Origin of the sequence: Mesorhizobium sp. M1307 (assembly GCF_040318155.1) — a bacterium.
Classification (GTDB): Bacteria; Pseudomonadota; Alphaproteobacteria; order Rhizobiales; family Rhizobiaceae; genus Mesorhizobium.
This window is the reverse complement of sequence record NZ_JAMYLR010000051.1, coordinates 1-40763: the sequence shown is the minus strand read 5'-3', so window position 1 is coordinate 40763 and position 40763 is coordinate 1. Positions and strand designations below refer to the sequence as shown.

The window sequence follows — 40763 nt, the reverse complement described above, 5'->3', positions numbered from 1 at the left end:
ATCTGCAATCTCTTCTCTCCAACAGAATGCAGAAATTACTTCGCAGCCGCAGGGTATGGACTCACATGAAAGTCCGCCGCTCTAAAGTCCGGCAGCATCCTGGAAGAGAAGGAAGGCTATTCGCGGATCGTCGCCCTCGACAACTGGATCTTCATGTCCCTGACCGCAGGACGCGACTACAAGACCGTGTGATGCCTAAGACGGCCGTCGAGCAGGCAAGGCAAGCGATGAAGAACGTCGAAGGCGCGCTTGAGGCGGTCGGCAGCAGCCTTGCGGATGTTGTGCGGCGACGCATCTTCATTCCGCGCCAGGAAGACGTCCCGGAAGTCATGGCCTATATGGGCGAGAAGTTCCGGGACATCTCTCCGGCAAGCTGCGTCAGCTGTGGTCCGTTGGGCGGACCTGAGTATCTCTTCGAAATAGAGCTCACTGCGTATCGTGGTGCTGGCTCCCTTCCGGCGAAGAACCTGGTGGTCTCGCTCTAACGGCAAGTCAGGCGGGACAGAACGTTTTCCACTTATTCCGTAAGGATAGCTTAGTGGCAGGCTTCTCATTAGATTATCGCATTCGTATATAGTCTACATTCCGAATGCCTGTGCAGCCGATCTCCTGCGGTCGCCTTATGAGGATCTTGATGCGACACGCGAATGAAACAGGCGCCATTCTGGCTCCCATGACGCAGATGGAAAGCACGCAGTTCGCTGCGGAGCAAATCCGGAACGCGATCATTGCCGGGCACTTCAAGCCCGGCGACCGGCTCGTCGAGCAACAGCTTACCGACATGTTGAACGTCTCCCGGCATCCGGTCCGGGAAGCATTGCGCCTGCTTGCTCGCGAGGGGTTCGTCGAGATCAAGCGGAACAAGGGAGCATCTGTCAGGGCGGTGGACGCAGACAGCGTCATCGAAGTCTACAATATCCGGATGGCCCTAGGAAAAATTGCCCTGGACCATCTGCTCGCGGAACCAGGTCGCCTAGCTTCGGTTGACCTCAAGCGTCTCGAAAAATTGGCTGAGAATGCCGTCAAGTTTGCTAACCTCGATAGCCAGGTCGAGACCGTTCGCAACGATCTTGAGTTCCAGCAAGCGATCATTGACGCGACGGGATTGCAGCGGACCATCCGCTACTTTTCCGAGCTGACCGCAGATGTGAGGCGCTTCAACCATCAGTTGGGCGTTGTCTATACAGACCGAAAGGGCGACGCCGAGAAGTATGTCGTCAAGCTACTCGAAAGCTTGCGCGACGGAGATCTCCGCACTGCGCATGAGATCTGGCAAGCCAAGTTCTCGAAGGCTCTCGAGCGCTACCTTTCGCTGATTGCCGACAGTGAATCAGATGGGGCGAGCCGCAACAGCGTGAAGACCGGTCGACCCTCACGTCGGTAGCAAGGGACGGCCTCGCACGAAGCATCTTCGCGCGTTGATTGTCCTCCCGATTTCGGCATCTAGGTCATGATGCGGCTCGGGCTTGATCGCCAACATGCACGCGCTTTTGCTTAAACAATGTTGCACCTGATTTCACTAGCAGAATCGACGCAGACGCGTCATTGTGCAATGAATATTGCGAAAGAGTGCAACATGAAACCGACCGCTGAAGCGCCGCGTGACTATGAAGAGCTCATCCGGCTCATCCACGACCGCTACGACGAAATGAGCAAATCCTACCAGAAGATCGCGCTCTATCTCACCCAGAATCCTAACGACGTTGCTGTCAGGTCGGTGAATGCAATTGGGGATAGCAGCGGAGTGCATGCCTCAAGCTTCGTGCGCTTTGCGCAGGCGCTCGGTTATGAAGGCTTCAAGGAACTCCAGTCTCTCTTTCAGAAGCGCCTGTCGACCGCCGCGCCCGGCTTCGAGGCTCGTATCAAGGCGCTGGAAGGCGAATTGGGAGCGCGAACAGATCGTAGCGAAGTCGGATTCATGCGCGACCTCGTGGTTCGCGACATTGCCTCGCTTCAGGACATGCTGACACAGATACCACCCGAGGATCTGGCCAAGGCAGTGACCCTTCTCGAAAAGGCCGACGCGATCTACCTGATCGGGCAGTTGCGATCGACGCCTGTGGTCGAACTTCTCCGCTATATCTTGACGATGCTGGGCAAACGTTGCGTGCTGCTTGATCCCGGCGGCGGACTTGCTACGCATATGGCGCGCATGATCCGCAAGACCGATGTCTTGTTTGCCGTGTCCTTTCGCTTCTACGCCAATGAAGTGGTCAATGTCGTGGAAGAGGCCGCTCGCAGCGAAGTTCCGATAATTGCTATTTCCGACAGCACGCTGTCTCCGCTAGCCAAGAACGCCAGTGTTCTCTTCGCCGTACCGGAGCATGAATATACCTTTTCCCGTTCGCTTGCCGCCCCAATGTGCCTCGCCCAGGCGCTGACGGTTGCACTCGCGGCGCGACTGCAGAACAACGCTGTCAGTCCGCGCATACCCACCGTCACCGGGCAGTAGCGGTTCCCCGACAACAACCCGGGCGTTCCGCGTCCTTGGCATTCCGGTTGCGAACCAAGCGCGCCAGGTGCAGTCGAGCCTGGATGTCGCAATAGAAATTGCGCGTTTCGCACAATGCAAAGATTTCATTGTCGCATCGTTGACACATCGTTCATTGCGGAATATTTATATCTTGCAATTTTCGTTGCAGCCTATCCTTAAACCGGTTCGGGGGTGCCCCGTGCCGTCGTGAAGGGGGGCGAACTGAGTATTCCATGGGAGGAAACTATGAAGCGACTTCTGACCGCATTTCTGACGGCAACCGCTATGGCAAGCGCCTTGGCGGCGGCACATGCTCAAGATGCCAAGAAAGTGTTCTTTTTACTGCCGAATACCACGACAATTCGCTTCACAAGCCGGGACGCGCCGTTCTTTGTCGCGGCAATGAAGGAGAAGGCGCCGAACGCTCAGGTGACCGTGCAGAATGGCGAGGGGGATCCGGCGCGGCAGCAGCGGCTGGTCGAAGACGCCATCACCCAAGGCGCCAGCGTGATCGTGCTCGCGGCGACGGACGCAAACCTCGCCGCTGGCAGTCTTAAGGCGGCAGCTGATGCGAAGGTGCCGGTGGTCCTTTATGATCACGACGCGGTCGGCGGCAAGGCCGAAGCGCACGTCGTCTTCGACTCATTGTCAGTTGGCCAAGCCCAAGGCAAGCGCGCCGCCGAGCTGATCAGCGCAATGAAGAAGTCGCCGGTCAAGGTTGCGCGCGTGAAGGGTAATGAGGGCGAATACGGTACAGGCCAGTATGAAAAGGGCCAGAACGAATTCCTTCAGCCGTTGATCGATTCCGGCAAGGTGAAGGTCGTCTGCGAGCAGTACACGCAGAACTGGGATCCGGCGCTGGCTCAATCTTTCGCCGAAGACTGCCTGACCCGCAATGGCGGTGATGTCGATGTCTTCCTCGGCATGAATGACGGTACCACCGGAGGCTCGGTTGCCGCTCTGATCAGCCAGGGGGCCAAGCCTGGCGACAAGCTGGTGACCGGCGGACAGGACGCGACCGTTGAAGCGTTGCGGTACGTCGCACAGGGATGGCAGGACAACTCCGTGCTCAAGGATCTCAAGGTTGAAGCGACCTATGCGGCGGACGTCGTGGCTTCGATCCTGAATGGCAAAGGAGTGCCAAAGGATCTGATCAACGGCAAAGTGAACAACAAGTTCATGGATGTGCCGGCTGTCTTCCTGCCGGTGAAGAACATCACCTTGGATAATCTCTCGGACGTCGTCACCGCCGGCGTCTGGACCTGGCCAGAAATCTGCAAGGGCATCGAAGACACCGAAGTCTGCAAGAAGAACAACAAATAGCGAGATCGACCGAAGGACAGCGGCGCTCGCTGTCCTTCGGTCACCTGATGGGAGGAGCCTGATGGTCAAAGCGGCAGCAACCCGCGGCGGCGCCGATGTTCGTGCGGCGCATAAATCCACGCCGCTAATTTCGATGCGCAATATCCGTAAGTCGTTCGGGTCGGTCCATGCTCTTCAGGGGGCTTCGGTGGACGTCCACGCCGGCGAGGTGGTCGCCCTGGTCGGCGACAACGGCGCCGGCAAGTCCACGCTCGTCAAGATCATGGCGGGCGTCTTCGGCTTCGACTCTGGAGAGTACACCATCGAAGGCCAACCGGCGAAAATCGGCAATCCTGCCGACGCCACTGCCCTTGGGATCCAGACCGTCTATCAGGATCTAGCGCTCTGCAACAATCTGGACGCCGTGCAGAACCTGTTTCTCGGGCGCGAGCTGACCGGTCCGACATGGTTCGGCCGACGGATCCGGCGTGCGGAGTGCGAAGTTCGTGCCCGCGAGGTGCTGACGCGCATGCGACTCGGCCAGCTGTCACTGACGCGTCCTGTCGGAGCAATGTCTGGCGGCCAGCGACAGAACATAGCCATCGCACGTTCCATTCTGTGGACGCCGAAGGTCGTCATATTCGACGAGCCGACAGCCGCACTCAGCCACTCCGCAGCCGAACAGGTCTCGGCCCTGGTCCGCACGTTGGCCGACGAAGGGCTCGGCATAGTCGTGGTTAGCCACGACATCCACAATTTCGTCGTCAACGCCACCGACCGCATAGAGGTCATGCGCCTGGGCGCGAACGTCGCGAGTTTTAAATCGAGTGAAGTGACAGGCGAGCAAGTGGTCAACGCGATGGTCGGTGGCAACGAGGCAGTCAACCTCGCTGGCTGAGCCCCGCGGGGCGAAAAGTATCAGAAGGATACGTCAAGAATGGCAAACTCGGCCGCCGCTTCCGGTGACGTCAAACGCCGCACCATCGGCGAAGTGCTCAACAGCGACATGCGTGCGCTGCCCGTCATAATCGGGCTGGTGGCGCTGTGGGTGTTCTTCGCGCTCCAGAGCAATGTCTTCCTGACACCGCAGAACCTGTCGAACCTGCTCGTCCAGAGCACGGTTGTGGGCATCATGGCGATCGGTCTGATGTTCGTGCTGCTGGTCAAGGAAATCGACTTGTCGGTCGCAGCGATCAACGGCGTGACATCGGTCCTGATGGCCAAGCTGGTTGTCGACTACGGCGTTTCGCCCTGGCTGGCGGTGACGGTCGCAATCATAATGGGTGCTGCTATCGGCAGCTTTTCGGCGCGCTGGGTCACGTTTGTCGGCGTACCGTCCTTCGTGGTGACGCTGGGGCTCGGACTGGCTCTCAATGGCTTGCAACTCGTGCTTTTGCCTCCGACCGCCCGCTACGGTTTGATGGGAACCGGTATCGACAAGATTGCAGAGACTAAGATTTCGGGGATCACGTCATGGAGCGCGCTGGCGATTGGGCTCGTCGCGTTTGCCGCTCTGGTCCTGTCGGGCATTGCCCGCAGAAAGCGCGCCGGTCTGGAAGCTTCCCTGTTCAGCCGATTTGTGCTGCCGCTCGGCGCGGCCGCGATTTTTGGCGCCATCGTCGTGATGATCCTCAACGCACATCAGGGCATACCAGTCGTGGTTTTGATCTTTGCGATCCTGCTCGGGATAGGCGGGTATATCCTCAAGGAAACCCGGTTCGGCCTCTATCTTTATGCGGTCGGCAACAATGACGAGGCTGCGCGACGGGCCGGCGTCAAGGTTGCGCGCATCAAGATGGCGGCCTTCGCTATTGCCGGCGCTATCGCTGCGCTGGCTGGCGTACTGGGCGCGTCGCGGGCACTAGGCGTTGGCGTCTTCTCCGGTGGCGGAGTAGGGGGCGGCACGCTGCTGCTGGAATCAATTGCCGCCACCGTCATCGGCGGCGTCAGCCTGTTCGGCGGCCGCGGCTCCATTCACGCGGCCCTGTTGGGCGCGCTTGTTATCGGAACAGTCCAGAACGGGCTCAACCTGATGGGCGTCGAGAACTACGTTCGCCTCATCGTGACGGGACTGCTTCTCGTGCTGGCGGTATCGATCGACAAGCTGATCGAAAAGGCCATGGGTCAGCAGAATTTCTGATTTGCTTCAAACCCACTCTGAACGACCGAATTCGATACCTTGGCGGTCGTTCAGTTTCGAAGGTTCGATGACGCGATCTGACCCGAAGCAGACTCGCAGGTGAAGCAGGGCATAGCCGCTTCGCGCCCAAATATAGCCGTTGAGGTCCGTTTGTGCGTCACCTGAAAGCGGACATCCTTATCGGGTCGCAGGACGCCCGCGCCAGTAGCTGACATCTGCGTCAGATATTCTCCGGCGTGACGATTTCAAAAGGTATGGATCGCTGAAGGGTGGCAAATGGTGCTTGCGGTCCAATGACATCGATCATCGTTTGGACAAGAAGGGCCGAGGTCGATTCGAGCGGGTGGCAAAGAGCTGCAGTGATCAGGCCCTCAGACAGTCCCTTTCGAGTTTCGGGTCCAATGTCACGGCATACTACTTTGATACCGGACCGCCGCTCAGGAGACACCTCCCTCAAGGCACGAAGTACACCAGTTATTCCGCCGCCGACGATCAGAATTCCGACAAGATCGTCAGTCGATTTCAGAAGCTCAGTCACCATTCGATAGGCCTCACTGGCTTCCTCGTGGGTCGGACGGCTTTCCTCTACCGCTAGCCGTGGAGCGTGCTCGCGCAAATAGGAACGGAAACTGGCGTCTGACACATCCTGGCATTGATACCGGTGGTTGCCTATGAAAACCGCTATACGACCCGGGCCGTGAGTGGTTTGGGTAATCAGGAAGGCTGCAGTGCGCCCCAGCTTCCAGTTGTCGGTGCCTACATATGCGGCCCTTTCCGGCGCGGACTGATCCGTGATGTAGGAGACAACCGGTTTGCCCATCTCCTTCAGCGAACGGATGGCCTGGCCAATGATGGGATGATCTGCCGCGACCACCGCAACGGCGTCGCATGAATCGCCCAGCGCAATCAGACGGCTCGCGATTGTCTCCGGCGTCAGCAGATCCACGAAGTCGACTATTGGATCGATGACCTCGTCGCGACGCTCGCGACAGGCGGCAATAATCTTCTTCCCGAACAATTGGTAGAGATCACGGGTCGACTGCTGAAGCAGGAAGCCCAATCGGTAGTGTGGAGATATTTTACGAGCCCGATCATCAATGGCTCCGATTCCGTAAAACCCAATTTCCTCCGCTGCGCTTTGTACTCGTTGGACGGTCTTCGGGCGTACTGAAACGGTGCCACTTAGAATTCGATTCACGGTCGCCACCGAAACGCCTGCCGCAGTAGCGAGATCGTGGATTGTCGGTCGCCTCATGAGCTCCATCCCATCTATATCATCATGACTGATATTAAATGATACAAATGTCGCTTTGATACTATTTTCGCCTTCTAGAAATATCAAGCCTCCGATATGAATGCCACCCAATTGAGGGCCGATGTTTTGACGAGCCCAGTTGGGAATAGCTCCGCAGGGAGGCGCTGTTACGATGGATGACCTTCAGTATGGAACGCGCGATAAACGCGGTAACTGGGCTCCGCATCGCCGGGCCGAGCCGGCGCCGATGTGGCATCGTCCGTTCAATGCAAAGAAGGTGGTGGCGTGGATTCCTGAATTTCTTTGGCCGTGGAACGCCTTTCATATTGCCACGTCGATTATTTGGGTGAACTTCCTTATCCCAAGCTGGCAGAGCCTCGCGACCTTGTCAGTTCTCAACTACTTCTGGCTATACGGCCTAAACGCCGCCGGCATATTCTTCTTCTACGGCTTCTTCGAGCTGCGCTATTACTTCCAGCGCAAGCAACAGAACCGCTTCAAATATAATCCAAAATTCCCTTCGGACGCGCCGTCTGACGTGTTTTGGTTTCAAAGCCAGAACATCGACAATTTCACCCGCTCGTTTTTCGCCACGATACCACTATGGACAGTGGTCGAGATCGTGATGCTGTGGGTCTATGCAAACAGCTGGGCGGTCTGGCTGCCATGGACGACGAATTGGCTTTACCTCTCGTTCCTGGTGCTTATCGCGCCGGCCGTGCATGAGGTCTATTTCTTCTTCCTTCACCGGGCAATCCATTGGCCGCCGCTCTACAAATGGGTGCATTCGGTCCACCATAACTCGATCAATCCAAGTCCCTGGTCGTCGCTGTCGATGCACCCAGTCGAAGGCTTCCTCTATCATGCCGAAGCCTGGCTGCACCTGTTGATCCCATCCAACCCGGTCTGCGCCTACTTCACGCTGCACGGAGCGGGATTTGGGGCAGTGAACGGTCATCTCGGTTTCGAGACATTCGAAATCACCGACAAGTTTAAGCTCGATAGCCATTCCTACGTGCACTACCTGCACCACAAGTATTTCGAGGTGAATTACGGCGGCGATGGGCTGGTACCCCTCGATAAGCTGTTCGGAACTTGGCACGACGGCAGCAAGGAAGCCGACGAGGCCATGAAGGCCCGCTTCCGCAAGAAGAAGGAAAAAATGCGGAGCCAGCAGGAAGGCAGCAGCGATCCCGCATCTGGAATGCCGGCGGAATGATGAACCAATCGCTGTTTCGACTGTGCCCGTGAGGAGCGGGCCCGGGACAGCCAGAATTTTAGTTGAAAAGCCCCAAGGGGCAAATGGGAGGAAGACTATGAATCTTTTCAAGACGCTTGTGTCGACAGCGGTGCTAATCGGGTTCAGTACCGGCGCGACGCTCGCCGCCAATATCTTCGTCATCGGCGGCAAACCGGACGATCCGTTCTGGTCGATCGTCAAGCGAGGCGCCGAAGACGCTGGCAAAGTTGTCGAGGCCCAGGGTGGCAAGGTCACTTGGCTCGGGCCGCAGAACTATGACAATCTGGGCGTCGACGCCGCTGAGCTGATCCGCCAAGCCATCGACCAGAAAGCCGATGCCATTGTCGGTCCGGACTGGGTGCCAGAAGCAATGGATCCTGCGTTCAAGGCCGTCAAGGATGCCGGCATTCCCCTGGTCATCTACAATGCTGGCGGGTTGAAGGCGGCCGATCGCCTCGGCGCGCTGAACTACGTCGGCTCTGACGACTACAAGGGTGGCGTCGCGGGCGGCGAGTACCTGGCCAAAGCCGGCAGCAAGAAAGGTGTCTGCATTAACACCCTCCCGGGTGCCGCCAACATCGAAGCTTATTGTGGTGGCTTCAAAGAGGGAATGAAGAATGGCGGCGGCGAGGCCGACGTGTTGCCCTTGCCCGCCACGTCGTTCGGTTCAGCTACAGCTGTTGCGCAGGCTGTGAAGGCCTATTTGTTGCAGCACTCGGACGTGACCGCCGTGTTCACCATCGGTAACGTTGACGCCAACTCCGCCATGAACGGCCTCACCCAGGCCGGAAAAAGTGATAAGGTTCGTCTCTGCGGCATCAACTTCGACGAGACGATCCTGAACAACATCAAGGATGGCAAACAGGCCTGCGCGATTGATCAGCAGGGCTACCTGCAGGGCTACCTCGCCGTGGCGATCCTGAACGGCAATGTAAACTACGGCCTCACGGTGCCCACTCGTGAGATCCTGACTGGACCCGGCATCATCGACAAGGCTTCCGTAGATGCCACCATCGCTGGTGTGAAAGCCGGGACGCGATAGCCCCTTTGTTCAGTGCCGCCCTCGCATGGAGCGGGGGCGGCCATTCCATCTCCCTGCGGCGGCCTCATCGTGGCTGGCCGCCGGCTCGCGGATTACCCAATGGCACATCCCGTGACTTCCACATCGATCCAGGCGGCGGACCCCATGCGGTCCGGACTCGCCCTCGGCCGGCTGGCGCGTCGACCAGAGTCGGGCTCGTTCCTCGGCCTGGTCGCGGTTCTGCTTTTCTTTGGCCTGTTCGGCGGAAGCGGCTTCCTATCGGCAGCCGGTACGGCCAGCTGGTTGAACATCGCGTCCGAGATTGGGATCATCGCCATGCCGATAGGGTTGCTGATGATCGCCGGGGAACTCGACATCTCGGTCGGCGCCGTGATCCCCGCAGCGTCGCTTACCGCTGCCATCATCTCGGGTCACTATGGGCTGCCCGACTGGCTTGGCATAACGGCCGCGCTTGGCCTCGGCCTCGCTGTCGGCCTCCTCAACGGGCTCTTCGTGACGAGAACGACCATCCCGTCACTCATAATCACAATCGGCACCATGTTCCTCACGATGGGCCTGACGCTAGGTCTCACCGTCAAGATCGCCGGCAGCACCGGCGTGTCACTGGTGCCAGACCCGCTTACCAAGGCAATCTTCGGCGACTATCTCGGGGGCATGTTCCAAGTCACGATCCTGTGGTGGGTGCTGTTCGTGATTGGCCTGTTCTGGCTGTTGCACATCTCCCCCCTGGGCAACTGGATCTATGCACTCGGTGGCGACAAGGAAAGCGCGCGCAACGTTGGCATTCCGACCAAACGGCTGACCATCGGTCTGTTCATGCTATCCGGCTTCAGTGCCGCTTTCGTCGGGGTCAGCGAGGTGATGGTCTATCAGAGCGCGCAGGTTCTGGCTGGTCAGTCCTTTATCTTCAATTCCATCATGTGTGTGGTCATTGGGGGCGTTCTGCTCACGGGTGGCTTCGGCTCGATCATTGGCATCGTGTTTGGCACGATTACCTTCTCGATAGTGAACCAGGGCATCTACTTCACCAGCCTGGATCCCAACATCGGAAGCATCATAATCGGCGCGCTTCTTTTGATCGCGGTGCTGACAAACGACACCTTCCGGCAATTGGCGCTCAGCTATTCTTCGAAGAGAGGAAAGCAGCCGTGATGGACGTGATCAAATCCGTGCTGCGCCGTCCCGAAGCCGGCTCGATCCTCAGTCTTATTGGCGTGGTGCTGTTCTTCGTTCTATTCGGCGGCGCCAATCTGGGTACGCTCGTTGGAGCGGCGAGTTGGGTCAATTTCGCGGCCAATCTCGGCATCGTCGCCATTCCCGTCGGGCTGCTGATGATCTCAGGTGAACTCGACATTTCCATCGGCGCTCTGATCCCAGTTGGTTCGATGACAACTGCCATACTCACCGGTTACTACGGACTGCCAATAGGGGTAGGGATAGCTGGAGCGCTGGCAGTCGGCGTGGCGGTAGGCCTGGTCAACGGTCTGCTGACGATCCGTACCTCCGTGCCCTCACTGATCATCACGCTGGCCACGCTGGTCGCTATGCAGGGGGTGGTGCTCAGTGCTTCGGTGCTTCTGACCGGCAATGCCAGCGTTGCCCTGACCGCGCCGGACTGGGCGAAATTCCTCTTTGGACAGTTGATCGGCGGCAGTCACCAGATCATCATAATCTGGTGGGTCGCCTTCGCTGCTATCACAGGCTTCGTTCTGCACAAGACCCGTTACGGCAACTGGCTATTTGCCATGGGCGGCGACCGCGTCAGCGCCCGCAATGCCGGCATTCCGACAGACCGCGTGACCATTGCGCTGTTTGTGTTGTCCGCAGTCAGCGCCACCTTTGTCGGCATCTGTCAGGCGATCCTGTTCAATTCCGCCCAGGTCTCCGGTGGCATGAGCTTTATCTTCAACGCCATCGTGTCCGTGGTCGTGGGCGGCGTGCTGCTGACCGGTGGTTTCGGGTCGGTCGTGGGTGTCTTCGTCGGCACCATCACCTTCGCCATCGTCAGCCAGGGCATCTACTTCACCCAGATTGACCGGAACTGGTCGAACCTGATCATCGGCGTGATGCTTCTGGTGGCGGTGATGATGAACCAGTCCTTCCGCGACCTGGCTCTGTATTTCAGGCCGCGGCGCGAGCGAAGCGTGCCGCGGGAGCCAGCAAACCCATGAAAAAAGATCTGCTACCGCAGCCAAGCAATGGGCTCGCATCGATCAACGAGCATCGACCGTCAATTTCCTCGCCTATCAACGGTGTCAGGCCAGCCGGATCGCAGATGGGAGATGAGCCCGCCATGAACGATAAACCTGCCATTCTCGAACTGAGAAACGTCAACAAGTCCTTCGGACCAATCGACGTCCTGCACGATATTTCGCTGACGGTGCGCGCTGGCGAAGTTCTTTGTCTGCTCGGTGACAACGGCGCCGGCAAGTCGACCCTCATCAAAACGCTCGCCGGTGTCCACAAACCCACCAGCGGCCAGATACTGATGGACGGTCAGCCGGTGACCTTCTCTGGACCTCGGGAGGCCCAGGCACAAGGAATCGCCACAGTGCACCAGTTCGGCGGCACCTTCCCGCTGATGAGCATCGGGCGGTCCTTCTTCGTCGGCGTAGAGCCGACCAAAGGCTGGGGACCGTTCAAGATCTACGACCGCAAGCTCGCCAACGAAATCGCGGTGAAAGCGGTACGCGATTTCGGAATCACCCGCATCGATGACGGTGACCGCCTGGTTGGGGGACTGTCCGGCGGCGAGCGCCAGTCGCTCGCCATTGCCCGTGCTGTGTATTTTGGAGCGCGCTTGCTGATCCTGGACGAACCGACCGCAGCGCTCGGCGTCAAGCAGGCCTCGCATGTGCTGCGTATCGTCAACGAGGCGAAGAGGCGCGGCCTGGCGGTGGTCTTCATCACCCATCAGGTCATGCACGCCATGGCCGTCGGCGATCATTTCGCGGTGCTGATCCGCGGCGCCATCGCCGCCGATTTCCGCAAAGGCCAAAGGTCCCGCGAGGAGATCACAGATCTGATGGCAGGCGGCGAGACCATGGCCGACCTCGAAGCCCAGGTCGAGGGTTACATGGCCGAGCATGAAGGCCATCCGCCGTCCCTCCAGGTGCTGGGGGGTCCAGCCGCTCGTTAGATTTCTTAAAGGCGCCAACCAGGCGTGGCTCCATGCCGCTGAGTTGGCCGTTGCCCGTAAATTCGGAAAAGCAAAGCAGGACAGAAATGACAATCCGCATTGCAGTGATCGGCGCCGGTTTGATGGGCGCGGATCATGCCAAGATAATTGCCGAGGAGCTGCCCGGCGCAACCCTTCAATTGGTCTGCGACATGGATGAGCAGCGCGCTCGTTCTGTTGCCGGCGCGTGTGGCGCCATCGATATTGCCACCGACCCCAAGGACGCCATCACGCGGCAAGACGTGGACGCCGTGATCATTGCGAGTCCCGATTTCACGCATGCGCCGCTCTCGATGGCCTGCATTGCCGCCGGCAAGCGCGTCCTATGCGAAAAACCCCTGTCACAAGCGTCGGCTGACTGCATCGCCGTGATGGAGGCCGAACAGAAAGCGGGGGCGAAATTCGTCCAGCTCGGCTTCATGCGGCGTTACGACCGCTCCTATCAGGAAATGAAGCAAGCGCTCGATAATGGTCATCTCGGCCGGGCGCTGATGATGCACAATTTTCACCGCAATGTTGAAACGCCTGCGGCCGACTTCACCGGCGCGATGGCTATCACCAATTCGGCCCCGCACGAATTCGATGTCGTGCGATATGTGCTCGGCACTGAATATGTCTCTATTTCCGCGTTCCAGCCGCGCCGCTCGGACGCGCGTGTCGCACCTGTCTTCATGGTGTTGGAAACCGTGGACGGGCAGCTCGTCAACATCGAGATCAACAACAACGCCGCCTATGGCTATGACGTCCGCGCCGAACTGATCGGCGAGCGCGGAGCGGTGGCAACCAACAACGTTGCCTACACCCGAACGGAGTCAGCGCTTACCCAAAGCACAAGCTACGACGCCGACTGGCGCACCCGCTATTACGATGCCTATCGCCGCCAGAACCGCGACTTCCTTCGCTTCGTCATGACTGGTGAGTTCCCCGCGACCGCCTCGGACTGTTGGGACGGCTACTGCGCCGCCGTCGTTGCCGAGGCCGGCGTGGTAGCGCTGAAGGAAGCCCGTCGTACGCCTGTGCAGATGATTGCAAAGCCGGAGTTCTACGCGTGAAGCTGGGTTTCGTTTCAGACAGTCTCGGCAATCTGCCGTTCGAGGCGGTGCTCAATCATGCCCAGCGCATGGGGGTGTCCGGCATCGAGGTGAACACTTGCGGCTGGTCGACCGCCCCGCATTTCCGGCTTTCGTCCATGCTGGGTAACAGGGAAGCGCAGAAGCGGTTTGCTGCAGCCTTCGAGGAACGCGGCCTGGAGATCATCAGCCTCAACGCAAACGGCAATCCGCTGCACCCGACCGATCCGGCCCAAGGCCAAGGATTGAAAGACACGATCCGCGTCGCCGGAGAGATGGGCATTCGCACCGTCTGCACCATGAGCGGTCTGCCGGCTGGCAGCGCTGGCGACAGCATGCCGAACTGGGTCGTCTCGTCTTGGCCGCCGGAAACGCAGACCATCCTTAGATATCAATGGGAAGATAAGCTGATACCCTTCTGGACCGAGATCGCGGCGCTGGCGAAGGAAAACGGTGTCGATCGCATCGCGCTCGAACTCCACGGCAATCAGTGCGTATACAACGTGCCCTCGCTCCTGAAACTGCGGGAAGCGGTCGGACCTGTCCTAGGCGCCAATCTCGACCCCTCGCACCTGTTCTGGATGGGCGCTGATCCTCTCGCTGCCGCCGACGCGCTAGGCGAGGCCGTCTATCACGTTCACGCCAAGGATACGATGCTCAACCGGCCGGTTCAGGCAACGACCTCGCTGCTTGAGAATGGGAGCCTGATGAACATTCCGGCACGGTCCTGGAGCTACATTACACTTGGGTTCGGGCACGGCGAGGAGTGGTGGCGGCAGTTCTGCTACCGACTCAAGATGGCTGGCTATGACGGCTGGCTTTCCATCGAGCACGAAGACGTCCTTCTGAATTCGCTGGAGGGACTCGAGAAGTCCGTCGCGCTGCTCCAGGGCGTGATGCCGTCCGCTCCCGCAGACTTCAAACCGCAAGATATCTGAGGAGAGAATCAATGCCCTGGGTTGACGCTTGTGCTGCTGATGAAATCGAAGCCGAGGAAGCTAAGCGCTTCGAGAATGGCGACCGTACCTTCGCAATCTTCCGCAACGACGCGGACGAATTCTATTGTACAGACGGGCTTTGCACGCATGAGAAGATCCACCTTGCCGACGGTCTTGTCATGGGGAATACGGTGGAGTGCCCCAAGCATGCTTCCGTTTTCGACTTCACGACCGGCGAAGTAGAGACGCCACCGGCGTGCGAGAACCTCAAGACTTACAAGACAAAGGTCGAGGACGGCCGCGTGTATATCGAGGTCTGACATGTCCGATACCTTTACGCTTGCGGCATGCGCCGAGATGCTCTGGCGCGACCGGCCGATGGAATGGCGCGTCAAGCGCCTCACCGAAATAGGCTTCCAGGTCGGCCTCTGGAACTGGCCCGATCACGACCTCGCAATGCTGGAGAAATCCGGCGCGATCTTCTCGATCATGAACGGCTATCTGCGCGGCAGGCTTGCCGACGACGAGGGTGCCGCCGAACTGTTGAAGACAGCAAAGGAGACGGCGGGGGTTGGCAAGCGCCTCGGCGTCGCGCGGCTCAATTTGCACGGCACTGGGCTCGGCGATGGCGGCATGCCGGTCACGCCTTGCGAAACGATAACCGGCGCGATGTGGCTGAAGGCGCGCGAGACGCTGAACCGTATCGCGGATCTAGCCGAGGCCGAGGGAGTGACCTTCACGCTGGAGAATCTGAACCTTCCGGTCGACCATCCCGGCGTGCCGTTTGGGCGCGCCGAAGACACACTTGCGCTGGTGTCGAGCGTCAACCGACCGGGCCTGCGCCTCAATCTCGATCTCTACCATGCGCAGATCGGCGAAGGGAATCTGATCGCGCTCTGTCGCGCCTGTCTGCCTTGGATCGGCGAGGTCCAGGTGGCCGACGTTCCCGGACGCATGGAGCCCGGCACCGGCGAGATCAATTACCGGGGCATCGCCCGCGCGCTTAAAGACATGGGCTACCGCGGGCCGGTTGGGATGGAGGCGTTTGCCTCCGGTGATCCCGAGGCGGCGCTACTAGCCTTCCGCGAAGCTTTCACCGTCTGAGGAACAAGAATGGTCACCAAGAACACCCGGCCCACCGTCGCAGACATTCGTGCCATGAAGGCGCGCGGCGAGAAGATCTCGATGCTTTATGTCACCACGGAAGAAGAGGCCGCGGCCGCGAACGCGGCGGGGATCCAGATGCTGTCGATCGAGGGGCGCTTTTTCAGTCGTCAAATGCGTGAGGCGGCTGGGCGCTGCTTCGTCCAGGTCGGTCTGCCGTATGGTGGCTGGGGAACCTTTGAGGGCCGACCTCTCGCAACTGCCGAGGATTATCTGCGAGCAGCTTTCCACTTCGCAGCGATGGGAGGTGACTGCTTCTATTGCGCTGCCTCCTATGACATCCAGAAGACATTATGCGATAATCACGTGCCAATCGTCGCACATGTCGGCCTCATTCCTTCCTACATCACCTGGACAGGCTTTCGGGCGGTGGGCAAGACCGGGCAGGAAGCCCTGAAAGTCTGGCAGCAGGTGAAGCAGCTTGAGGCCATCGGCTGCTTCGGCGCCGAGCTTGAAGTTGTCCCTGACAAAGTCGGTGCATTCATCTCGAAGAACACTTCGATGATCATGCTCGGCATGGGGGCCGGGCCGGGAGCCGATGCGCAATATCTGTTCGCCGAGGACGTGCTTGGCCATACCGATGGCCATAAGCCGCGCCATGCCAAGACCTATCGCAATTTCGCGGCCGAGTATGCGCGGCTCCAACAGGAGCGGATTGCGGCGTTCAAGGAATTCGTCGCCGACGTCGGTTCGGGAGCCTACCCGCAGCCGCAGCACAATGTTGCGATCGCGGAGGCGGAATACCGTCAATTCCTGGAGCAGGCGAAAGCCTAAACCAGATCCAGAGACATCCTTCAAATGGGGAGGGACGGGCTCGTCCTCCATCAGCGGGCAAGCGAGACCGGCCTGTTGCCTGGTCTGGCGGCCGTACTGGTGGGTGACGATCCGGCCAGCGCCGTCTATGTCTCCTCAAAGCATCGCCAGACTATTGCCGCGGGGATGGCTTCCTTCGAGCACCGGCTGCCCGTGCGGACCACCGAAGATGACCTCCTCGGGTTGATTGAGAAGCTGAACGGCGATCCCGCAGTGCACGGCATCCTCGTGCAACTCCCGTTGCCGCCGCAGATCGATGCAAGCGCTGTGCTCAATGCCATTGTGCCGAGCAAGGACGTTGATGGATTTCATATCCAAAATGCCGGCAGCTTGGCGACCGGCCAGGAGGCGCTGGTGCCGTGCACACCACTTGGTTGCCTGATGCTCCTGAAGGAAAGGCTCGGCGACCTGTCCGGACTGCATGCCATCATCATCGGCCGCAGCAACATCGTCGGCAAGCCGATGGCCCAGTTGCTGCTGTCCGAAACTGCACCGTCACCATCGCGCACTCGCATACCCGCGATCTGGCGAGCATTTGCCGGTCAGCCGACATCCTGGTGGCAGCAGTGGGAAGGGCAGAGATGATCCGAGGCGATTGGATCAAGCCAGGTGCGGTCGTGATCGATGTCGGCATCAACCGCGTGACGCGAGACGGTAAGCCGCAGCTCGTGGGCGATGTCGCATTCGCAGAGGCGGCCCACGCCGGCGCCATAACGCCGGTCCCTGGCGGCGTCGGCCCCATGACGATCGCCTGCCTGCTTTCCAATACGCTGACGGCGTTCCGCCGCAGCCTTCAGGCGTAAGTCCGCCCAGGAAGAGAGCCAATGTTGAACTTTGCACTTCGCGTCAAATGCCGCTCAACCAGGGGGATTGTCGCGGCGATCTCGACGTTCCTCGCCGACCAAACCTGCAACATTACTGACAGCGCGCAGTTCGACGACGCCGACACCGGCAACTTCTTCATGCGGGTGAGCTTCCGCTCCGAAGGCGGATGGGGGCTGGAAGAACTCCGTTCGGGCTTCAAAGCAATCGCCTCGCAGTTCGGCATGGAGTGGGAATTCTTCGACGAGAGCGTCAAGCGCAGGGTCATCATAATGGTCTCGCGGTTTGGCCATTGCCTCAACGACCTTCTGTATCGCTGGCGTATCGGAGCGCTTCCGATTGACATCGTCGGAGTGATCTCCAATCACATGGACTACCAGAAGGTCGTCGTGAACCACGACATCCCGTTTCACCTCATCAAGGTAACGAAAGAGAACAAGGCCGAGGCAGAGGCACATCAGATGCGCGTGGTCGAGGACGCGGGCGCCGAGTTGGTCGTCCTGGCGCGGTACATGCAGGTTCTCTCGGACGAGATGTGCCAGAAAATGTCTGGCCGGATCATCAACATCCACCATTCCTTCCTGCCCTCGTTCAAAGGCGCCAATCCGTACAAACAGGCCCACGACCGAGGTGTGAAGCTGATCGGGGCTACGTCGCATTACGTGACGGCTGACCTGGACGAAGGACCCATCATCGAGCAGGACACGATCCGCGTGACGCATGCGCAGTCCAGCGAGGACTATGTCAGCCTCGGCCGCGACGTCGAGGCACAGGTGCTCGCCCGGGCAATCCACGCCCATATCCATCGTCGGGTTTTCCTCAACGGGAACAAGACCGTCGTATTCCCCGCGTCGCCTGGATCGTTTGCTTCAGAGCGATTGGGCTGACGTGGCTCGTGAACGCCTTGCCGTCATGGGCTGGATTTCAGGGCTAGCTGGCTACCGATTCTTCGAAGGTCTGGAGGGTTTCGGATGAAATCGCCTGTACTTGCACACAGACCCAAATGTCTTGATGAGATCAAAACTGCGATCGCGAAGCGCGAGCTTCGATTGACCCCCGCTCTCGAGAAGGTAGCTCGGCAAGCACTTGAAAAGCCGGAGATCATTGCATTTGAAAGCGCGGCCGCGATTGCCCGCCGCTGTGGCGTGGGCACTACTGCGCCGACAAGGCTTGCCCGCTGTTTTGGATTCTCCGCTTTTCGCGAGATGAAGAAGTTCTTTCAGGATAGTATGCGCGTTCGGGGCGGGCGTCCTTTGCCGCCAAGCCACGAACGTGGTTGACCAGCCTGAAAATCTTCGACACGCGTGCAGAGCTAGCGTTGGTCGTCAGATTGCTATGCCGACTAATCAAATCGCATTGAGTAGCGCCGGCAGCATGATCGCGTTCCGCTTACGCCGCAGACCGGCTGGAACTCAATGCTAGAAAAGGTCAGGTGGTGACGACGTCCACCCCACCTACGGTCCGCTCTCTAAGGTCACGAGAGCTGCCATTCCGCGTCCAGCCCCAATGAAGTCATTCCGGAACATGCCTCCGAACGGCCGCCATTGGCGCTAACTTCTCGTTCCGGCAGCGGGCAACTCCCCTTCCATCCTGACCACTTGGGTAGCCAGCTACTTGAGTTTTGACCCAGACTCCCCGGAAGGATTGAGGGCCCGCCGACCTTGCGTCGGCGCACCCCCAATGGCCTGTCAGACGGCGTGAGGTTTCAGCCATGGCTGCCCTTCGGCTTCGGCGCTATCGACGACTGCATCGACGAATGCCACACCCTTCAGCCCGTCATAAGCGGTCGGCACGTTCAACCCTATTGCCGCTGCCTTGCGCCCCTCGCGACGGGCGTGGATGGCTTCGGCAAAGCCGCGATAGAGATTGGCGAAGGCCTCCAGATAGCCCTCGGGATGGCCGGGCGGTGTGCGGGTTCGCACCTTCGCTGCCTCACTCAGATCGTCAGCACCCCGCTTGATGGTCTCGGTGCGACCGAACAGCGGTGAGAAAATCAGCTCGTTCGGTTGCTCCTGGAACCAGGTTAACCCGCCCTTTTCGCCGAAGACACGCAGCCGGATCCCGTTCGAGCAGCCGAGTGCGACCTGTGACGACCAAAGCAGCCCTCGCGCGCCCCCTTCGTAGCGCAGCAGCACATGGGCGTTGTCGTCAAGCACGCGTCCCTCGACGAAGGAAGCGAGGTCTGCTGTCAGGGACTCCAGCTTCAGCCCGGTCACGAAGCCAGCCAGATGATAGGCGTGCGTGCCGATGTCGCCGATCGAGCCGCCACGCCCCGATCGCTTCGGGTCGGTGCGCCAGGCGGCCTGGACATTGCCGGCGGTCTCGATGGCCGTCGCCATCCATTCCAGGGGATACTCCACCTGCACGATGCGGATCGCGCCAAGCTTGCCTGCTGCCACGATCTCGCGCGCCTCATGCACCATCGGATACCCCGAATAGGTATAGGTCACGCCCATGAAGCGTCCGGTCTCGCGCACCAGCTGCTCGAGCGCGATCGCGTCTTCGAGTGTGTTAGTCAGCGGCTTTTCGCAGATCACCTCGTAGCCGGCCTCGAGAAAAGCCTTGGCGATCGGAAAATGGGTGTGGTTTGGCGTGCAGATCGCCACCACGTCGATGCGATCCTCGCGATCGTTTTCCGCGGCGATCATGGCCTTGAAGTCGTCATAGGATCGGGCGGGATCGATACCTTGCGTTGCCGCGAAGCGGTGGCCGCGCGCTGCATCCGCGTCGAACGCGCCGGCTACAAGCTGGAAGGCGCCATCGAACCGGGCGGAGATGCGATGGATGTTGCCGATATAGGCGCCTTCGCCGCCGCCGACCATGCCGAGCCGAAGCGGTCGCTGAAAATCAGCAGTCACGAGCGTGCCCCCTGTCGATACCTAAAATGGCATCGTTGATCGTGCGGTCCGCACTGGCCTTGACGAAGTCGTCGAAGGCGCGTTCGGAAACGCGGATGATGTGATCGGCGATGAAGCGGGCTCCCTCGGCCGCGCCGTCCTCTGAATTCTTGAGGCAGCATTCCCACTCGAGCACCGCCCAGCCGTCGAAGTCGTAGCCGGAGAGTTTCGAGAAAATCGCCTTGAAGTCGATCTGTCCGTCGCCTGGGGAGCGGAAGCGGCCGGCGCGCCGGATCCAGGGCTGGAAGCCGCCATAGGCGCCGGTCTTACCGTCCGGCCGGAACTCGGCATCCTTGACGTGGAACATTTTGATGCGCTCGTGATAGTGGTCGATGTAGGCGAGATAATCGATCGCCTGCAGCACGAGATGGCTGGGGTCGTACATGATGTTGCAGCGCGGATGGTTGCCGACGCGCTCCAGGAACATCTCGAAGGTCAGCCCGTCATGCAGGTCTTCGGCAGGATGGATTTCGTAGCACAGGTCCACGCCACTCTCGTCGAAGGCATCAAGGATTGGCCGCCAGCGCCGAGCCTGCTCATCGAAACCGTCGTCGATCAGCCCATCCGTCCATTGCGGATAGGGATAGAGGAACGGCCACAGCAGCGAACCTGAGAAGGTGACATGGCGGTCTATGCCGAAACGCCTCGACGCCTTGGCGGCGAGATGAAGCTGCTCGACTGCCCACGCCTGCCGTGCGGCCGGATTGCCCCGCACCTCGGGTGCGGCGAAGGAATCCGCCGGATGATCGTAGGCGGGATGCAGGGCCACAAGCTGACCTTGCAGATGCGACGCCAGTTCGGTGACAACCAGGCCGTGTTCGGCGAGCTTGCCGGCATAGTCATCGCAATAGGTCTGGCTTTCAGCCGCTTGCTTCAAATCGATGACGCGCTTGTCCCAGGTCGGTATCTGCACGCCCTTGAAGCCCTTGGCCGAGGCCCAGCCGGCCAATCCCTCGATGCTGTTGAACGGTGCTTCGTCGCCCGCGAATTGAGCCAGAAACACAGCTGGCCCCTTAATGGTCCGCATCTTGCTCTCCTTCTGGCGGCAGGGCCGCCGGTTCATCCGTTATCGGAGCCGCCCAGAAGAGTGATGTGGGTCCTCACAGGGCAGCTGCTTTCTTTTCCGTCTCCGCTTCGACGGTTCCAATGGCTTCAGAGCGCCATCGCCTTCTCAGGCACGGCCATGGGACCGGGTGCGGCGCCAAGCACGGTCTGGTCGTAATCCACCACCGCACCCGTCATGAGACCCGCATCGTCCGAAACGAGAAAGTTGACCGCTCGTGCCGCCTCGCGGGGGTCGATCAGGCGTCCGAAGGGCAGGTGTGCAACGGCTTTCGCTTCCCAGTCGGGATCGCCCTTCTCGCTCGCCTGCAATTCCCGCTCGTGGTCGGACGCCATCCAGCCGATATCCAGCTGGTTGACGCGGATGCGGTTCTTCATGACGGAAAATGCCGTGTTGCGGGTCAGTGTCGCCAGTGCCGCCTTGGTGGCGCAGTAGACGTTGATGAAGGGCTGGCCGGCCTGCTGCGAAATCGAGCCGATGTTGCAGATCGCACCCTCGATGCCATGGCCGATCATGTGCCGGATGGCTTCCTGCATGAGGAAATAAGGTCCGCGTACATTCACGGCGAACAGGGCGTCGAACAATTCTGGCGACGTGTCGAGGATCGTGCCTCGGTCCGTCCGCGCGCCTGCATTGACCAGCACGTCGATTCTTCCGAAAACGCGCTCCGCTTCCGCGATCACGCGGCGGCAATCCTCGACATTGCCAAGATCGGCGTTGACATAGTGCACGGGCACGCCCGTGGCGTGCGAAATGTCTGCGGCCACCGCGCGGCCCTTGGTTTCGTTACGACCAAGTGTGACGAGGCCAGCGGCTCCGGCTCGGGCGAGCTGGCGAGCGATAGCCGCGCCCAGTCCTTGCGTCGATCCGGTGACGACGCAGATCTTACCATCCATCCGGTTCATGCCTTGTCCTCCACTGTGTAGCCAGCCGCGGCCATGACGCGCAGCAATTCCTTGTGACCTATTTTCGCCATTTCGAGCGGCGGGCTTTTGACGGGATCCTGCTCGGCTTCAACGACGAACCAGCCTTCGTAGCCGTGGCTCGCCAAGCGCTTGATGATCGCCTCGAAGTCGAGCGAGCCGTCGCCGGGCACGGTGAAGGCTCCCTTGACCACCGCGTCGAGAAAACTTTCCCGGGTGCGGTCGAGCCCGTCCACGACTGCCTGGCGGATATCCTTGGTGTGTACATGCGAAATGCGGGCGTGGTGCTTGTCGACCACCCGCAGCACGTCGCCGCCGGCAAAGGCCATGTGGCCGGCGTCGTAAAGCAGGGCCAGACCCTCGCCGGAATGTTTCATCAGGAAGTCGAGCTCTTCCTCGGTCTCGATCGGCGCGGCCATGTGGTGGTGGTAGGAAATCGGCATGCCCTCGTCCGAACACCATTCGGCGAAGGCAGTCATCTTGCGACCATAGATTCTGATCTCGTCTTCCGAGAGCCGCCGCTTGGTGGAAAGCGGCGCGGAGCGATCACCCTGTATGGTGCCTGCAGTCTCGCCGTAGACGATGCAGGGGGCATCGACGGCCTGGAAGAGCTGCATCTGCTGGGCGATGCGGTCTTTCTCCGCTTCGATATCGCCGTCAAGCAGCAGACCGGAGAACCAGCCGCCGCAGACGCTCATGCCGTGCTGCCTCAGAATGGGCTCGAGAACCGCCGCGTCCATCGGGAAGCGGCGGCCGGTCTCCATGCCGGCGAAGCCGGCCTCACGGGCCTGCCGCAGACACTCCTCCAGCGAAACGTCGTCGCTCAATTCGGCGAGGTCATCGTTCCACCAGGCGATCGGCGCGATGCCGAGCTTGGCTCTCATCTTGATCTCCATCATCATTCCAGCTGCCGCCGCCCACTTTTGGCGCCGCGAAAAAACTGCCGGAACAATGCTCAGGGAGTGTGGCATCGTTCCGGCAGAGGACGCCCCAGGGGGCGTCCGAAAAACCTAGACTCCGATGCGCTGCCGTTTGCGGCCTTCGGCTTGAATCGAATGGGCCTCGCGCACCTCGGCCCGCTCGCTGACCTGCGGCACGCCGACATCCCACCAGGCGTCGCCGGGTGTCCAGGTGTAGCCATCGGAGACGATGGTGATCACGGTGGTGCGATCCGTCCCTTTGGCCCACTCCACAGCCTGGCCGAGATCCGCAAGGCTCTCTACCCGCCGCGTGAGGGCGCCCATGGCCTCGGCGTGCTTGGCGAAGTCGACCGAAAACGGCTCCTTGACCCGGCAATCCTTGATCATGTTGTTGAACGACGCGCCGCCCTTGGCATTCTGCAGCCGGTTGATCACCGCATAACCGCCATTGTCACAGACGATCAGGATCATCTTGTGGCCGGCGAGGACCGATGAGTAGACGTCGGAATTCATCATCATGTAGGTGCCGTCGCCGATCATCACGATTGGCGTGCGGCTCGGATCCGCCATCGCCGCACCCCATCCGGCTGAGATCTCATAGCCCATGCAGGAAAATCCGAACTCGCAGTCGAAGGTGTTCGGCTCTTTCACGCGCCAGTTCTTCATGACTTCCCCGGGAAGCCCGCCTGCCGCGGTGATCAGCAGATCCCGCTCGCCGGCCTTCGCGTTGACCACGCCGACGACCTGCGCGTAAGTCGGAACCGGGTCATTCGTGGGTTTTTGGAATCCGTCGAGCGCGGTGTTCCACTTGGCAAACTCGACCTTGCCTTTTTCGGTCCAGCCGCTTTCGGCTTTCCAGTCACCGAGCGCGGCCTCGACCTCGTTGATGGTTTCCAGCGCATCGCCGACCACGGCGAGAGCCCGGTGCTTCGTGGCATCCCACCGCGCGGCGTTGATCGAGACGAATTTGGCGTCGGGGCTGAACGCACTCCACGATCCCGTCGTGAAGTCCATGAGCCGCGTGCCGACGGCCAGGATCACATCGGCCTCACCCGCAAGCGCGTTCGCCGATGTCGAGCCGACGATGCCAATGGGCCCGACATGGGCAGGATGGTCGTGCGTCACCGTGCCCCTACCGGCGATGGTTTCGGCAAGCGGAATACCGCGCGCCTCGGCGAATTTCGCAACAGCGGCCTCCGCACCGGAGTAACGCACGCCGCCGCCTGAAATGATCAGCGGACGCTTTGCCGCCTTGAGAAGACGCACCGCCTCTTCGAGACGCGCGCGATCCGGCCGGGGGCGCGGAATCGCATGGACCGTGGGTTCGAAGAAGGACTCGGGATAATCCCAGACGACCTCCTGCACGTCTTGGGGAAGGGCGATGAAAGCCGGCCCGCAGTCGGCCGGATCAAGCAGAACCGCGACCGCCTGGGGCAGCGAGGAGATGATCTGTTCGGGATGGACAATACGGTCCCAGTAGCGAGTCACCGCCTTGAACGCGTCGTTGACGTTTACTGTAGGATCGCCGAAGTGCTCGACCTGCTGCATCACCGGATCCGGCCGGCGGCTGACAAAGGTGTCGCCGGCAAGCATCAGTACCGGAAGCCGATTTGAATGGGCGACGCCTGCGGCGGTCACCATGTTCAGAGCGCCCGGGCCGATAGAGGTAGCGGCGATCATGATCTGGCGCCGGCGCTTCGCTTTCGCGAACCCGATCGCAGCCAGTGCCATCGACTGCTCGTTCTGGCCGCGCCATGTTGGCAGGACGTCCTGCGCGGCCTCCAAGGCCTCGGACAGGCAGGTGACATTGCCGTGACCGAAAATGGCGAACACGCCCGCAAACAGCGGAGCCTTGCTGCCGTCGATAACGGTGAATTGATTGCTTAAATAGCGCACGAGCGCCTGCGTCATGGTCAGACGAATGGTCTTCGTCATCGCTTCCTCCCTGGCGAATTTCCGTTGTGCAGACTATTACGAAATAGTCATTGACAAATCAACCTCTTTGCAACGATCATTGCAAAAATATTGTTGCGGAGGAATGCAATGCTGAGAATTGGCGTGCTCGGTTGCGGGCGCATCGGGCGCATGCATGCGGCCAATATCGCTGCACACCCACGAACGAAACTGGCGGCGGTGTATGACGTCAATCGCGCCGCCGCCGACGAAGTGTCAGCCATGCTCGGCCTTCCCGCGTTGGACTCGGCCGACGCCATGTTTGACACGGACGATGTGGACGCCGTGTTGATCGCGACGGCCACCGATACCCATGTCGACTACATTGAGCGGGCAGTGGCGGCCGGAAAGCCAGTGTTGTGCGAGAAGCCCATCGACCTTGACCTGATGCGTGTCGATCGCTGTGCCGCGAACATCCGTGGAAGCAAGCTGCCCATCATGATTGGCTTCGTCCGCCGCTTCGATCCCGGGCATGCTGCGGTGCGGGCGGCTATCCAGAGTGGCGAGCTCGGCGAGCTCCACCAGGTGATCATCACGTCGCGGGATCCTGGCATGGCGCCAGCTGCCTACATACGCGTGTCCGGCGGCATATTTCGCGACATGACAATCCACGATTTTGACATGGCTCGCTTCATGCTCGGTGAAGAGCCCGTTGAGGTCTTTGCGACCGGCAGCCGGCTGGTCGACCCGGACCTGATGGCCGAGACGAATGACTGGGATACGGTGACCGTGGTTTTGCGCACCGCCAGCGGCAAGCAGTGCATCATCAACAACTCACGACGCGCGGTCTATGGATACGATCAGCGCGTCGAGGCTTTCGGATCGGCCGGCATGGCGATTTCCGAGAACCGACGCGCGCATGAGGCCCGTATCTATGCCGATGGGCTGAGCGATCGGGCGCAGCCATACCTTCACTTCTTTATCGAGCGATACAGGGAAGCGTTCAACGCTGAAATCGACGACTTCGTCGACGCCATCGAAAATGGACGCCAGCCGTCGGTCTTATTCGAGGACGGACGCCTTGCGCTGGTCCTCGCCGAAGCAGCGATCAAATCTGTCGCAGAGCGTCGGGTGGTCAGCACCAGCGAGATCGGTGACGGCAATGTATGACAAATACGGACTTTTCATCGACGGTGAATGGCGCGCCGCTTCCGACCGAAGCACGGCGACCGTAGCCAGTCCCGTCACCGAACGCTCACTGGGCGACACTCCAACCGCGACGCTGGACGATACACAATCTGCCTTGGCGGCCGCCGAACGTGGCCTTTCTGCCTGGCGAGCAAAGAGCGCGTTCGAGCGCGCCGACGCGCTTCACGCTATCGCCGACGAAATGGGCCGGCGCAAGGACGAAGCCGCCCGCATGATTACGCTGGAGACGGGCAAGCCCATTGCCCAATCCGAACGCGAGTGGGTTCTGGCGACGGATCAGTTCCGGTGGTACGCCGAGGAGGCTCGGCGTGTTTATGGCCGTATCATCGAGAGCCGTGTCCCCGGAGGTCGCTTCGAAGTGCTGCATGAGCCGATCGGCGTCGTGGCGGCCTTTACGGCATGGAATTTTCCGGCCGCGCTCGTCGCCCGCAAGGTCGCCCCGGCGCTTGCCGCCGGTTGTTCGGCCATCCTTCGGCCTTCGAGCCAGACGCCAGGGGTCGCGATGGTGATGATCGACTGCCTGCGTGCGGGCAGGCTCCCCCCAGGCACGGTCGGTCTTCTCGTCGGGTCCACGGCCACAACCTACGTGCCGCTGATGGCGTCGGCGCTTGTGCGCAAGGTTTCGCTGACCGGGTCTACACGGGTCGGGCAGCAAATGCTGCGCGACGCAGCCGATACGGTGAAGAAGGTGTCGATGGAGCTTGGCGGTAACGCGCCTCTCATCGTCTTCGACGACGCGGATATCGAAAGGGCGCTCAACGTGTCCGTGCCCACGAAGTTCGCCAATGCCGGGCAGGTTTGCGTCACGCCAGACCGCTTTTTCATTCACGAAAAGGTCCATGATGCTTTCGTCGACGGGTTCGTCACGCGGGCGAAGGCCCTGAAGCTGGGTGATGGTCTCGATCCGACGGTGCAGATGGGCCCCTTGATCAATGCCAGGAGGACCGACGAAATCGAACAAATCGTTACCGACGCGGAAAAGGCCGGTGCCAGGATTGCCGCAGGCGGCCGCCGCTCGCCGGCGTTCAACGCCGGTCATTTCTTTGAGCCGACGGTCCTTACCGATGTTGCTGACGACATGACCGTGTTTGCCGAGGAGAATTTTGGTCCGATCGCGGCCATCACCCGTTTCTCGTCCGAAGAGGAGGTCCTGGGTCGGGCAAACGCCTCGAAGATGGGGCTTTCTGCCTATGCCTTCACCCGGGATGCGGGGCGCGCCCGCAGAGTTGTCGCGACGCTCAAGGCCGGAATGGTCGGCATCAACAGCTTTGCGCTAGCGGCTTCCGAGGCGCCGTTCGGCGGGACCAACCATTCCGGCATGGGCCGGGAAGGCGGCGCGGAAGGTATCCGGGACTATCTCGATACCAAGCTGGCTCAAATCGTATTCTAAGGAGCGTTTTTCATGATCAAGAACAGGCTCAAGCAGCTTTGGGCCGATGGGAAGCCGACCATCAATGGCTGGCTTTCGATCGGCAACAGTTTCACCGCCGAGATCATGGCGGCGCAAGGTTACGACTGCATCGGCGTCGACCTCCAACATGGAGCGCTCGATTACAGCGGCCTGCTGCCAATGCTCCAGGCGATGCGTGCCTCCGCTACGGTGCCGCTCGTCAGGGTGCCTTGGCTGGAGCCAGGCATCATCATGAAAGTGCTCGACGCAGGTGCTTACGGCGTCATCTGTCCGATGGTGAATACCGCCGAACAGGCGGCCGAGTTTGTCAGCTACGTGCGCTATCCGCCACTCGGCAGCCGAAGCTTTGGTCCGACACGTGTGAATTTCGCGGCCGGTGCCAATTACGCTTCTGAATCCAATGGCGAGATACTTGCCTTTGCCATGGTTGAGACGGCCGAGGCGATGGACAATCTCGACGCGATCGCTTCGACCCCTGGACTGGACGGGATCTACGTTGGTCCGGCCGACCTGACCCTCGGCATGACCCAGGGCCGCTTGCCGCCTGCCTTCGACCGCGAAGAACCGGAGATGATCGAGGCCATCCAGCATATCGTGGCGGCCTGCAAAAAAGCCGGCATAGCCGCGGCATTGCACTGTGGAACTCCGGCTTACGCGGCGCGTGCGATCGGGTGGGGCTACAACATGACCACCGTCTCCAACGACGTGCGCATGCTGGCCGGTGCGGCGGAAGCGAACGTCAAAAAGTTCAGGGAACTCACGGGCGGATCAAGCGTCAGCGCCGGTTCCAAGGGAGGGTACTGATGCCGCATGTTCTAGTTGCCGGGAAACTCCATCCGGCTGGAATTTCCTTGCTCGAACAGGCCGCCGGCATCACCTACGATTACGTGGAGGAAGTCTCCGAGCCAAGTTATGCCCCGCTGATCGACAAGGCCGACGGGCTGGTGATCCGCACACAGCCTCTCTCGGCGGCGACCGTTGAGATGGGGCACAGGCTCCGGATCGTGTCCCGCCACGGTGTCGGCTACGACTCTGTCGATTTGCCGTCCCTCAACAAGCGTGGGATCACGCTCGCCGTCGTCGGAGACGTCAATTCCATATCTGTCGCCGAGCACGCGATGATGATGCTCCTTGCCTGCGCCAAGCATGCTGTGCGCGGCGACCGGTCAGTTCGCGAGGGTGTGTGGAATTGGCGCAACCGGCTGGAAGCTTCGGAACTGGCCGGCAAGCGCCTGCTGATTCTTGGCTACGGCCGCATCGGCCGGCATCTCGCGAAGATGGCGGCTGCCTTTTCCATGGAAGTCGCCGCCTACGATCCGTATCTCGAAAAAATCGGATGGCCGGAAGGCCCTGCTAAAGCCGTCTCCGATCTGGCGTCGGCCCTTCAATGGGCGGATGCGATTTCCGTCCATGCTCCCAAGGGCGATGCTCCTGTGATCGGCGAGCGCGAGTTCGCCCTTCTGAAGCCGGGAGCCTGGCTCGTGAACACCGCGCGCGGCGGCGTCGTCGACGAAAAGGCACTTCTTGCAGCCCTTGCGTCTGGCAAGGTGGCGGCCGCTGGCCTCGACGTGTTCGACGAGGAACCCCCCGCCGCCGACAATCCGCTTCTGTCCTGCGATCAGGTGATCCTGTCGCCGCATATTGCCGGCCTCACCGCCGAATGCGGTGAACGGATGGCCGTGTCAGCTGTGCGCAATGTGCTCGATTTCTTCGAGAGCAGGATCGACCCGATGCTCGTGGTCAACGGCAAGGAGCTGAACGGCCATTGATAGCATCGCAGCCGCTAAGCAACCACCGGAAGCCGCTACCCAAGGTCTGTCAGTCCGGTGCAACAGGAAACCGTTGCAACAAAGCAGATGCCGCATTTGGGCAATCGCTTGAAAGCGATTCCGCATGAAGTCGCGCAAAAACATATCATATTAAAAACAGTTAGTTAATTGACATCGAAAATATTTGTTGCAAATTATAAAACTCTGCAATAAGCATTGTTGCACAAGAACTTCATATGCAATTTCCGTTGCAAAATGAGGCGAGGCGAGACTCCAAGAGCCGCCGGTCCATGGGAGGATGAACCACGTGTCTTTGCTTGAAGTGCAGGGCGTCGGCAAAAGCTTCGGAGCAATCCGCGCGCTGTCCGACGTCAGCTTTTCGATCGAACCCGGTGAAGTGGCCGGCCTGATGGGGGACAACGGCGCCGGCAAGTCGACAATGGTCAAACTGATTTCGGGAAATTTTCCCCCGACCGAAGGGCAGATCAGAGTCGGCGGCAAGGCCTGCCACTTCCATAAGCCGCTCGATGCTCGCGCCGAGGGGATCGAGGTCGTGTATCAGGATCTCGCGCTGGCGGACAATCTAACCGCCGCGCAGAACGTGTTTCTAGGCCGAGAACTCAAAAAGGGCATCTGGCCTTTCCGAATACTCGATAAGCAGGCGATGATCGATCGCTCCGCGGAGCTGTTCGGCGAACTGAAGTCAGAAACGCGGCCACGCGATCTCGTAAAAAAAATGTCGGGCGGTCAGCGCCAGGCAATTGCGATTTCACGGACCCGTTTGTCCAACGCCAGACTCGTCATTATGGACGAACCGACCGCTGCGATTTCCGTGCGCCAAGTTGCTGAGGTCCTGGAATTGATCCGGCGCATGAAAGCGCGCGGTGTCGCGGTGATCCTGATTAGCCACCGCATGCCAGACGTTTTTGCCGTGTGCGATCGCATCGTCGTTCTACGGCGCGGAACGAAGGTTGCCGACAAACCCACCCTTCAGACATCTCCGGAAGAAATCACCGGACTAATCACGGGAGCGATCCGTGCAGCCTAGTCAACCCGAAGCGATCCAGGAAAGCCACGCCTCGATTGCCGACGTCGTCGGCATCATGGAACAAACTGCGCTTCAGAAGTTGAGAAGTAGCCAGGCCTTCTGGGTCTCGGTCGCGCTCTTCGTCCTTGTCGCGTTTATGGCAGTGTTGGAACCGAGCTTCGGCACAGCCGAAAACGCAACCAACATCACCCGGAATTTCGCGCTGATCGCCATCATGGGCCTGGGCATGACCGTGGTGTTGATTACGGGCGGGATCGATCTTTCCGTTGGGTCAGTCATGGGCCTCGTGGCCATCGTGGCCGGTCTTCTACTGACCTGGCATTATCCTTGGTACGTGGCGTTCGCCTCCGGCCTTCTCGCTGGAGTTGCCTGCGGCGCGTTCAACGGCTTTTTCGTCGCCTATATCGGCATGCCGTCCTTCGTGGTCACACTCGGCATGTTGTCGATCGCTCGTTCACTTGCCGTGGTGCTGTCAGGCAACCAGATGCTCTACCAGTTCGGACCTGACGCGCCGATCGTGAAAGCGATCGGCCAAGCGAAGTGGCCGGTGCACTCGCTGGAGGGATGGGCTCCTTACTGGATACCGCAGTTCTCGTCCCATTTCTGGGTGATGGTGATCATGGCGCTAGCCCTCGGCTGGGTATTCATCTTCACCGCGTGGGCCCGCCATCTGTTCGCGATCGGCGGTAACGAGAATGCGGCACGCATGACGGGCGTGCCCGTCGATCGGATCAAGTTCCAGGCGTATGTTTTCTCGTCCTTCTGCGCCTCGATCGCATCCCTGCTGCTGCTTGGCTATAGCGGTTCGGCGATCAACGCCGTCGGCACCGGGTATGAATTGCGCGTCATCGCCGGCACAGTTATCGGCGGCGCAAACCTGATGGGGGGCTACGGCACAGCCTTCGGCGCGGTCATCGGGTCGGCCTTCCTCGAGGTCATCCGCAACGCCCTATTGATGGCAGGCATCGATTCCAACTGGCAGGGTGCCTTTGTCGGCATCTTCATAATTCTCGCTGTGCTTCTGGGTCTGGGTACTTCCGGCAAATCGCTGAAGTCCTTCTTCACCATCAAGCGTGGCTAGAGCTCTGCCGGCTTATGCCGGTGGAATATCCTGAGGTGAACACAGCAAACGGAGGAACATCGATGAAGAAATATCTTTTGGCGGCGGCGGTTGCCGCGTCCGCCCTGACGGCGGGGCAGGCCTACGCCCAGCAGAAACTCGTATTCGCGCTGGTGCCGAAGAACATGAACAACCCATATTTCGACCAGGCTCGTGATGGCTGCAAGAAAGCAGAGGCCGAGTCCAACGGCGCATTCGAGTGCATGTATATCGGACCCGGCGAGCACGGTGGCGGTGAGGAACAGGTTCAGATCGTGCAGGATCTGGTTGCCAAGAAGGTCGATGGCATCGCCGTTGCACCGGCGAACGCGGCAGCCATGGCCGTCGCTCTGCAAGCCGCGAAGGAAGCTGGTATTCCTGTTCTGACCTGGGACGCGGACGTGCTGCCCGAGAACAAGGACCTGCGCGCCGCCTATGTCGGAACGCACAACTACGAGATTGGCGTGAACCTCGCCAAGATCGTGCAGACGATCAAGCCGAAAGGCGGCACCATCTGCATCCAGTCGGGTGGCGCAGCTGCAGCAAACCATAACGAGCGCATGCAGGGCATCCGCGACACGCTCTCCGGGACCAAGTCAGCCGCTTCGCCCGGCGATCCCTTGACCGGTCAGAACGGCTGGACCGAGGCGCCAGGCTGCCCGCTCTATACAAACGACGACTTTCCGCTTTCGGTACAGCAGTTCCAGGACTACATGGCGAAGATGCCGAACCTTGACGCATTCGTGCCGACCGGCGGCTTCCCGCAATTTGTCCCGGACGCGAACCGTGCTGCGGTCGATCCCTACAAGGACAAGATCGCCAAGAAGGAACTGGCCCTTGTCGTTGCCGATACCTTGCCCACGCAGATTGACCAGATGAAGGAAGGATACTCCCTCGGCCAGGTCGGTCAGCGTCCGTTCGAAATGGGCTACAAGACGATGTTTGCGCTCAAGGACATGAAGGACGGCAAGCCTGCTCCGACCGATCCGACCTACACCGGCCTCGACGTCTGCACGCCGGAGACGGTCGCCACCTGCATCGCGAAGTAATAAAAAAGGGGGCGGGAGACATCCCGCCTTCTATTTCATGGCCGACCTACGGCCGATCCGCAAACGGCCGTCGCTGTCATGCCGGCCCTTCCAGCGCGACCCGCCGTCGTCACGACGAAAACAGATGCCGGAAGGGCCGCCATCGCTTGACGGAACTCCAACGACGTCTCCGGTGCAGCCGCGGCGCTCATGGGCCAACCAAAGGCCGGTTTGGTCTCATCGAACGCCCGCTCGCTCCATGCCGGGGTATTCGGGCGGGAATTCCGAACGGCCCTTGAGGACAACCTAAGTGGTAATGTGAGGCTGTTTTAGCAGAAGCGAGGCGAACGCCTGGGTCGGCTAGACAGAGCGGTTCGGGCACAATCACTGGATCATGAAGCGCGAGCTGAACGGTAGGCTCGCCGCTCCCACGGCCTTCGGGCTGATGGTGACCCGCGCCGGCAACGCTTCGATGGTGACGAATTCGCGGTTGATGTCGGCGCACAACGCCTTGGCGATTTTCCGCGGCGCATAGCTGGACAGGACGACCGTCCTGAACTCAACAAACTGGGTCAGCGCCGAAATCGACGCTTTCAGGCGATTGGAGCATTCCCCCAGCCATTCGCTGTAGGCCTCTCCGAGATCAGGCCACTCCGGGTTGCTGCTCCAGATGATTTGGGACGGGCGCCCGCGCTCGGTCAGTTCGCTCTCCAGGCGCACAAGGCCATGATCGAAGCTTGCGCTGGAGTTTCCCTTGTAGATCTGGTGATTGAGGATAAGCCTGCTTTGTAGTCTCGCGCCGAGATAGAAGAACAAATAGTCGTTCAGCGGCTTTGCGACGCCGAACATGCTCTCGCCGCCGGCTGCCGCGGTGATGTCGTTCTGCACGAAAACCGGCAGCTTGCTCTGCTCTTCGATCTCGCCTTGCAGAGCCTTCAAGGAGGTGCTCGATCCGTTGCGGATTGCAGCCATGGCGTCGACTTCGTCGGGAACAGCCAGCCCGATGCCGGCGACCCGGCCGCGCGCCTCGATCGGCAGGCTCGTCATGGCCTGCCCGATCGCTCCCAGCAAATCGCTGCTTTGCGGAAAGGGATTGGCTTCATCCGCCGGCAGCTGCTTGTGGAAGCGCACGGTGCCGATGAAGTCGATGAGCGCGATGTCGATCCTGCGCCGGCTGAAGCCGACGCCGACCGCATAGGCGCCCTCCGGATTGAGCGAAAGCGGGATGGTGGGCGGCCCGACGCGGCCGCGCTGCGCCTCGCCCTGCGAGACCAGGCCTTCCTGCTCGAGCGAGCGGACGATGACCGAGGCCGTCTGCGCCGACAGGCCGGTCTTCTCGCCGATTTCCATCCGCGAAATGCCTTCGTTCTGAAGCAGCAACGATAGCACCAGCCGCTCATTGTAGCTGCGGACGCTCAACGCATTCAGCCCGCTCGCACGATCCGCGATGCGCAAGGGATTGGGTGGTGCGAATCTCATGTCAGGCAAGGGTCGCCCCGTCGGTAAGAGCGCGTTGCCTGGCAGCGATTTGGTTGCTCATGTCGAGCGGCTCCAGCCGATGGCGTCGACCGCGCGGGCCAGCTCCGTGCCCAGCAATCTGTGGGCTTCGGCATCGATGTGAAACCTCGCTGCAGGATACCACCGAGCCGGCATCGAAAAAGTGCAGTTCGAGCGAGTCCGCCAGAACCTCGAACTCGAGCGCCAGCAGGCGCGATTTCTCCGGCGCGCCGGCGAAGATGGACTTCCATTCCTTGACGTCGTCCTGCATCGGCGGCGGCGCCACGATCATGATTTCGGGCGTGGTGCCGCCCGGACCTGGCGCCAGCTCCTTGATGTCGTAAACGAGGCAGCCGATCCCCATCGCCACTTCCGACGGCGGCTTGTTGAAGCGGATCTTCAGGTCGTTAGTGCCGAGCATGATGATGACGAGGTCGAGCGTCGCATGGCTCTGCAGGCAAGGGCGAAGATAGGTTCGGCCGTTCTTGTGTGCTCCCTCGATCGGATCGTCATGGACGGTGGTGCGACCGCTCAATCCTTCCTCGATGACATACCAATCGGCCCCCAGCTGTGCACGCAGTATCCCCGGCCAACGCTCATCGGGACCATAGCGCTCGAGCGGCCCCCTGCCGGGGATCTGGCCGTGCGTGTTGGAGTCGCCGTAGCACAATACTGATCGCATGTTTTTCCCGCCGGGACTGACAGCGCGCCGAAGCCGGCGAGCGCCATTCATGATGGATAGAGGAGCGGTGAAAGGCAAGCAAGGGAATAGTCATTCAACATGACTAACTATTGACAGGCCGAATCCGCTGTGCTTCTAAAGTGCCCGGAGGAGTTCTCAACCGTCATCATCGTCCAGCCCAGGTTGGACCTCGACACGCATGTGTTCGGGGGCGGGAGAATTGCGTGCATCGGTCGGTTTGCGACGACGAGCGTGCATTGGGAGAGCGTCTCGCGGCCGTACGCATTCGTACGGCCGGGGCAACCACAAGGAGGAGAATTCAATGTTAGGATTGCTGAAAACCGTCAGTCTGGGAGTGCTCGTTGTATCAGCGCTTGCCGTAACATCCCTGGCGCATGCGGAAGATGTCAAGCTGATGGACGGCGTCGCGCCGCGCCCCGACGACACGCGCATGACCGCGGCCGGTGCGTTCAAGAAGGACCCGCCCTGGGTCATCGGAATGAGCGACTTCGGCGTCAACGCAAACACCTGGACCGTGCAGGTGGCGCACGAGGCGGAAAATGCCGCAGCAAAGGACAAGCGCATCTCGAAGTTCATCCTGCTCGATGCCGGCTTCGACCAGAAGAAGCAGGTGGCCGATATCGAGGATCTGATCGCGCAACATGTCGACGCGATCATCGTTCAGCCGGTGACCAGCACATCGGCCAACGCCAGCATCGCCAAGGCGGTCGCCGCCGGCATCCCCGTCATTCTTCATACCGGCCGCATCGATTCCGATGCCTACACCACCGAAATCCAGGGCGGCGCCGAACATTTCGGCAAGGTGATGGGCGACTGGCTGGTGAAGACCGTCGGCGACAACGGCAAGATCTGGGTCCTGCGTGGCCTGGCCGGCCATCCGGAAGACACTAACCGCTACAACGGCCTCTTGGAATCGCTCAAGGGCACGCATGTGCAGATCACCGCCGAGGAGCATGGCGACTGGCAGTACGACAAGGCCAAGAAGCTGTGCGAGACACTCTATCTGAACAATCCGCAGGTCGACGGCATCTGGTCGTCCGGCGCCGACATGACACGCGCCTGCGTCGACGTCTTCAAGCAGTTCGGCACGCCCATTCCACCGATTTCGGGCGAGGGCAACAATGGCTATTTCGGCCAGTGGATCACGGACGGATTCAAGTCGATCTCTCCCGAATACAGCCCCGCCCAGGGCGCCGCCGGCGTGCGCGCCGCTGTTGCGCTGCTTGAGGGTCAGCAGCTCTACAAGCGCTATGTCTACAACCCCGACGGCTGGGACAAGGACAAGGCTGCCAAATACTATCGCGACGATTTGACGGCCAATGTCTGGTGGCCGAGCGAACTGCCGGTGGACAAGCTCAAGGAATATTACGGCAAGAAGTGACGGCGCCGTGGCTGGCGGGGAGTGGACAAGCATTCCCCGCAGGCCGTTCCATCTGTCGAATCCGGTTCGTTCGAGGGTTTCGTGACCAATCTTATCGAGATGTCCCACATTTCGAAGGCGTTCGGAGGGAGCAAGGCGCTCCACTCCGTTTCCCTCGATCTGAAGGCGGGCAGCGTCCACGCCCTGATGGGGGAGAACGGCGCCGGGAAATCGACGCTCATGAAGATCCTGGCGGGCGTGCATCAGCCCGATTCCGGCGAAATCTTCATGAACGGGGAAAAGCTCGATCTGAAGTCGCCGCGCGACGCGCTGGATGCCGGCATTTCGACCGTTTTCCAGGAGCACTCGCTGCTGCCCAATCTGTCGATCGCAGAGAACATGTTTCTCGGCCGGGAGCCGACGACCCGGTTCGGCTCGATCGACTATCCCGAGATGAGCAGCCAGACCGCCAAGGCGCTTGGCGAACTCGGCCTCACCCTCGACCCATCACAACTCGTCTCCAACCTGACGATCGCCGAGCGGCAATTCGTCGAGATCGCGCATTGCATCCAGGCGGACGCCAGCGTGCTCATCCTGGACGAGCCGACGGCGGCGCTGAACGCGGCCGACGTCGATGTGCTCAACCGCAACATCCGCCGGCTGCGCGATAAGGGAAAGGCTGTTGTCTACATCTCGCATCGCATGGAGGAGATCTTCGAGCTGTGCGACACGGTCACGGTGCTGAAGGACGGCGCGCTGGTCGGCACCAGGGTGGTATCCGAGATCACCACCGACGAACTCATCGCCATGATGGTCGGACGCGAACTCCAGGACCTTTTTCCCGATCGCACGGGCGACAAGGGCGACGAGATCCTGCGCGTCGAAAACCTCAGGATCACCGAGACATCGCAGCCGCTGTCGCTGACTTTGCACAAGGGTGAGATCGTCGCTTTGGCAGGGCTGGAGGGGCAGGGCCAGCAGCGCTTCCTGAGATCGCTGATCGGCCGCTACCATCCCTTTGCGGGGACGATTTCCATCAACGGCAAAGCGCTCAAGATGCCGCTCTCGACATCATCAGGCGTTCGCCATTTGCAGCAGCTGAAGGTCGGTTTCGTTCCCGAAGACCGCAAGGAAGAGGGGCTCTTTCTCGCCCTGCCGATCGCCCACAACATTGCCATCGGATTGCATTCGAGGCGATCCGAACTTGCGTCGGCGCGATCCTATCGAAGCGTTATCGCCCGCTTGATGGAGGTCATGAACATAAAGGCGGTAGGTCCATCCGCTCCGGTCGCCTCCCTATCGGGCGGCAACCAGCAAAAGGTTCTGCTCGGCCGCTACCTCGCCGCGGATCTCGATCTTCTGCTGGTGGAGGAGCCGACCCGCGGCGTCGACATCGGCGCCAAGTCGGAGATCTACCACCTGCTGCGCGACTTCACCCGCAAGGGCGGCGCGGTGCTGGTGTTGTCGCGCGAGACGATCGAGTTGATTGGGCTCTGCGACCGCATCTACGTCGTCCACCACGACACCATCGTTGCCGAAATGCCGGCGGCGCAGGCGACGGAACACAAGATCCTCGACGCGGCCCTGATGGGCGGCTCCACGCGCCAGCATTAGGGGCTTCCATGTATCATTCGCTGTTCAACATCCTGAGTGGCCGGAACACACGACAGGGCCTGTGGGGCCTGCCGCTGCTGGTCGCCTTGCTCATTTCGCTGTGGCTGACCGTCGAGACGACACAGTTCGCCACGGCCGAAAACCTTTTCAACCTGGTTGCCCAGGCGATGCCGCTGATCATCGCGGCGCTCGGACAGCTCATCGTCGTGCTGATCGGCGGGCTCGACCTGTCCGTCGGCTCGGTCATCAGCTTCACGACGGCGGTGCTGGCGCTGGACCAGCCGGCGATCGTGCTGATCCCGGCGGTCTTTCTGCTGGCCGCGTTCATCGGGTTGATCAACGGCCTGGCGATCACCCGCTTCAACGTCCATCCGATCATCGCGACGCTGTCGACGCAGTATATCGTGCTTGGCATCACGCGCATCTTACGTCCCGTCTCCGGCGGCACCGTGCCGGAAATCGTCATCGCTGCCGTTTCCGGCAGTTTCCTCGGCATTCCCTATCCGGTTTTCTGGGGGATCGTCGTGATCCTGGTGGGCTGGAAACTGCTCTACGGATCGCGGTACGGGCTGCATCTGTTCGCGATCGGTGGCGGCATCGCTTCCGGTGCCGAGAGTGCGGCCCGCAACTTCGGCGTCTCCGACCGTCGCAACATCATCCTCGCCTATGTGGTCTGCTCCTGTTTCGCGGCCGTTGCCGGTGTCTTCCTGGCCGGGCGCATCGTGTCGGGCGATCCGAATGTCGGGCTTCTTTTCGAGCTCGACACCGTCACCGCCGTAGCCCTTGGAGGCACTCAGCTTTCCGGCGGCATCGGCAGCCTGCACGGCACGGTGATCGGCGCGCTGGTGATGGCGCTGCTGGCCAACGGCATGAACCTTGCCAACGTCTCGCCCTTTGTCCAGACCGCGATCAAGGGCGGCATCCTGCTGGCGGTGGTCGGGCTGCAATCCCGCAAGAAAATGGGGCTCTGAGCGATGGCTGCCGTTCTTGCAAGTCCGATCGCCCGGCGCCTGCTGCGCATCCCGCCGTCCTATTTTGTTTTCATCGTGCTTTTGGCCACACTGTGGATCGCGCGGCCGAACATGCTCAACCTCAACATCATGGGCATCTTCATCCGGCAGATCGTTCCGCTTGGCATCCTGGTGCTGGGGCAACTCGTCGTCATGCGGGTGAAGTCGATCGACCTCTCCGGCGGCGGCATCATCCTCTTGATCAACTATTTCATCTCGTCGGGCAGCTTCCCCGGCGCGTCGCTGCCATTCTTCGTCGTGTTGGCGCTCGCCACCGGCCTCGTCATCGGCCTGTTCAACGGCTTCATGATCGGCAACCGGCGGGTATCAGCGGTGATCGTCACGCTGGCGGTCAGCATCATCCTGGTCGGGCTGGTGCAGTTCCTGTCGAGCGGCAATCCACCCGGCGACGTGCCGAAGCTGTTCAACGACCTCTACAACACGAAATTCCTGTCGGTTCCGACGCCGGTTCTGTTCTGGATCCTGCTGACCGCCGCAGTGTCGCTGCTGCTGTCGCAGACGGTGTTTGGCCGCTATGTGGCCTCGGTCGGGGAGAATGCCGAAGCCGCCCATTTTTCCGGCGTGCCGGTTCAGCGCACCGTCATCTTGGCGCATGCGCTCGCCGGCCTGATCGCGGCGATCGCGGCTCTGGTGCAGACCGGTTCGATTGCCGTTGGGAGCGTCCGCGTGGGCCTCGATCTGCCGATCCTGGCCGTCGCGGCAACGATCCTTGGCGGCGTCGTCTTCGGCCGCGGCGACGGCGGCGTCTGGGGGCCATTCTTCGGTGCGCTGTGTTTTGCGCTGCTGTTCGTGGTGATGACGGTGCTCGGCATCGACGAGCCCGGCAAGCTCATCGCCCAGGGCGTCATCATCCTCGGCGCGGCGATCTTCTACGGAGTGCGCGTGCGAACCCCATGACTTGAGACAGCGAAAGGCAACACCGCCCGGCGCTGGCCGAGACCGACAAACCGCGCGTTCAGACAATTGTAAACAGATGGAGAGACATAGATGTCACCGCCAAAAAACATCATGTGCTATGGCGACTCGCTGACCTGGGGCTGGGTTCCGGTCAAGGAGGGGTCACCGACCTACCGCTACCCCTATGACCAGCGCTGGACGGGCGTGATGGCGGCGGCGCTCGGCGAAGGCTATCACATTATCGAAGAAGGCTTGAGCGCGCGCACGACCTGCCTCGACGACCCCAATGACCCGCGCCTGAACGGGGCCAGCTACCTGCCCTCGGCCATCGCCAGCCATCTGCCGCTGGATCTGGTCATCGTGATGCTCGGCACCAACGACACCAAGTCTTATTTCCGCCGGACGCCTTACGAGATCGCCAATGGAATGGCGAAACTGGTCGGGCAGATCCTGACAAGTGCCGGCGGTGTCGGCACGCCCTATCCGGCTCCGAAGGCGCTGGTAATTGCGCCGCCGCCGCTCACCCCGATGCCCGACCCATGGTTCGAGGGCATGTTCGGCGGCGGTCACGAAAAGTCGAGGGATCTGGCCAGGCAGTACAAGGCGATGGCCGATTTCATGAAGATCGACTTCCTCAACGCCGGCGATTTCGTCACCACGGACGGTGTCGACGGCATTCACTTCACCGCCGAAAACAACGCCGATCTCGGGCGCGCGGTCGCCGACAAGGTCAGATCGATTCTTGGGCCAAGCCGCGTCAGCACCGCCGCCTGAAGCTGCAACCCCGCCGGCTTGCGGCACACAGGCCGACGGAGTGTGTCGCACCTTCTCCCGTGATGCACAAAATACGGGGCCGGACGATGAGTTCGACCCCGTATTTAGTTGTGTGCGTCAAGTTCTGCAAAATGGCGTGGCATTGCGGTGACGTCGGCGTGTCCGCCGCGCAGCCCCCGTGTTTAGCGGA

General features: G+C 60.7%; 38 protein-coding genes and 1 pseudogene. 31 read left to right on the top strand and 8 right to left on the bottom strand.

Features of this window, described 5'->3' with window-relative positions:
* The first annotated feature begins 227 nt into the window (after positions 1 to 227).
* From NKH16_RS31000 to NKH16_RS30975, 6 genes are all read left to right on the top strand, one after another.
* The gene (locus NKH16_RS31000) at positions 228 to 485 is read left to right on the top strand and encodes a Rid family hydrolase (protein ID WP_352741910.1); all 258 of its coding nucleotides are present in this window, start codon (positions 228 to 230) and stop codon (positions 483 to 485) included.
* 149 nt (positions 486 to 634) lie between these two features.
* On the top strand, positions 635 to 1384 hold the full coding sequence (locus tag NKH16_RS30995; protein WP_051409654.1) for a GntR family transcriptional regulator: 750 nt from the start codon (positions 635 to 637) through the stop codon (positions 1382 to 1384).
* A 117-nt stretch (positions 1385 to 1501) separates the two neighbouring features.
* Positions 1502 to 2452 carry a MurR/RpiR family transcriptional regulator gene (locus NKH16_RS30990; RefSeq protein ID WP_245278568.1) on the top strand — a complete coding sequence of 317 codons (951 nt, stop codon included), beginning with the start codon at positions 1502 to 1504 and terminating at the stop codon, positions 2450 to 2452.
* 318 nt (positions 2453 to 2770) lie between these two features.
* Positions 2771 to 3796, top strand: coding sequence for an ABC transporter substrate-binding protein (locus NKH16_RS30985; protein ID WP_352903360.1), 1026 nt, complete (start codon positions 2771 to 2773; stop codon positions 3794 to 3796).
* A 61-nt stretch (positions 3797 to 3857) separates the two neighbouring features.
* Positions 3858 to 4673 carry an ATP-binding cassette domain-containing protein gene (locus tag NKH16_RS30980; protein ID WP_023718640.1) on the top strand — a complete coding sequence of 272 codons (816 nt, stop codon included), beginning with the start codon at positions 3858 to 3860 and terminating at the stop codon, positions 4671 to 4673.
* Positions 4674 to 4712: 39 nt separating this feature from the next.
* On the top strand, positions 4713 to 5915 hold the full coding sequence (locus NKH16_RS30975) for a sugar ABC transporter permease (protein WP_352741905.1): 1203 nt from the start codon (positions 4713 to 4715) through the stop codon (positions 5913 to 5915).
* A gap of 220 nt (positions 5916 to 6135) precedes the next feature.
* Here the strand turns inward: NKH16_RS30975 and NKH16_RS30970 are convergent, their stop codons facing one another.
* Complete coding sequence (locus NKH16_RS30970) at positions 6136 to 7170, bottom strand: LacI family DNA-binding transcriptional regulator (RefSeq protein WP_352704986.1); 1035 nt, start codon at positions 7168 to 7170, stop codon at positions 6136 to 6138.
* 172 nt (positions 7171 to 7342) lie between these two features.
* Between NKH16_RS30970 and NKH16_RS30965 the strand changes: the two genes are divergently transcribed.
* The 13 genes and pseudogenes from NKH16_RS30965 (at position 7343) to NKH16_RS30905 (ending at position 18717) form a co-directional block, all read left to right on the top strand.
* A complete protein-coding gene (locus NKH16_RS30965; protein WP_352741903.1) occupies positions 7343 to 8389 on the top strand; it encodes a sterol desaturase family protein in 1047 nt (348 codons plus the stop codon).
* Between the two features lie 97 nt (positions 8390 to 8486).
* Positions 8487 to 9452: a sugar ABC transporter substrate-binding protein gene (locus NKH16_RS30960; RefSeq protein WP_352741901.1), complete on the top strand. Its 966-nt coding sequence runs from the start codon at positions 8487 to 8489 to the stop codon at positions 9450 to 9452.
* A 144-nt stretch (positions 9453 to 9596) separates the two neighbouring features.
* Positions 9597 to 10604: an ABC transporter permease gene (locus tag NKH16_RS30955; protein WP_352742226.1), complete on the top strand. Its 1008-nt coding sequence runs from the start codon at positions 9597 to 9599 to the stop codon at positions 10602 to 10604.
* Entirely contained in the window at positions 10604 to 11623 is a 1020-nt protein-coding gene (locus tag NKH16_RS30950) for an ABC transporter permease (protein ID WP_352742224.1), read from the top strand. Before NKH16_RS30955 ends, NKH16_RS30950 begins: the two co-directional genes overlap by 1 nt.
* A 122-nt stretch (positions 11624 to 11745) precedes the next feature.
* Positions 11746 to 12591 carry an ATP-binding cassette domain-containing protein gene (locus NKH16_RS30945; protein ID WP_352741899.1) on the top strand — a complete coding sequence of 282 codons (846 nt, stop codon included), beginning with the start codon at positions 11746 to 11748 and terminating at the stop codon, positions 12589 to 12591.
* Between the two features lie 86 nt (positions 12592 to 12677).
* Positions 12678 to 13682, top strand: a complete 1005-nt coding sequence (locus tag NKH16_RS30940) for a Gfo/Idh/MocA family oxidoreductase (RefSeq protein ID WP_352741897.1) — start codon at positions 12678 to 12680, stop codon at positions 13680 to 13682.
* The gene (locus tag NKH16_RS30935) at positions 13679 to 14638 is read left to right on the top strand and encodes a sugar phosphate isomerase/epimerase family protein (RefSeq protein WP_352741895.1); all 960 of its coding nucleotides are present in this window, start codon (positions 13679 to 13681) and stop codon (positions 14636 to 14638) included. The genes NKH16_RS30940 and NKH16_RS30935 overlap by 4 nt, the downstream gene beginning before the upstream one ends.
* 11 nt (positions 14639 to 14649) lie before the next feature.
* Positions 14650 to 14958, top strand: coding sequence for a MocE family 2Fe-2S type ferredoxin (locus NKH16_RS30930; protein ID WP_023718630.1), 309 nt, complete (start codon positions 14650 to 14652; stop codon positions 14956 to 14958).
* A 1-nt stretch (position 14959) separates the two neighbouring features.
* The gene (locus NKH16_RS30925) at positions 14960 to 15742 is read left to right on the top strand and encodes a TIM barrel protein (protein WP_352741893.1); all 783 of its coding nucleotides are present in this window, start codon (positions 14960 to 14962) and stop codon (positions 15740 to 15742) included.
* Positions 15743 to 15751: 9 nt separating this feature from the next.
* Positions 15752 to 16576 (top strand): 3-methyl-2-oxobutanoate hydroxymethyltransferase, encoded by an 825-nt coding sequence (locus NKH16_RS30920; RefSeq protein ID WP_352741891.1) that lies wholly within the window; start codon positions 15752 to 15754, stop codon positions 16574 to 16576.
* A 66-nt stretch (positions 16577 to 16642) separates the two neighbouring features.
* Positions 16643 to 17418, top strand: a pseudogene (gene folD, locus NKH16_RS30915) (bifunctional methylenetetrahydrofolate dehydrogenase/methenyltetrahydrofolate cyclohydrolase FolD); the annotation flags it as partial.
* 21 nt (positions 17419 to 17439) lie between these two features.
* Entirely contained in the window at positions 17440 to 18324 is an 885-nt protein-coding gene (gene purU, locus NKH16_RS30910) for a formyltetrahydrofolate deformylase (protein WP_352589372.1), read from the top strand.
* Between the two features lie 84 nt (positions 18325 to 18408).
* Positions 18409 to 18717: a MurR/RpiR family transcriptional regulator gene (locus NKH16_RS30905; protein WP_084642600.1), complete on the top strand. Its 309-nt coding sequence runs from the start codon at positions 18409 to 18411 to the stop codon at positions 18715 to 18717.
* Between the two features lie 408 nt (positions 18718 to 19125).
* Here NKH16_RS30905 and NKH16_RS30900 read toward each other — a convergent pair whose 3' ends face one another.
* From NKH16_RS30900 to iolD, 5 genes are all read right to left on the bottom strand, one after another.
* Positions 19126 to 20259, bottom strand: coding sequence for a Gfo/Idh/MocA family protein (locus NKH16_RS30900; RefSeq protein WP_023718623.1), 1134 nt, complete (start codon positions 20257 to 20259; stop codon positions 19126 to 19128).
* A gap of 25 nt (positions 20260 to 20284) precedes the next feature.
* Positions 20285 to 21361, bottom strand: coding sequence for a sugar phosphate isomerase/epimerase family protein (locus NKH16_RS30895; RefSeq protein WP_352821214.1), 1077 nt, complete (start codon positions 21359 to 21361; stop codon positions 20285 to 20287).
* A 125-nt stretch (positions 21362 to 21486) separates the two neighbouring features.
* Complete coding sequence (locus tag NKH16_RS30890) at positions 21487 to 22302, bottom strand: SDR family oxidoreductase (RefSeq protein ID WP_352494519.1); 816 nt, start codon at positions 22300 to 22302, stop codon at positions 21487 to 21489.
* Complete coding sequence (iolE, locus tag NKH16_RS30885; protein WP_352741886.1) at positions 22299 to 23204, bottom strand: myo-inosose-2 dehydratase; 906 nt, start codon at positions 23202 to 23204, stop codon at positions 22299 to 22301. Before iolE ends, NKH16_RS30890 begins: the two co-directional genes overlap by 4 nt.
* Positions 23205 to 23330: 126 nt before the next feature.
* On the bottom strand, positions 23331 to 25175 hold the full coding sequence (iolD, locus tag NKH16_RS30880) for a 3D-(3,5/4)-trihydroxycyclohexane-1,2-dione acylhydrolase (decyclizing) (RefSeq protein ID WP_352741884.1): 1845 nt from the start codon (positions 25173 to 25175) through the stop codon (positions 23331 to 23333).
* Between the two features lie 108 nt (positions 25176 to 25283).
* Between iolD and iolG the strand changes: the two genes are divergently transcribed.
* The 7 genes from iolG (at position 25284) to NKH16_RS30845 (ending at position 32718) form a co-directional block, all read left to right on the top strand.
* Positions 25284 to 26303: an inositol 2-dehydrogenase gene (gene iolG, locus NKH16_RS30875; protein ID WP_352741883.1), complete on the top strand. Its 1020-nt coding sequence runs from the start codon at positions 25284 to 25286 to the stop codon at positions 26301 to 26303.
* A complete protein-coding gene (locus tag NKH16_RS30870) occupies positions 26296 to 27732 on the top strand; it encodes an NAD-dependent succinate-semialdehyde dehydrogenase (protein WP_352741881.1) in 1437 nt (478 codons plus the stop codon). Before iolG ends, NKH16_RS30870 begins: the two co-directional genes overlap by 8 nt.
* Positions 27733 to 27744: 12 nt before the next feature.
* Positions 27745 to 28557 (top strand): HpcH/HpaI aldolase family protein, encoded by an 813-nt coding sequence (locus NKH16_RS30865; RefSeq protein WP_352741879.1) that lies wholly within the window; start codon positions 27745 to 27747, stop codon positions 28555 to 28557.
* A complete protein-coding gene (locus NKH16_RS30860; protein WP_031193884.1) occupies positions 28557 to 29522 on the top strand; it encodes a hydroxyacid dehydrogenase in 966 nt (321 codons plus the stop codon). Before NKH16_RS30865 ends, NKH16_RS30860 begins: the two co-directional genes overlap by 1 nt.
* Positions 29523 to 29820: 298 nt before the next feature.
* Positions 29821 to 30570: an ATP-binding cassette domain-containing protein gene (locus NKH16_RS30855; RefSeq protein WP_352821219.1), complete on the top strand. Its 750-nt coding sequence runs from the start codon at positions 29821 to 29823 to the stop codon at positions 30568 to 30570.
* Positions 30571 to 30625: 55 nt separating this feature from the next.
* Positions 30626 to 31651, top strand: a complete 1026-nt coding sequence (locus tag NKH16_RS30850; protein WP_502895039.1) for an ABC transporter permease — start codon at positions 30626 to 30628, stop codon at positions 31649 to 31651.
* A gap of 62 nt (positions 31652 to 31713) precedes the next feature.
* Entirely contained in the window at positions 31714 to 32718 is a 1005-nt protein-coding gene (locus NKH16_RS30845) for a substrate-binding domain-containing protein (protein WP_352494514.1), read from the top strand.
* 363 nt (positions 32719 to 33081) lie between these two features.
* On the opposite strand, the gene NKH16_RS30835 is transcribed toward NKH16_RS30845, so the two are convergent.
* The gene (locus NKH16_RS30835; RefSeq protein WP_352741874.1) at positions 33082 to 34176 is read right to left on the bottom strand and encodes an ROK family transcriptional regulator; all 1095 of its coding nucleotides are present in this window, start codon (positions 34174 to 34176) and stop codon (positions 33082 to 33084) included.
* A 1-nt stretch (position 34177) separates the two neighbouring features.
* Positions 34178 to 34876, bottom strand: coding sequence for an SGNH/GDSL hydrolase family protein (locus NKH16_RS30830; RefSeq protein WP_352903355.1), 699 nt, complete (start codon positions 34874 to 34876; stop codon positions 34178 to 34180).
* A 322-nt stretch (positions 34877 to 35198) separates the two neighbouring features.
* Here NKH16_RS30830 and NKH16_RS30825 point away from each other — a divergent pair, with 322 nt between their 5' ends.
* The 5 genes from NKH16_RS30825 to NKH16_RS30805 all read left to right on the top strand — a co-directional run bounded on the left by NKH16_RS30825 (position 35199) and on the right by NKH16_RS30805 (position 40573).
* Positions 35199 to 36278 carry a substrate-binding domain-containing protein gene (locus tag NKH16_RS30825; RefSeq protein ID WP_352741872.1) on the top strand — a complete coding sequence of 360 codons (1080 nt, stop codon included), beginning with the start codon at positions 35199 to 35201 and terminating at the stop codon, positions 36276 to 36278.
* A gap of 81 nt (positions 36279 to 36359) precedes the next feature.
* Entirely contained in the window at positions 36360 to 37871 is a 1512-nt protein-coding gene (locus NKH16_RS30820; protein ID WP_352494510.1) for a sugar ABC transporter ATP-binding protein, read from the top strand.
* An 8-nt stretch (positions 37872 to 37879) separates the two neighbouring features.
* Positions 37880 to 38842 (top strand): ABC transporter permease, encoded by a 963-nt coding sequence (locus NKH16_RS30815; RefSeq protein WP_352644219.1) that lies wholly within the window; start codon positions 37880 to 37882, stop codon positions 38840 to 38842.
* 3 nt (positions 38843 to 38845) lie between these two features.
* A complete protein-coding gene (locus tag NKH16_RS30810; RefSeq protein ID WP_352685571.1) occupies positions 38846 to 39799 on the top strand; it encodes an ABC transporter permease in 954 nt (317 codons plus the stop codon).
* Between the two features lie 90 nt (positions 39800 to 39889).
* Positions 39890 to 40573, top strand: coding sequence for an SGNH/GDSL hydrolase family protein (locus NKH16_RS30805; protein WP_352685570.1), 684 nt, complete (start codon positions 39890 to 39892; stop codon positions 40571 to 40573).
* Positions 40574 to 40763 lie beyond the last annotated feature (190 nt).

Coding starts and splice junctions, on each gene's coding strand:
- NKH16_RS31000 (WP_352741910.1), top strand. CDS start 228: ATGAAGAACGTCGAAGGCGCGCTTGAGGCGGTCGGCAGCAGCCTTGCG.
- NKH16_RS30995 (WP_051409654.1), top strand. CDS start 635: ATGCGACACGCGAATGAAACAGGCGCCATTCTGGCTCCCATGACGCAG.
- NKH16_RS30990 (WP_245278568.1), top strand. CDS start 1,502: ATGTTGCACCTGATTTCACTAGCAGAATCGACGCAGACGCGTCATTGT.
- NKH16_RS30980 (WP_023718640.1), top strand. CDS start 3,858: ATGGTCAAAGCGGCAGCAACCCGCGGCGGCGCCGATGTTCGTGCGGCG.
- NKH16_RS30975 (WP_352741905.1), top strand. CDS start 4,713: ATGGCAAACTCGGCCGCCGCTTCCGGTGACGTCAAACGCCGCACCATC.
- NKH16_RS30970 (WP_352704986.1), bottom strand. CDS start 7,170: ATGAGGCGACCGACAATCCACGATCTCGCTACTGCGGCAGGCGTTTCG.
- NKH16_RS30965 (WP_352741903.1), top strand. CDS start 7,343: ATGGATGACCTTCAGTATGGAACGCGCGATAAACGCGGTAACTGGGCT.
- NKH16_RS30960 (WP_352741901.1), top strand. CDS start 8,487: ATGAATCTTTTCAAGACGCTTGTGTCGACAGCGGTGCTAATCGGGTTC.
- NKH16_RS30955 (WP_352742226.1), top strand. CDS start 9,597: ATGCGGTCCGGACTCGCCCTCGGCCGGCTGGCGCGTCGACCAGAGTCG.
- NKH16_RS30950 (WP_352742224.1), top strand. CDS start 10,604: ATGGACGTGATCAAATCCGTGCTGCGCCGTCCCGAAGCCGGCTCGATC.
- NKH16_RS30945 (WP_352741899.1), top strand. CDS start 11,746: ATGAACGATAAACCTGCCATTCTCGAACTGAGAAACGTCAACAAGTCC.
- NKH16_RS30940 (WP_352741897.1), top strand. CDS start 12,678: ATGACAATCCGCATTGCAGTGATCGGCGCCGGTTTGATGGGCGCGGAT.
- NKH16_RS30930 (WP_023718630.1), top strand. CDS start 14,650: ATGCCCTGGGTTGACGCTTGTGCTGCTGATGAAATCGAAGCCGAGGAA.
- NKH16_RS30925 (WP_352741893.1), top strand. CDS start 14,960: ATGTCCGATACCTTTACGCTTGCGGCATGCGCCGAGATGCTCTGGCGC.
- NKH16_RS30920 (WP_352741891.1), top strand. CDS start 15,752: ATGGTCACCAAGAACACCCGGCCCACCGTCGCAGACATTCGTGCCATG.
- purU (WP_352589372.1), top strand. CDS start 17,440: ATGTTGAACTTTGCACTTCGCGTCAAATGCCGCTCAACCAGGGGGATT.
- NKH16_RS30905 (WP_084642600.1), top strand. CDS start 18,409: ATGAAATCGCCTGTACTTGCACACAGACCCAAATGTCTTGATGAGATC.
- NKH16_RS30900 (WP_023718623.1), bottom strand. CDS start 20,259: ATGGTCGGCGGCGGCGAAGGCGCCTATATCGGCAACATCCATCGCATC.
- NKH16_RS30895 (WP_352821214.1), bottom strand. CDS start 21,361: ATGCGGACCATTAAGGGGCCAGCTGTGTTTCTGGCTCAATTCGCGGGC.
- NKH16_RS30890 (WP_352494519.1), bottom strand. CDS start 22,302: ATGAACCGGATGGATGGTAAGATCTGCGTCGTCACCGGATCGACGCAA.
- iolE (WP_352741886.1), bottom strand. CDS start 23,204: ATGAGAGCCAAGCTCGGCATCGCGCCGATCGCCTGGTGGAACGATGAC.
- iolD (WP_352741884.1), bottom strand. CDS start 25,175: ATGACGAAGACCATTCGTCTGACCATGACGCAGGCGCTCGTGCGCTAT.
- iolG (WP_352741883.1), top strand. CDS start 25,284: ATGCTGAGAATTGGCGTGCTCGGTTGCGGGCGCATCGGGCGCATGCAT.
- NKH16_RS30870 (WP_352741881.1), top strand. CDS start 26,296: ATGTATGACAAATACGGACTTTTCATCGACGGTGAATGGCGCGCCGCT.
- NKH16_RS30865 (WP_352741879.1), top strand. CDS start 27,745: ATGATCAAGAACAGGCTCAAGCAGCTTTGGGCCGATGGGAAGCCGACC.
- NKH16_RS30860 (WP_031193884.1), top strand. CDS start 28,557: ATGCCGCATGTTCTAGTTGCCGGGAAACTCCATCCGGCTGGAATTTCC.
- NKH16_RS30855 (WP_352821219.1), top strand. CDS start 29,821: ATGAACCACGTGTCTTTGCTTGAAGTGCAGGGCGTCGGCAAAAGCTTC.
- NKH16_RS30850 (WP_502895039.1), top strand. CDS start 30,626: ATGGAACAAACTGCGCTTCAGAAGTTGAGAAGTAGCCAGGCCTTCTGG.
- NKH16_RS30845 (WP_352494514.1), top strand. CDS start 31,714: ATGAAGAAATATCTTTTGGCGGCGGCGGTTGCCGCGTCCGCCCTGACG.
- NKH16_RS30835 (WP_352741874.1), bottom strand. CDS start 34,176: ATGAGATTCGCACCACCCAATCCCTTGCGCATCGCGGATCGTGCGAGC.
- NKH16_RS30830 (WP_352903355.1), bottom strand. CDS start 34,876: ATGCGATCAGTATTGTGCTACGGCGACTCCAACACGCACGGCCAGATC.
- NKH16_RS30825 (WP_352741872.1), top strand. CDS start 35,199: ATGTTAGGATTGCTGAAAACCGTCAGTCTGGGAGTGCTCGTTGTATCA.
- NKH16_RS30815 (WP_352644219.1), top strand. CDS start 37,880: ATGTATCATTCGCTGTTCAACATCCTGAGTGGCCGGAACACACGACAG.
- NKH16_RS30810 (WP_352685571.1), top strand. CDS start 38,846: ATGGCTGCCGTTCTTGCAAGTCCGATCGCCCGGCGCCTGCTGCGCATC.
- NKH16_RS30805 (WP_352685570.1), top strand. CDS start 39,890: ATGTCACCGCCAAAAAACATCATGTGCTATGGCGACTCGCTGACCTGG.